The 56,323-nt window shown below is 71.7% G+C and carries 49 protein-coding genes and 3 pseudogenes; 28 read left to right on the top strand and 24 right to left on the bottom strand.

Features of this window, described 5'->3' with window-relative positions:
- The first annotated feature begins 398 nt into the window (after nucleotides 1–398).
- Nucleotides 399–1,586: pseudogene (locus tag ACFW01_RS13370) on the top strand (IS3 family transposase).
- A gap of 143 nt (nucleotides 1,587–1,729) precedes the next feature.
- Here the strand turns inward: ACFW01_RS13370 and ACFW01_RS13365 are convergent.
- Nucleotides 1,730–2,353, bottom strand: coding sequence for a hypothetical protein (locus ACFW01_RS13365; protein ID WP_384503576.1), 624 nt, complete (start codon nucleotides 2,351–2,353; stop codon nucleotides 1,730–1,732).
- 263 nt (nucleotides 2,354–2,616) lie between these two features.
- On the opposite strand from ACFW01_RS13365, the pseudogene ACFW01_RS13360 reads away from it, so the two are divergent.
- The 4 genes and pseudogenes from ACFW01_RS13360 to ACFW01_RS13345 all read left to right on the top strand — a co-directional run bounded on the left by ACFW01_RS13360 (nucleotide 2,617) and on the right by ACFW01_RS13345 (nucleotide 4,810).
- A pseudogene (locus tag ACFW01_RS13360) lies at nucleotides 2,617–3,452 on the top strand (IS5 family transposase).
- Nucleotides 3,453–3,474: 22 nt separating this feature from the next.
- Nucleotides 3,475–3,687, top strand: coding sequence for a hypothetical protein (locus ACFW01_RS13355; protein ID WP_234959139.1), 213 nt, complete (start codon nucleotides 3,475–3,477; stop codon nucleotides 3,685–3,687).
- A gap of 292 nt (nucleotides 3,688–3,979) precedes the next feature.
- Entirely contained in the window at nucleotides 3,980–4,240 is a 261-nt protein-coding gene (locus ACFW01_RS13350) for a hypothetical protein (RefSeq protein ID WP_384503574.1), read from the top strand.
- 21 nt (nucleotides 4,241–4,261) lie between these two features.
- Complete coding sequence (locus ACFW01_RS13345; protein ID WP_384503572.1) at nucleotides 4,262–4,810, top strand: hypothetical protein; 549 nt, start codon at nucleotides 4,262–4,264, stop codon at nucleotides 4,808–4,810.
- A gap of 251 nt (nucleotides 4,811–5,061) precedes the next feature.
- Here the strand turns inward: ACFW01_RS13345 and ACFW01_RS13340 are convergent.
- Both ACFW01_RS13340 and ACFW01_RS13335 read right to left on the bottom strand, forming a co-directional pair.
- Nucleotides 5,062–5,394: pseudogene (locus tag ACFW01_RS13340) on the bottom strand (transposase); the annotation flags it as partial.
- A gap of 599 nt (nucleotides 5,395–5,993) precedes the next feature.
- Nucleotides 5,994–7,061: a DUF3500 domain-containing protein gene (locus tag ACFW01_RS13335; RefSeq protein ID WP_234959140.1), complete on the bottom strand. Its 1,068-nt coding sequence runs from the start codon at nucleotides 7,059–7,061 to the stop codon at nucleotides 5,994–5,996.
- Between the two features lie 257 nt (nucleotides 7,062–7,318).
- Between ACFW01_RS13335 and ACFW01_RS13330 the strand changes: the two genes are divergently transcribed.
- The 4 genes from ACFW01_RS13330 (at nucleotide 7,319) to abc-f (ending at nucleotide 11,882) form a co-directional block, all read left to right on the top strand.
- Nucleotides 7,319–7,816, top strand: a complete 498-nt coding sequence (locus tag ACFW01_RS13330) for an LGFP repeat-containing protein (RefSeq protein WP_234959141.1) — start codon at nucleotides 7,319–7,321, stop codon at nucleotides 7,814–7,816.
- 863 nt (nucleotides 7,817–8,679) lie between these two features.
- Nucleotides 8,680–9,153, top strand: coding sequence for a lamin tail domain-containing protein (locus ACFW01_RS13325; protein ID WP_234959142.1), 474 nt, complete (start codon nucleotides 8,680–8,682; stop codon nucleotides 9,151–9,153).
- Nucleotides 9,154–9,361: 208 nt separating this feature from the next.
- A complete protein-coding gene (locus ACFW01_RS13320; RefSeq protein ID WP_234959143.1) occupies nucleotides 9,362–10,075 on the top strand; it encodes a S1 family peptidase in 714 nt (237 codons plus the stop codon).
- 151 nt (nucleotides 10,076–10,226) lie between these two features.
- On the top strand, nucleotides 10,227–11,882 hold the full coding sequence (gene abc-f, locus ACFW01_RS13315) for a ribosomal protection-like ABC-F family protein (protein WP_234959144.1): 1,656 nt from the start codon (nucleotides 10,227–10,229) through the stop codon (nucleotides 11,880–11,882).
- Here the strand turns inward: abc-f and ACFW01_RS13310 are convergent.
- From ACFW01_RS13310 to ACFW01_RS13290, 5 genes are all read right to left on the bottom strand, one after another.
- Complete coding sequence (locus ACFW01_RS13310; RefSeq protein WP_234959145.1) at nucleotides 11,875–12,354, bottom strand: thioesterase family protein; 480 nt, start codon at nucleotides 12,352–12,354, stop codon at nucleotides 11,875–11,877. The two genes, abc-f and ACFW01_RS13310, sit on opposite strands and share 8 nt — an antisense overlap.
- Nucleotides 12,351–13,325 (bottom strand): 3-hydroxyacyl-CoA dehydrogenase NAD-binding domain-containing protein, encoded by a 975-nt coding sequence (locus ACFW01_RS13305; protein WP_234959146.1) that lies wholly within the window; start codon nucleotides 13,323–13,325, stop codon nucleotides 12,351–12,353. The genes ACFW01_RS13310 and ACFW01_RS13305 overlap by 4 nt, the downstream gene beginning before the upstream one ends.
- A 28-nt stretch (nucleotides 13,326–13,353) precedes the next feature.
- Nucleotides 13,354–14,247 (bottom strand): 3-keto-5-aminohexanoate cleavage protein, encoded by an 894-nt coding sequence (locus tag ACFW01_RS13300; RefSeq protein ID WP_234959147.1) that lies wholly within the window; start codon nucleotides 14,245–14,247, stop codon nucleotides 13,354–13,356.
- A 53-nt stretch (nucleotides 14,248–14,300) separates the two neighbouring features.
- Entirely contained in the window at nucleotides 14,301–15,158 is an 858-nt protein-coding gene (locus ACFW01_RS13295; protein WP_234959148.1) for a TetR/AcrR family transcriptional regulator, read from the bottom strand.
- Nucleotides 15,159–15,254: 96 nt separating this feature from the next.
- Nucleotides 15,255–16,826, bottom strand: a complete 1,572-nt coding sequence (locus tag ACFW01_RS13290; protein WP_384503567.1) for an alpha/beta hydrolase family esterase — start codon at nucleotides 16,824–16,826, stop codon at nucleotides 15,255–15,257.
- A gap of 206 nt (nucleotides 16,827–17,032) precedes the next feature.
- Between ACFW01_RS13290 and ACFW01_RS13285 the strand changes: the two genes are divergently transcribed.
- Together ACFW01_RS13285 and ACFW01_RS13280 are read left to right on the top strand one after the other, a co-directional pair.
- Nucleotides 17,033–18,388: a DUF1800 family protein gene (locus ACFW01_RS13285; protein WP_384503565.1), complete on the top strand. Its 1,356-nt coding sequence runs from the start codon at nucleotides 17,033–17,035 to the stop codon at nucleotides 18,386–18,388.
- Nucleotides 18,389–18,439: 51 nt separating this feature from the next.
- Nucleotides 18,440–19,693, top strand: a complete 1,254-nt coding sequence (locus tag ACFW01_RS13280; protein ID WP_384503563.1) for a DUF1501 domain-containing protein — start codon at nucleotides 18,440–18,442, stop codon at nucleotides 19,691–19,693.
- Between the two features lie 15 nt (nucleotides 19,694–19,708).
- On the opposite strand, the gene ACFW01_RS13275 is transcribed toward ACFW01_RS13280, so the two are convergent.
- The gene (locus ACFW01_RS13275) at nucleotides 19,709–21,094 is read right to left on the bottom strand and encodes a sensor histidine kinase (protein ID WP_384503561.1); all 1,386 of its coding nucleotides are present in this window, start codon (nucleotides 21,092–21,094) and stop codon (nucleotides 19,709–19,711) included.
- Nucleotides 21,095–21,097: 3 nt separating this feature from the next.
- Entirely contained in the window at nucleotides 21,098–21,799 is a 702-nt protein-coding gene (locus ACFW01_RS13270) for a response regulator transcription factor (protein WP_234959153.1), read from the bottom strand.
- Nucleotides 21,800–21,991: 192 nt separating this feature from the next.
- Here ACFW01_RS13270 and ACFW01_RS13265 point away from each other — a divergent pair, with 192 nt between their 5' ends.
- Genes ACFW01_RS13265 through ACFW01_RS13250 form a run of 4 tightly spaced genes read left to right on the top strand, consistent with a single transcriptional unit; the run spans nucleotide 21,992 to nucleotide 27,387 of the window.
- A complete protein-coding gene (locus ACFW01_RS13265; RefSeq protein ID WP_384503559.1) occupies nucleotides 21,992–23,296 on the top strand; it encodes an ABC transporter substrate-binding protein in 1,305 nt (434 codons plus the stop codon).
- Nucleotides 23,297–23,306: 10 nt separating this feature from the next.
- On the top strand, nucleotides 23,307–24,194 hold the full coding sequence (locus ACFW01_RS13260; protein WP_234959155.1) for a carbohydrate ABC transporter permease: 888 nt from the start codon (nucleotides 23,307–23,309) through the stop codon (nucleotides 24,192–24,194).
- Nucleotides 24,191–25,009 (top strand): carbohydrate ABC transporter permease, encoded by an 819-nt coding sequence (locus ACFW01_RS13255; protein WP_384503557.1) that lies wholly within the window; start codon nucleotides 24,191–24,193, stop codon nucleotides 25,007–25,009. Before ACFW01_RS13260 ends, ACFW01_RS13255 begins: the two co-directional genes overlap by 4 nt.
- On the top strand, nucleotides 25,006–27,387 hold the full coding sequence (locus ACFW01_RS13250; RefSeq protein WP_384503555.1) for a beta-glucosidase: 2,382 nt from the start codon (nucleotides 25,006–25,008) through the stop codon (nucleotides 27,385–27,387). The genes ACFW01_RS13255 and ACFW01_RS13250 overlap by 4 nt, the downstream gene beginning before the upstream one ends.
- 10 nt (nucleotides 27,388–27,397) lie before the next feature.
- On the opposite strand, the gene ACFW01_RS13245 is transcribed toward ACFW01_RS13250, so the two are convergent.
- Nucleotides 27,398–29,014 (bottom strand): PucR family transcriptional regulator, encoded by a 1,617-nt coding sequence (locus ACFW01_RS13245; protein ID WP_384503553.1) that lies wholly within the window; start codon nucleotides 29,012–29,014, stop codon nucleotides 27,398–27,400.
- 223 nt (nucleotides 29,015–29,237) lie between these two features.
- Between ACFW01_RS13245 and ACFW01_RS13240 the strand changes: the two genes are divergently transcribed.
- The 4 genes from ACFW01_RS13240 to ACFW01_RS13225 all read left to right on the top strand — a co-directional run bounded on the left by ACFW01_RS13240 (nucleotide 29,238) and on the right by ACFW01_RS13225 (nucleotide 37,457).
- Nucleotides 29,238–30,506, top strand: a complete 1,269-nt coding sequence (locus ACFW01_RS13240; RefSeq protein WP_234959159.1) for an aminotransferase class III-fold pyridoxal phosphate-dependent enzyme — start codon at nucleotides 29,238–29,240, stop codon at nucleotides 30,504–30,506.
- Nucleotides 30,507–30,739: 233 nt separating this feature from the next.
- Nucleotides 30,740–32,179, top strand: a complete 1,440-nt coding sequence (locus ACFW01_RS13235) for an NAD-dependent succinate-semialdehyde dehydrogenase (RefSeq protein ID WP_384503551.1) — start codon at nucleotides 30,740–30,742, stop codon at nucleotides 32,177–32,179.
- 69 nt (nucleotides 32,180–32,248) lie between these two features.
- Nucleotides 32,249–33,694, top strand: a complete 1,446-nt coding sequence (gene argG, locus ACFW01_RS13230) for an argininosuccinate synthase (RefSeq protein WP_384503549.1) — start codon at nucleotides 32,249–32,251, stop codon at nucleotides 33,692–33,694.
- 373 nt (nucleotides 33,695–34,067) lie between these two features.
- Nucleotides 34,068–37,457 carry a CARDB domain-containing protein gene (locus ACFW01_RS13225; RefSeq protein ID WP_384503547.1) on the top strand — a complete coding sequence of 1,130 codons (3,390 nt, stop codon included), beginning with the start codon at nucleotides 34,068–34,070 and terminating at the stop codon, nucleotides 37,455–37,457.
- A 65-nt stretch (nucleotides 37,458–37,522) separates the two neighbouring features.
- Here the strand turns inward: ACFW01_RS13225 and ACFW01_RS13220 are convergent, their stop codons facing one another.
- Both ACFW01_RS13220 and ACFW01_RS13215 read right to left on the bottom strand, forming a co-directional pair.
- On the bottom strand, nucleotides 37,523–39,784 hold the full coding sequence (locus tag ACFW01_RS13220; RefSeq protein WP_384503545.1) for a hypothetical protein: 2,262 nt from the start codon (nucleotides 39,782–39,784) through the stop codon (nucleotides 37,523–37,525).
- A 146-nt stretch (nucleotides 39,785–39,930) separates the two neighbouring features.
- Nucleotides 39,931–41,376, bottom strand: coding sequence for a glyceraldehyde-3-phosphate dehydrogenase (locus ACFW01_RS13215; protein WP_234959164.1), 1,446 nt, complete (start codon nucleotides 41,374–41,376; stop codon nucleotides 39,931–39,933).
- A gap of 141 nt (nucleotides 41,377–41,517) precedes the next feature.
- Between ACFW01_RS13215 and ACFW01_RS13210 the strand changes: the two genes are divergently transcribed.
- The 3 genes from ACFW01_RS13210 (at nucleotide 41,518) to ACFW01_RS13200 (ending at nucleotide 42,945) form a co-directional block, all read left to right on the top strand.
- Entirely contained in the window at nucleotides 41,518–41,988 is a 471-nt protein-coding gene (locus tag ACFW01_RS13210) for an SRPBCC family protein (RefSeq protein WP_234959165.1), read from the top strand.
- A gap of 116 nt (nucleotides 41,989–42,104) precedes the next feature.
- Nucleotides 42,105–42,515, top strand: a complete 411-nt coding sequence (locus ACFW01_RS13205) for an SseB family protein (protein ID WP_161332287.1) — start codon at nucleotides 42,105–42,107, stop codon at nucleotides 42,513–42,515.
- A 46-nt stretch (nucleotides 42,516–42,561) separates the two neighbouring features.
- Complete coding sequence (locus ACFW01_RS13200; protein ID WP_234959166.1) at nucleotides 42,562–42,945, top strand: hypothetical protein; 384 nt, start codon at nucleotides 42,562–42,564, stop codon at nucleotides 42,943–42,945.
- On the opposite strand, the gene ACFW01_RS13195 is transcribed toward ACFW01_RS13200, so the two are convergent.
- Nucleotides 42,946–43,353, bottom strand: a complete 408-nt coding sequence (locus ACFW01_RS13195) for a MarR family transcriptional regulator (RefSeq protein WP_234959167.1) — start codon at nucleotides 43,351–43,353, stop codon at nucleotides 42,946–42,948.
- A gap of 178 nt (nucleotides 43,354–43,531) precedes the next feature.
- Here ACFW01_RS13195 and ACFW01_RS13190 point away from each other — a divergent pair, with 178 nt between their 5' ends.
- From ACFW01_RS13190 to ACFW01_RS13175, 4 genes are read left to right on the top strand one after another with little or no spacing between them, the layout of a single operon-like run.
- Nucleotides 43,532–43,819 carry a helix-turn-helix domain-containing protein gene (locus tag ACFW01_RS13190; protein ID WP_234959168.1) on the top strand — a complete coding sequence of 96 codons (288 nt, stop codon included), beginning with the start codon at nucleotides 43,532–43,534 and terminating at the stop codon, nucleotides 43,817–43,819.
- Between the two features lie 47 nt (nucleotides 43,820–43,866).
- Complete coding sequence (crcB, locus tag ACFW01_RS13185) at nucleotides 43,867–44,286, top strand: fluoride efflux transporter CrcB (protein WP_234959169.1); 420 nt, start codon at nucleotides 43,867–43,869, stop codon at nucleotides 44,284–44,286.
- Nucleotides 44,283–44,651, top strand: a complete 369-nt coding sequence (gene crcB / locus ACFW01_RS13180) for a fluoride efflux transporter CrcB (RefSeq protein WP_234959170.1) — start codon at nucleotides 44,283–44,285, stop codon at nucleotides 44,649–44,651. Before crcB (ACFW01_RS13185) ends, crcB (ACFW01_RS13180) begins: the two co-directional genes overlap by 4 nt.
- Before the next feature lie 44 nt (nucleotides 44,652–44,695).
- Nucleotides 44,696–45,532 (top strand): undecaprenyl-diphosphate phosphatase, encoded by an 837-nt coding sequence (locus ACFW01_RS13175; RefSeq protein ID WP_234959171.1) that lies wholly within the window; start codon nucleotides 44,696–44,698, stop codon nucleotides 45,530–45,532.
- 12 nt (nucleotides 45,533–45,544) lie between these two features.
- On the opposite strand, the gene ACFW01_RS13170 is transcribed toward ACFW01_RS13175, so the two are convergent.
- From ACFW01_RS13170 to ACFW01_RS13155, 4 genes are all read right to left on the bottom strand, one after another.
- Complete coding sequence (locus tag ACFW01_RS13170; protein ID WP_384503540.1) at nucleotides 45,545–46,603, bottom strand: fatty acid desaturase family protein; 1,059 nt, start codon at nucleotides 46,601–46,603, stop codon at nucleotides 45,545–45,547.
- Between the two features lie 107 nt (nucleotides 46,604–46,710).
- Entirely contained in the window at nucleotides 46,711–47,892 is a 1,182-nt protein-coding gene (locus ACFW01_RS13165) for a D-alanyl-D-alanine carboxypeptidase family protein (RefSeq protein ID WP_384503538.1), read from the bottom strand.
- Between the two features lie 160 nt (nucleotides 47,893–48,052).
- Nucleotides 48,053–49,192 carry a transcription termination factor Rho gene (rho, locus tag ACFW01_RS13160; protein ID WP_234959173.1) on the bottom strand — a complete coding sequence of 380 codons (1,140 nt, stop codon included), beginning with the start codon at nucleotides 49,190–49,192 and terminating at the stop codon, nucleotides 48,053–48,055.
- 385 nt (nucleotides 49,193–49,577) lie between these two features.
- Nucleotides 49,578–49,988, bottom strand: coding sequence for a nuclear transport factor 2 family protein (locus ACFW01_RS13155; protein WP_234959174.1), 411 nt, complete (start codon nucleotides 49,986–49,988; stop codon nucleotides 49,578–49,580).
- A gap of 71 nt (nucleotides 49,989–50,059) precedes the next feature.
- Here ACFW01_RS13155 and ACFW01_RS13150 point away from each other — a divergent pair, with 71 nt between their 5' ends.
- Together ACFW01_RS13150 and ACFW01_RS13145 are read left to right on the top strand one after the other, a co-directional pair.
- The gene (locus ACFW01_RS13150; RefSeq protein WP_384503535.1) at nucleotides 50,060–50,668 is read left to right on the top strand and encodes a PadR family transcriptional regulator; all 609 of its coding nucleotides are present in this window, start codon (nucleotides 50,060–50,062) and stop codon (nucleotides 50,666–50,668) included.
- 232 nt (nucleotides 50,669–50,900) lie between these two features.
- Nucleotides 50,901–51,626 carry a class I SAM-dependent methyltransferase gene (locus ACFW01_RS13145; protein WP_234959176.1) on the top strand — a complete coding sequence of 242 codons (726 nt, stop codon included), beginning with the start codon at nucleotides 50,901–50,903 and terminating at the stop codon, nucleotides 51,624–51,626.
- Between the two features lie 10 nt (nucleotides 51,627–51,636).
- Here ACFW01_RS13145 and ACFW01_RS13140 read toward each other — a convergent pair whose 3' ends face one another.
- The 6 genes from ACFW01_RS13140 to ACFW01_RS13115 all read right to left on the bottom strand — a co-directional run bounded on the left by ACFW01_RS13140 (nucleotide 51,637) and on the right by ACFW01_RS13115 (nucleotide 56,310).
- Nucleotides 51,637–52,380: a GntR family transcriptional regulator gene (locus tag ACFW01_RS13140; RefSeq protein WP_234959177.1), complete on the bottom strand. Its 744-nt coding sequence runs from the start codon at nucleotides 52,378–52,380 to the stop codon at nucleotides 51,637–51,639.
- 195 nt (nucleotides 52,381–52,575) lie between these two features.
- Nucleotides 52,576–53,544, bottom strand: a complete 969-nt coding sequence (locus ACFW01_RS13135; protein ID WP_234959335.1) for an acetylxylan esterase — start codon at nucleotides 53,542–53,544, stop codon at nucleotides 52,576–52,578.
- Between the two features lie 96 nt (nucleotides 53,545–53,640).
- Complete coding sequence (locus ACFW01_RS13130; protein WP_234959178.1) at nucleotides 53,641–54,225, bottom strand: hypothetical protein; 585 nt, start codon at nucleotides 54,223–54,225, stop codon at nucleotides 53,641–53,643.
- Nucleotides 54,226–54,388: 163 nt separating this feature from the next.
- Nucleotides 54,389–55,165, bottom strand: coding sequence for a ferredoxin reductase (locus tag ACFW01_RS13125; RefSeq protein WP_384503531.1), 777 nt, complete (start codon nucleotides 55,163–55,165; stop codon nucleotides 54,389–54,391).
- Complete coding sequence (locus tag ACFW01_RS13120) at nucleotides 55,158–55,763, bottom strand: sulfite oxidase-like oxidoreductase (protein WP_384503529.1); 606 nt, start codon at nucleotides 55,761–55,763, stop codon at nucleotides 55,158–55,160. The genes ACFW01_RS13125 and ACFW01_RS13120 overlap by 8 nt, the downstream gene beginning before the upstream one ends.
- A gap of 64 nt (nucleotides 55,764–55,827) precedes the next feature.
- The gene (locus ACFW01_RS13115; protein WP_234959336.1) at nucleotides 55,828–56,310 is read right to left on the bottom strand and encodes a MarR family winged helix-turn-helix transcriptional regulator; all 483 of its coding nucleotides are present in this window, start codon (nucleotides 56,308–56,310) and stop codon (nucleotides 55,828–55,830) included.
- Nucleotides 56,311–56,323: the final 13 nt, after the last annotated feature.

Genomic DNA, 56,323 nt, shown 5'->3' with positions numbered 1-56,323 from the left:
GGGGTGTGACGGGGACGTTTGCGTGTCGCCACACCGTAGGAAGGTGCAGGTCAGAGGCGTATGTGGTGGGACACCATACTTCGGAGGCGAGCTATGCGCGCAGTCCCCATGTGTCCTCACCAAGGGGCGCTTCGGCCGCCTGGAAGGGGGCGAATCAAGCGGCGTCTGTGACGCGTAGATTGACATGATTTGACGATGGCGTGCTGACTCCCGTGCTGGTTTGGTGCTGACTGAAAGCGCACGTCATCACCCGTCTTCACCCCTCCCGTGCTGACTTCGTGCTGACTACGCTGCGTTGCAGTCGGGTCATCTGGGACCGATAGGACAGCCGCTGTCGCCTGGCCCAACATGGAGCTGGAGCCTGAGAATTTGAGGATCGGACCCTGCGAACGGTGCGCATGGTCGCGGAGATTCGTCCCAACTATTCAGCCGAATGGGCCGCGATGAAGGCTGTCGCAGCCAAGCTGGGCATTGGTGCTGCTGAGGCGGTGCGGACCTGGGTCCGCAAGGCCGAAGTCGACGGTGGCCAGCGGCCTGGCGTCACGTCCGAGGAGGCCGCGGAGATCAAGCGGTCGAAGGCCGAGAACGCCGAGCTGCGCCGAACCAACGAGCTCTTGAAGGCGGCGTCGGCTTTCTTCGCGGCCGAGCTCGACCGGCCGTCGAAACGCTCGTGACGTTCATCGACGCACACCGCCAGGTGTTCGGAGTCGAGCCGATCTGCCGTGTCCTGACCAGCCACGGATTGAAGATCGCAACGAGCACCTATACGCGGCGAAGAACCGCGCCCCCAGCGCCCGGTCGGTCCGTGACGCCGAGCTGAAGACACAGATCAGCCGCGTTCACGTGGCCTTCAGCGTCTACGGGGTGCGGAAGGTCTGGCGGCAGCTGCACCGCGAAGGCATACCTGCGGCCCGCTGCACCGTCGCCCGATTGATGCGGGACCTCGGCCTGGAGGGCGCCCGGCGCGGGAAGAAGATCCGCACCACGATCCGGGACGACGGCCAGGAGCGGGCCGGTGACCTGCTGCAACGCGACTTCACCGCGTCCTGTCCGAACGAGCGGTGGGTGGCCGACTTCACCTACGTTGCGACCTGGTCCGGGATCGTCTACGTCGCATCCGTCGTGGACGTGTTCTCCCGGGCGATCGTGGGCTGGTCCGCCGCCACGAGCAAGCGGGCCAAGCTCGTCCTCGACGCCCTCGACATGGCGCTGTGCGCCGGGACCGTGCCGGAACTCCCGCTGGGCCCGGGCTGGTTCATCATTCGGATGCGGGCAGTCAGTACACGTCTTTCGCGTTCACCGCCCACTTCCTCGACGCCGGCATCGACACCTCGATCGGCACCGTCGGCGATGCCCTGGACAACGCGCTCATGGAATCCCAGATCGGCCTCTACAAGACCGAATTGATCAAGCCGCGCAAGCCCTGGCACAGCCTTGCCGACGTCGAACTCGCCACTGCTGAATGGGTCGACTGGTTCAACAACCAGCGTCTCCACACAGCGATCGGAGACATCCCGCCCCACGAGCACGAGACCAACCACTACGTTCAACACCAGCCCCAACCGGCGGCTGGAGTCAACGCATAGAGCCTCCACCGATCCCGGAGCGGTTCAGCACTCACAAGCCAACATCATGCCTGTGCCGAAGCACGGCAGTTGTCACCAGTGAGGCACGCTGATTGTCACAGATCCTCGTTCAGGACCACCGTGAACGACCAGGAGACGGCCTCTCAGTACCCCCAGCCGGCGTAGACGGTGACGTTCTCGCCGTTGTCCCTGGCTCCGACGCATACGTCACGCCAGTCGAGCAGCCAACCGCTGGGGCGGCAGCTCTCCTGTTGGAGGCCCAGTTCGCGGATGATTTCCGGGCGGGACAGGCCGTCCTCACTGGTGACTATCGCGACGCGCCAGCAGCCGCCGGAACCGCAGCTGGTGCCTTCGCTGACCATGCTGATGCCTTCCGGCAAGGAAGGGAGGGCCTTGGACGCCGGGGCGTCCGAGCCTTCGCTGATCATCAGCGCGTACAGGAGGCCGACCACGAGGGTGAGGGCGAACTGCATGCCCAGGAAGCCGATCGCTCCGTTGCGACGGGAGGTCCATTGCGGGGGAGGAGAGTTCTCGTGCCGTCCTTCCAGTCCCGCACCGCATGCTATGAGCAGGGGCGCGAGAGCCGTGAATATGAGATGGGCGTCGGGTCTCGGGGCGTCGATCCAGCCTTGCTGAACACTGATCAGCAGACCGGCTCCGGCGAGAAGCGTGCCGCCGATCGCGAAGCCGACGGGGCGGGTGCGGGCGATCGTCATCCAGACGACGGCGGGCGCGACGGCGAAGAGTATCCCCAGGACGATCAGCATGTACGGGGGGACGTGCGACCCGAGCGCCCGGTTCCACACGGCCGGGGCCCACCTCAGGCCCGCAGGCCGGTCGTTCATGCCGTGAGGGCGAAGTCGGCCTAGCCGAAGTCGCCTGTGCGCGCCTACGGCCTTGCCGGTCACAACAAGCCTGCCTATACAACAGCTATCGCGCCTCGGCTCAGTGCCGCACCGCACTCACGCCACATGAGATGACCTCTAAGAGGTCCTAACAGAAGTCGTTGATCATGTGACTTTCGGCTTGGGTGGTCGTTGGACTGTTCGTGGGGAATCGACAGTCGCGGCCCTGGATCGTGTCGGACGAACTGTGGTCGCTCATCGAGCCGTTGCTGCCCGAGCCAGGACCGAAGCTGGTGGAGGGCAGGCCGCGCGTCCCGGACCGGCAGGCACTGTGCGGAATCCTATTCGTGCTGCACACCGGCATCCAGTGGGAGTACCTGCCCCAGGAGCTGGGCTTCGGATCCGGCATGACGTGCTGGCGGCGCCTGGCCGCCTGGAACGAAGCCGGCGTGTGGGACGAACTGTACCTGGTGCTGCTGCAGAAGCTGCGGGCCGCGAAGAAGCTCGACTGGTCCCGGGCGGTGATCGACTCCTCCCACGTGCGGGCCGCTCGGCGCGGCCCAAAAGCGGACCCAGCCCGGTCGACCGCGCACGACCGGGCAGCAAGCACCACGTCCTCACCGACGGCCAGGGCATCCCGCTCGCGGTGTCGCTGACCGGCGGAAACCGCAACGACGTCACCCAGCTGCTGCCGCTGCTGGACAAGGCCCCGGCCGTGGCCGGCGTCGTGGGCCGGCCCAGACACCGGCCAGACGCACTCCTCGCCGACCGCGGCTACGACCACGACAAGTACCGCCGCCTGCTGCGACAGCGCGGGATGAGACCGGTCATCGCCGAACGCGGCATCGAACATGGCTCCGGCCTGGGCGTCTTCCGCTACGTCATCGCGCGCACCATCGCCTGGCTGCACGGCTTCCGCCGCCTGCGAATCCGCTGGGAGAGACGCGACGACATCCACGAAGCATTCCTCGGACTCGCCACCTGCCTCATCACCCACCGCCACATCCAACGCCTTTGTTAGGACCTCTAAGCAGCGTTTCCGGATGGTCAACGTGGGAGACGCGCCTGCTTTGGCCGTGACTGTGGTGGACCAGCCGCGAATGGCGAACGGTCTGGAGCGGCCGTTCGACCTTGAGCCGCAGTCGGCCCACCCTTTCGGCATGATCGGCTACGCAGGGGCGCCCATCCCGAATGCACTTCGGGTCACCTGGGATGGACAGCCCGATCCCGTCAGTCTGCTCGTGCCGCCCGGATGAGCTGAGCCTGTCTCCTGGAAGTGCCGTGCGCGGGGTGCTGCATCTCGTGGGGCGGCCACGAGGGCCGTTGTCAGAGGCGATTGGCAAGATTGCGGCCATGAATGACACTCCTGTCACTCCGCCACGGCCGATTGATGTTGTGGCGGTCTTTCCCCAATTGGCCTCGCTGGCCCGCACGGCGACTCGCCTGCACCCCCGCCCTGGGGCGCCGACATGGCACGACAGCTCAATCGGCGGGCCGCTGCTGTGGCCCGCTGAGGAACCGTGGCCGCACTGCGAGGAACCGCATGTGGTGGACGGCATCAACCCAGCCCTGTCCCCGGCGGATCTGCGGCTGGAACGACGGATCTTCGCCGCCTCGCACGGCCGGGACATGACTGCGGAGGAACGGGAGACTCTTGAGCGGATCCGGCCCCCTCGGACGTATCCGGTGAGGCTGGCGGTCCAGTCGTACGACGGCCCCATAGCGATGCTGCCCGTGGCGCAGCTGTACGTACGGGATGTGCCTGATCTGCGCCCGCCGGAGGGTAAGGACCTGCTGCAGGTTCTGTGATGCCCCTTCGATCATCCGATCATGCCCAGGACCCTGCTCTTCTGGCGTTCGGCAGCCGCCGTCACCGACATCCTCGACCCGCCCCCCGAGCCGCCCGCAGTGCAGTTCGACGGCTATCTACCGGAACCGTGCGTGCTCGAACCGGAGCAGATCACCGAGTACCCCGACCATATGGAGCTGAGCGGAGGACTGCGGAAGCAGCTCAAGCAGTGGAGTGTGCCGCAGGCAGCAGAGGAAGACATGGACCCGGACACGTACTACGACTGTGTGCTGTCCAACGCACCCGGCTGGAAGGTCGGCGGCTGGCCCGCTTGGGACGCAAACGATCCCAGCCCGCAGCCCTGCTCCGCATGCGGCACCCGCATGGAGGTCCTGATGACCGTCGCCACGTTCGAGGAAGGTGACGACGCCGGGAACAGCTGGAATCCGCACCCTCACCCAGGTGCTGGACCTTACCCCGGCCACCGCGGCTACAACGCGACCGGGGTCCAGATAGGCAGCGGCTACCGGCAGCACCTGTTCGTCTGCCCGGCGAATCCCGAGCATCCGCACATCGAGTTGATGACGTAGCCCGTCCGCAGTGTGCAGCCGGGGCGTCACGGTGCGGGCATGCCGTGACGCCGGGGGTCCGCGAGGCTCCGAGGCCGGGCACCCGACGGATCCGATGACCTGCAGGAACGTGACCTCCAGCACGTGGAGTTACTTCAACGGGGTCGGTAGAGCACAAACGTAGGCACATCCCGACGGTGCCCGGCTGACCCCTGCCTGCGTTTCGTCACTCAGTGAGGCCCATTTCGTCGGTACCTCGCTCATGCCCTCGTTCAGAGCCGCGTCCACATGAAATTCGCAACGAGCTTCAGTGCGGCCCGGTAGGCGATGGCGAGCTTGTCGGTTCGCATGGCCCGACCACGCCACTGCTTGAGCCGGTTGATGCACCGTTCAACGGCATTGCGTTGTTCGTATGCCTCAGCGTCGAATCCGGGCGGGCGGCCACCGCCGCGACCTCGCCGCACTCGGTGACCGATCTGTTCGGCGGGCTGCGGGATCACGGCGCGGACGCCTCGCCGCCGGAGATGTCCACGGATCGCGCGAGAGGACTACGCGCGGTCCGCCAGGACGGCGTCCGGCCGGGTCCGCGGTCTTCCCGGCCCGCTTCCCATAGCGGCCGCGGCGGTCGACGGCGAGCCGACCACGCGGCGTGGGTGGACCAGGTCTTGGTCATCGTGCGGGCCGGGGGGGGAGCCAGCGGTTTCCGCGCTGGCCTGGGGTGGGCGTGCTGCGGACCCTCGGCGCATGTCGTGAAGGATGCGAGGCGGCGCGAGAGGCGGTGTGAGACATGTAGCGGACCAGCGGCACGGCCTGGCAGTACTTCAAATCTTGCCACTGTTCCGCCAGTCCTCTGGCCCGTCAGGGACGTGGTGTGTTGAGAAATACACCTTGCCTGCTTTGGTGACAGGCATGGCGTTGTCCCAGTCGGGCGGTTGGCTTGTGCCCGTCGCCGGCCGCACCGTCGCCGAGCACGACATCAAAGCCATCATCCGCGACGAGTTCGTCGCGACCGCACTCGGAGGTCGACCGCAGGGAGTCTCAAGACCCCCTCAGCCTTCCCGGACGTCGCGGCCGGCCCGCCCGAGCGCACTGGCGTCTCCGGGCCGGCGTCCCGGGAAACTGGATCCTCGCGCGCGACACGGCCGGTCATGGGCGTGGCGACCGGTGCCGTGAGGCGGCCGCACGCGAGGTTGGGGGCGCCGCGTCAGTGGTCGGTCTCCAGGTGCAGTTTGAGCAGGTCCACGCCGTAGTCGCCGCCGTTGGGCGTGCGGATGATGGTGTGGATGTGCTGCTGAGTGGGAGTGCCGCCCATACCGCCACCACCGCCCGGCCCTCCGCTGGGCATACCGCTGGGTCGGCCGCTCGGCATGCCACCGGGCTGCCCGCTGGGGGCGCCGCCACCTCCGCCCATCTGGGCGTTCTCGCCGTAGGCAAGCGGGGGCTGGGCGTCGTACTCGATGAGTACGACCGGGCTGTGCACCCGGTAGTAGAAGGCGGAGGAGTCCTTGGTCGCGCCGATCCAGTAGAAGTACGTGTCGTCGAGGTGCTCCTCCACCTCCTTCAACTTCACCGCGGCGTGGCCGTCGTCCACGTAGCCGACGTAGACGCCGACCAGTTCGAGCAGTTTCTCGCGCTGAGCGGTGGTGAACTCCTTGGCGGCGAGACCCTGGTAGACGAGCTTCAGGTTGTCCTGGCCTGCCCCGGCCACCATGTCGGTGCCGCCCTTCTCGTCGGCGGAGATGACCTTCTTGCGCTGCGCCGCGGTAAGGGACCGCAGCAGCGCCAGACCGGCCTTGGTCTCCGGCTTGAAAAGGGTGATCTTCTCGCCGTTGTATGTGGCCGAGGTCGGCTCCGAGCCCATGAAGGTCGGGGACATGACGACCTGGTCGCCGAGGACGAAGTAGTTGATGGCGACGTGGTGGCCCTCGTACTGGAAGCCCCAGGGCTTGGTCGTGGACGGAGTCCCCATGAAGGTGAAGTAGTAGTGCCCCTCGGTCAGGGTCTCCTTGCCACCGCCGTTGTAGTCGCCCAGGAAGGCGTTGAGCTTCATGATGTTGCGGGTCTGGGTCAGTCCCTCGGCCGACAGGGCCTTGCCGAGCAGCGCGTACCCGAGGTTGCGCTGCTTCTCGGTGAGGTCGCCCATGCGGGCGCCCTCGCGCTCGTAGCCGTCGACATTGCTCCAGGCCAGCCACTCGTCGTCGTCCACGTCGAAGACGCAGGCCCGGCGCACCTTGGTGCTGAGTCCGTCCAGGAAGGCCTGTGCGGCCTTCACCAACAGATGCCAGCCATACCTCTGTTGTCAGCGGCAGCCCGCGGGGAGGCCTGCGGCGCGCGTCTCGGCGCCGGTCGGCGTCCTTCTTGTCCATGAGGGCCATGTGCCGGGCCACGGCGGAGCTGGACGGCTGGACTCTGGCTGGTTCACGCCTCTTGTGAGGACGGTTGCCTGTGGCGACGGTAGACCCGTTGTGATCCGCAGGGGCGCGCGGTCTGGTGCCCACTGCAAGTCGTTCGGGGAAGGAAGGTGGACGCGTGACCCATCTCGGTGCGGTTGTCTGGCGAGGAGTACAAGGTCGGGGCGCCACGGTGCTGGGCCTGCTGGCCCTGCTTGCGAGCGTGCTCGTGGTGTCGGCCGCCTCGCCCGCGCCGGCCACGCCGTACTGCGCCAACAGGCCGGAGGTCGGAGGGGCCATCGAACAGCGGTACGTCGACATGGGCGGCCCGACTGGGTCCCTCGGCTGTCCCGTCACGGGTGAACTGGTCAACCCCGACGGGTTCGGCCGCCGCCAGCAGTTCGACCACGGGACCGTGTACTGGTCTGCGAACAGTGGCGCGTGGCCGGTCTGGGGATACATCGGCGACTACTGGTGCGCGAACGGCTGCGAACGGGGTTTCGCGCGCTACCCCACGTCCTACGAGTACAGGGTCGGCGCTGAGATCCGGCAGAACTTCCAGTGCACGGTGATTCACTTCCAGGACCTCGGGGGCGGAGCGACACGCACCTGGTCGGATGGCAACACCTGCGCCTGACCATCGACCCTTGCCTTGCCGGACGGCAGCTCCGGCAAGGCAAGGGTCCCGACGGTAGCTCGCCGTGAGACCGGCGGCCTTGCCGCCGGGACCAGCGCCTGGCGCCTAGTGCTGTGACCGCACAGACACCTCTTCCCTGCCGGCTGGGGCTGTTGGTGACCCTGAGGCAACCATGTTCGGAGGCCGTTGAGGGCAGCGGAGTGCGCTGCGATGAAAGGCGGCCGGCACCGAGTCAGCACACCGAAAACCCCGGGACGCGGCGACGGTGCGCTTGAGGTTGTTCGGGGCGGGTGGAGCGGCTGCGGGCGACGACATCGGCACCACTTCCCGGCGATCAACGGGGACGTCTGCGTGTCGCCACACCGTAGGAATGCGCAGGTCAGGCGCACATGTGGCGGGGCAACGTAGTTCGTGGGTCGGCTATGCGTGCGGCCACCATGCCGGCTCGTGGCAAGGCGGTTCAGGGGCACGGGCACGGGCACGGCGCACGCCTGGGCGCGGTGCGCCTTCTTCACACCCCGGGCTCGGGAGAGCGGCCTGCGCTGTTACTCACTTTCGGGTGAACGCTCTTGGGGTGGCGGGGTGGCGTGCCGTGGCGGTCTCGGTCCTCGGCCCAACGGACACAAGGGGACACGTGCTTCAGCGGCGTCAACACGGTGCATTCAGCACATAAATGCTCAATACAGGCGAGGGTCACCAGGATGTCGGCGGTTGGTAACACCGTTCACGTCGTCTCCACGAACCGGTCGACCGACCCGCAATCTGTGAGGGCACGGCCGACCGGCCGCGCACCGCACCACGCACCACCACCCCGGGACCTGGATCCCGGGGCCGGCGGTGCCCGCACAAAGCAGGGGGAACCTGTGTCGAAGTCCATCACCGCCCGCCGCCTGACCGCCGGCGCCCTCGCCGTCGGGGCCCTGACCGCCGTACTCGCGGTGCCGGCGTCAGCCGCCGACCACCAGCGTCAGCGGCCTCGCGTCGAGATCACGGGCGTCCAGTACGACGCCCCGGGCCGTGACAACCGCTCCAACCGTTCCCTGAACAAGGAATGGGTGGAGATCACCAACAACACCCGCCGCGCGGTCAACCTGAACGGCTGGACCCTCAGGGGCAAGGACGGTGCCCGCTACACCTTCCGCCACTACCGCCTCGACGGCCGCGCCACCGTCCGCGTCCACACCGGCGAGGGCCGCGACACCCGCACCGACGTGTTCCAGGACCGGCGCAACCACGTGTGGGGCAACCGCTCCGACACCGCCACGCTCCGCAACGACCACGGCCGCTTCATCGATGACAAGTCCTGGGGCCACCACCGCCACGGTGGCCGCCGCTGACACCCGAACCCACCGCTGACCGGCACTGCCGGTAAGGAGCCCGCCACCCTGAACGGGGTGGCGGGCTTCCGCTCGTTCCACTGGCGCGCCACCCACAGACGCTCGGGCCGTCGGCCGCACCTCGGGGACCGACCGGTTGGCGGCTTTGGGTCTGACCGCCGGGCTCCGCGAGCCTCACAATGGCCAGTACATGACATTGGAGGCCGCTGTGGCTCGCACGCGTTCCGACCGCCCCTCGCCCGTCACCGTTCCCGCTGCCCTTCTGCTGGCCCTGCTGCTCGGCTGGACCGCCGTCCTCGGCCCGGTGGCGGACGCCGCGCCGCGGGAGAGGCCGGCCGCCGTCGCGGTGCGCGGCGGCGACGTCCTCTACAGCGCGGGTGCCCGCTGCACCGTTGGGTTCAACGCCCGCTCCGGATCCGCGGAGTACGCGCTGCTGTCGGGCCGGTGCGCGCAGACGGGCGGCACCTCCTGGTACGCCGACGCCGCCCTCACCGTCCCCGTCGGGGTCACCGCGGGGGTCAGCTTTCCCGGAAACGACTACGCGACCGTCCGGTACACCAGTACGACGGTCGCCCGTCCGGGCGAGGTCTCCCTGGGCGCCGGGGCGGGCACCCGCGACATCACCGCCGCGGCCCACCCCGTCGTCGGCCAGTCGGTCTGCCATGTCGGACGCACTGCCGGACACCGTTGCGGGATCGTCCAGGCGGTCAACGTCACGGTCAACTACGGCGGCGGGAGCGTGAGCGGTCTCTTCCGGTCCAACGTCTGCGCCGAACCCGGGGACGTGGGCGGCCCGGCCTTCTCGGGCACCACCGCGCTGGGTGTCATCGTCGGCAGCAGCGGCAACTGCAGCTCGGGAGGGGTCACCTACTACCAGCCGGTGGTCGAGGTGCTGTCGGCGTACGGACTGAGCATCTACTGACCGGCGATCACGGACTCCGAAATCCCCTTGCGGCGAGACGACCCGTCTCGTATGGTGGGGCATGGCTTTCCTCTTCTTCGTCTGAGTCCGGGCACGGCCCCTGTCGCCGTTTCTGCTGCCCGTAGACCCCTCGAATCACAGGGAAAGACCCATGCGCGACCGCGCTCCCACCGTGCTGCCAGCCACCGTCCCCGCCGTGGCGCAGCTGTCCGTCAAGTCCGTCACCAAGTCCTATGGCACCCGGACCGTCCTCGACCAGGTCTCCTTCACCGTCCGGCCGGGTGAGAAGGCCGCCGTCGTCGGTGAGAACGGCTCCGGCAAGTCCACCTTGCTCCGGCTGCTCGCCACCGCCGAGACGCCCGACGCCGGGGAGGTCACCGTCCGGTTCCCCGGCGGGACGGGCCATCTCGCCCAGACCCTCGACCTCGACGCCGACCGCACCGTGCAGGACGCCGTCGACCTCGCTCTGACCGAACTGCGCGACATGGAGCGAAGGCTCCGTACCGCGGAGGAGCACCTCGCCGACGCGTCCAACGAGCAGCTGGCCGCGTACGGCGAACTGCTGACCGCTTACGAGGAACGCGGCGGATACGAGGCGGACGCCCGTGTGGACGTCGCCATGCACGGGCTCGGGCTGGCGGGGATCACCCGGGAGCGCCCGCTCGGCTCACTGTCCGGCGGCGAGCAGTCGCGCCTCGCCCTCGCCTGCGTCCTGGCCGCAGCCCCCGAACTGCTGCTCCTGGACGAACCGACGAACCACCTCGACGCGACGGCCGTGCGCTGGCTGGAGGAACACCTGCGCGCACACCGCGGCACCGTCGTCGCGGTCACCCACGACCGCGGCTTCCTGGAGCGCATCGCCACCACGATCCTCGAGGTCGACCGGGACGAGCGCACCGTGCGCCGGTACGGTGACGGCTGGGACGGGTATCGCGCCGCGAAAGCCGCCGCCCGGCGCGGAGCGGAGCAGCGGTACGCGGACTGGGTCGAGGAGGTGACCCGCGCGCAGGAGTTGCTGGAGGCCGCCGGCAGGCGGCTGGCCATCACCGGCCGCGACCCGAAGCAGGGCTTCGGCAAGCACCGCCGCTCCAGCGAGGCCAAGCTCGGCGGACAGGTGCGCTCGGTGCGGGAGCGCTTGGACCGGCTGCGGCGCAACCCGGTGGCGAAGCCGCCCGTACCGCTCCGGTTCACCACGGCGCTGCCGTCGGCGCTCGGCGGACCGGTCCGGGGCGCCCTCGCCGAGCTAGACAACGTACGGGTCGGGGAACGGCTGCGCCTGGACGGGCTCCTGACGATCGAGCCCGGCGGACGCCTCCTCGTCACGGGCGAGAACGGCGCGGGCAAGACGACGCTGCTCCGCGTCCTGGCGGGCGACCTGCGGCAGGACGCCGGTACGGCGCGCCGGCCCGCCCGCATCGGCTACCTCGCCCAGGAACTGCCCACGCGGGCCACGCGGCTGCCGCTGCTCGCCGCGTTCGCCGCCGGGCGGCCCGGACTGCCGGAGGAGTACGCGGAACAGCTCCTGTCCCTGGGGCTGTTCCGCGAACAGGACCTGCTCGTGCCCGTCGCCGCCCTGTCCGTGGGGCAGCAGCGGCGCCTGCAGATCGCGAACCTGGTGACCCGGCCCGCGGACCTTCTCGTCCTCGACGAGCCGACCAACCACATCGCACTCGACCTGGCCGAGGACCTGCAAGCGGCGCTCGCGGCGTACCCGGGGGCAGTGGTCGCGGTCTCGCACGACCGCGGCTTCCGGGCGCGCTTCGGAGCCGAGCAACTGGAACTGCGCGCCGGCCGCACGGTCAGGTAACGGCACGGATCGAGCGGCCCGCCCAGGACGGTGCCGGTTCGGCCAGCTCCGAGAAGCGGTGCCGGATCGCGTCCGGGAACTCGGCGGCCCGGCCCGCCCGCTGGTCGACATGGACCGCGAGCAGTTCGGTCGTCGCCACCGGGGCCGCGTCGGGCACCGGCTCCGACCCCGGTTCGGAGACGACGTACATCTCGTGCACGAAGCGCGCCTTGCGTTCCGCCGCTCCCAGCACGCGGGTGCGGACGGCCAGGTGGGTGGCCTCGGGCACCTCCTGGAGATAGCGGACGTGGGACTCGACCGTGTAGAGGGAACAGCCGGTGGACTCGCGGTAGCCGGAGTCCAGGCCCGTCTCGATCATCAGCGCGTCCGTGGCGTGACCGAAGACGAGGACGTAGAACGCCTCGCTCATGTGACCGTTGTAGTCGACCCACTCCGGGCGGACCGTGCTGTGGAACAACGGGAGCTTCGTCATCGGGGGTTCTCCTCGCGGTCCAGGCGGCCGGTGGCGCGCAGCACTTCGACGACACCCCGGTCGCGTTCGGCCACCAGGTCCGCGATGGAGCGGCCGTCCGCCGCCTCGTCACAGCCCGACACCACGGCGTCGTACAACTCCTTGTCCAGCTCCGGCGCTTCGAGGCGCGTCCACGGCGACTTCAGGGACGGGCCGAAGTGGTCCAGCATGTGCGCCATGCCGCCCTCGCCGCCCGCGAGCGCGAACGTCAGCATCGGTCCCATCACGGCCCAGCGCAGCCCGGGGCCCTCGGTGATCGACAGGTCGATGTCCCGGACCGTCGCCTCTCCGCTCGCGACCATGTGCAGGGCCTCGCGCCACAGGGCCTCCTGGAGGCGGTTCGCGATGAAGCCCGGTATCTCGTTGTCCATCGTGATGACGGACTTCCCCGCGACCTCGTAGAAGCGGGAGGCCCAGGCGACCGCCGCGGCGTCGGTGTGCTCGCCGCCGACGACCTCGACCAGCGGGATGAGGTAGGGCGGGTTGAAGGGGTGCCCGACGACCAGGCGCGACGGGTCCGCGGCCGTCGTCTGCATGTCGGTCATCGGATAGCCCGAGGTGGACGAGGCGATGACGACGGCGGGCGGTGTCGCCGCGTCCAGGCGGGCCAGCAGGTCGCGCTTGAGGTCGAGCTTCTCGGGCGCGCTCTCCTGGACGAACTCGGCCTCGGCCACGGCCTGTTCGAGGGTGTCGGTCACGGTGAGGCGGTCCGTCGACGCGCCCTCGGCGAGGCCGAGCGAGGTGAGCGTGGGCCACGCCGCGTCGACCAGGCGGCGCAGCTTCCGTCCGGCGTCGGGCGCCGGGTCCCAGGCGGTCACGTCGTAGCCGCGGGCCAGGAAGTGGGCGACCCAGCCGCCGCCGATGACTCCGGCGCCGACGCAGGCGACCCGGCGGACGTGCTCCGGCGCGGTGAACTCCGGTGATGAGGTCATGAGAGGAATCCTTCGTCGTGGCGGCGGGCTACTTGCGCGGCTTGAGGCCGAGAGCGGCGCGGGCCTCGTCCGGTGTCGCGACGCGTGCGCCGATCGACTCGGTGATGGTCACGGCACGCTCGACGAGCTGGGCGTTGGTCGCCTTGTTGCCCTTGCCGAGGTACAGGTTGTCCTCCAGACCCACGCGGACGTGGCCGCCGAGCAGGATGGACTGCGCGACCCACGGCATCTGCATCCGGCCGAGCGCGAAGCTCGCCCATCGCGCGCCGTCCGGCAGCATGTTGACCATCGACTGGAGCACGCCGGGGTCCGCGGGCGCGCCCCACGGGATGCCCATGCACAGCTGGAACACGGTCGGGTCGTCGAGCAGCCCCTCCGCGAGCAACTGCTTGGCGAACCAGAGCTGTCCGGTGTCGAAGATCTCCAGTTCGGGCCGCACGCCCAGCTCCTGGATGCGTCGCGCGCCCGCACGCAGCATGTCGGGCGTCGAGACGTAGAGGTTCGATCCGTCGCCGAAGTTGAGTGAGCCGCAGTCCAGCGTGCAGATGTCGGGAAGCAGGTCCTCGACGTGCGGCAGGCGCTCCAGACCGCTGACGAGATCGGTGCCGGGGAGGTGGGTGAGCGGGTCGTCCGGGTCGATGACCAGGTCGCCGCCCATGCCGGCGGTGAGGTTCACGACGACGTCGGTGCCGGTCTCCCTGACGCGTTCGACGACCTCCCGGTACAGCTTCGGGTCGCGGGACGGGTCGCCGGTCTCCGGATCGCGTACGTGGATGTGGACGACGGCCGCTCCGGCGGCGGCCGCCTCCACCGCGTTCCGGGCTATCTGCTCCGGGGTGACGGGGACGTGGGGGCTCTTGCGGACGGTGTCGCCGGCGCCGGTGAGCGCGCAGGTGATGATGACGTTCTCGGTCATGGGCATGCGGGGGCCTCCCGAATTCGGGCTTCCGTTTCTGGCTTCCGTGGCTGCGGGAACTAGTCGGCCAGGATCGTGTGCGTGACGTGTGTGGTCAGTGCCGCGTGCATCGCGTCCGCGGCGCTGTCGGACGACGGTCCGCTCACCGAGAGGACGTGCGTGGCCAGGCCGTCGATCAGCGCGGTCAGCGTCAGTGCCGCGGCCTGCGGATCGACGTCGGCGCGGAACACGCCCTGTCCGACACCCCGGCGTACGACATCGGCGACGGTCTCCCGCCACTGCCGGTAGTACTCGGAGTGCAGTCGGCCCACTCCCGTGGAGCGCGCGGCCTCGGCCCACAGGTCGAGCCACACCGCCCACTGGCGGCGCTGCTGCGCGGTGCGCGGCGTCTGCAGCGCGATGAGCTGGCGCAGCTCCGCCGCCGCGTCGTCCGCCTCGGCGAGACGGGCGGCACGGCGCGCGGTGTCCTCGTCCATGCACCAGCGCACGGCCGCTTCCAGGAGTTCGGCGCGGCCCGGGAAGTGGTAGTGGATCGCGGCGCTGCTGGTGGCGCAGGCGCGGGCGATGTCCGCGACCCGCACCGCGTGGAATCCGTGCTCGGCGATCAGCCGGACCGTCTCGCGGACGATCTGCAGCGGCCGCCCGCCCTGCACGTCGGCGACCGGCGCGCTGTCCTTCGCGAGGGGCCGGGTGCCGAGCAGCCGGCCCGCGTCGACCCGGCCCTCGTCGGCGATCCGTGCCAGCTCCGCGGCCGTGAAGCGGCGGGTGCCGCTCAGTGAACGCGAGAGCTTGGACGGATCCATGACGACCCGGCGTGCGAACTCGCGCTGGCTGACGCCCGCGTCCGCGATGACCTCACGGACGCGGGCGGCGGTGTCGGCGGCGGGCGCGCCTTCGATGACGTCGTCGGTTTCCACGGGCCACGACCCTAGGGGTGTGTTGTGGAAAACGCAACAACAGAAACGGCTGGCAGGGCTCTGACGTGGCTGTTGAGGTTCTGATTGATGGGTCAGTCAGTGGAAGGTGACGGTGAGCTGCGCCGCCGAACCGGGCGCGACGAAGACGTACCCGGTGGAGCCGGGGGCCTGCGTGAACCGGAGCCTCAGCTGGGTGGTGCCGGTCAGGTCGAGAGCTCTCAGGCCGGGGCCGGAGAACTCCGTGGAGGACGCCGTGCCCGAGGTGAACCGCGGGACGGTCGCGACTCCCGTCGCGGTCGGGGCCGCCGACCAGTCCGCGGGCTCGATGGCGCACGCGCCGAAGCAGCCGGTCCGGGCGTCCACCGCGAGGGAGTTGCCGACCGGGTTGCCCCACGGATCGCCGCTGCCGCCCTGGTGCTCGACGGACAGCCTGGCACTGTCGACGACCGCGTCGTCGGGGAGCGGGGAGGTGTCGAAGGAGAGCACCGCCCGGTTGTGCCTGCCGTCCGCACCCCGGCCCAGGCCCAGCCCGTAGAGGGACTCCAGCGTGCCGACCGCCGGACCGGTGCCGTCGGCGCCCGCCTTGACGTAACCGTCGCGGCTGTCGTCGTTCGCCAGGGTCACCGTCCGCGTACCGGGGTCCGGGTCGGGATCGGTTCCCGCGTCGAGACCCCAGAACCGCGCGATGTGGTGCGCGGCGCAGATGCCGACGTCGAGGACGTAGGCGGCGGCCCGCCCGCACCGGCCGCTTCCGCTGCCCGGGTCGACGGGCTGGCCGTGGCCCATGCCGGTGATCTCGAACGACTCGACGACCGGGCGGCCCGTGGCATCCTCGTAGACCAGGTGGGGGTAGCCGCCGACGGTGTCCGAGGTCTCCGGGGTGGTGTCGGTGCCGTGGACGTCGGTCCACTGCTCCACCAGTTCGCGCCGGTTCACGGGTGCCACCGTGGTGTCGGTGGTGCCGTGCCAGACGGACAGGGTCGGCCACGGGCCGGCGTGGGACGAGGCAGCGCGCACCAGATCGCCCCACTGCGCGGGCGTCCGGTCCGAGCCGGGGTTCATGCAGCCGAAGGCCTGGACCAGGCTTGTGGCGCACCGCGACGGGATCCCGGCGACGACCGCGCCGCCGTCGAACCGGTCGGGGTACGCGGCCATCATCGCGGACGTCATGGCCCCGCCGGCCGAGAGCCCGGTCACGAACGAACGGTCCGCCGCCACGCCGTTGTCGGCGCGCATCCGGTCCATCATCTGGACGATGGAGAGAGCCTCTCCGGAGCCGCGCGACGTGTCGCCGTTCTCGAACCAGTTGAAGCACGCGTTGGCGTTGTTCGAGCCGCGCTGCTGGGGGAGCAGCAGCGCGAACCGCAGACGGTCGGCCAGCTCCGTCCAGCCCGTCTCGTCGTCGTAGGCGGCCGCGTTCTGCGTGCATCCGTGCATCGCGACGACGAGTGGACGGCCTGCCGGGAGGCCGTCCGGGACGTACCGGAACATCTGCAGGTTGCCGGGGTTGGAACCGAACCCGGTCACCTCCTGGAGGCCGGCCGCGCGGGCGGTTCCCGAGGGTACGGACAGGAACGCCGCCGCGGCGATCAGCACGGTCAGCAGGGCCGCCCAGGCACGGACGCCGCCGCGCGCCGCCGGCCCGGCTGGGGGATGGGTGTGGGGCATGGCAACACTCCTACGGCACGTGGGGGTCTGTGACGTGGGTCTCCACTGCTGGGTGGACAGTAGGACCGGGCTCCCGCCGCGACGACCGGTGCGGACCACATACGGCGTGTTCGCTCCCTGTGCCGAGTGCACATGGCTGCGGACTCCCACCGATTTCCCACCCGCATCGCACGCGACGGTGACGGGCCGTGTGCACAGTGAGGGCCATGGCGACACTGGACGAGCGGGCGCGGGTACTCCGGCTGCTGCAGCGCACCGGCTTCGGGAGCGCCGGGCAGGGCGGCCCGGCGGAAGACGGCGCCGGCGAGGGGTGGGACCAGGCGCTGGACCGGGTCCTCGACACCGCCGACGATCCCGACGCCCCGGCACCGCCCGATCTCGGCCCGCTGCCGGAACGCGGCAAGTCCGAAGCCAGGGCGGCCGACGGCGAGACGGCCGACGGCAGGACGACCGACTCCGCGCGGCAGACCTACCGGCGGGCCGTGCGCGAGCAGCGCGAGCAGCTGACCATCTGGTGGCTCGACCGGATGGTCGCCACCGAACGGCCGTGGATCGAGAAGCGGACGCTCCTGTGGCACGACCACTGGGCGACGTCGATCCAGAAGGTCAAGTCCGGCCGGGCGATGCTCGCGCAGAACCAGACGCTGCGAAAGCTCGGCGCGGGGGAGTTCCGGACCCTGGCGCGGGCCATGGTCCAGGACCCGGCCCTGATGCTCTGGCTCGACGCCTCCGGCAACACCGCCGAAGCACCCAACGAGAACCTCGCCCGCGAGCTGATGGAACTCTTCGTGCTCGGCGTGGGCCACTACGAGGAGGACGACGTACGACAGGCCGCGGCCGCGCTCACCGGCTGGAGCGTCGACCGCCGGGGCGAAGGCGAGTGGAGCGCGCGCTTCCGCCCTCAACGGCACGCCGACGGCGCGCAGACCGTGCTCGGCAGGCGGACCGACTTCACCGCGACGTCGCTCGTGGACCATCTCGTCGGGCAGCCCGAGTGCCCGCGCCACGTGGCCTCCCGGCTGTGGGCACGTCTGGTGTCGGCCGAGAACGGCCCCTCGGACAGCAGTCTCGACCGGATCGCCGGCACCGGGGACCTGACCGCCATGGTGCGGGCGATCCTCGCCGACCCGGCGTTCGCCGATCCCGCGAACGTCCTCGTCAAGCAGCCCGTCGAATACGTCGTGGGCACGCTGCGCGCGCTCGGCGTCCGGCCGGCGCGACTGGAGGAGAAGGCCCGCGGGCAACTCCTGCGGACGCTGGGCGGACTCGGTCAGGTGCCCTTCGCGCCGCCCAGCGTGGGTGGTTGGCCGCACGGCACCGCCTGGCTCACCACGGCGGCGGCCCGCGTACGCATCGGCTTCGCACAGCAGGCCGTACGCCAGGGCGACTTGGGCGCGGTGCGGCGGGCGCCCGCGGAGGAACGCCTCGCGACACTGGCCCGGCTGCTCGGTGTGCACCGCTGGAGCGAACGCACCGCCGCCGTTCTCGCCGAGGCCGCGGACGAGCCGGAACGGGTCACGGCGATCGCCCTGACGGCGCCCGAGTACCTCGTACAGCCGTGACCCGGCCGTCGCCCGCACGCACCGACCCGCAGCCCGTGAAGGAGTATCCCGGTGGACACCTGGACCCGACGCAAGTTCCTGACCGCGAGCGGGGTGACCGCGGGAGCGGCGCTGGCCGCGGGCGCCACGGCGTACACCGTCGACCGGTTGCTGGACTCCGGCAAGAGCGGGCGCCGGGCCGATGACGCCAAGGTCCTGGTGCTCGTGACCCTGTACGGCGGCAACGACGGCCTGAACACCGTCGTCCCGGCCTGGGACAGGGCGTACCACGACCTGCGTCCCGATCTCGCCTACGGCGAGGACGAAGTGCTGCCGCTGGGTGAGGAGCTGGGACTGAATCCCGGTATGAAGGGCTTCAAGGGGCTGTGGGACGACGACCAACTGGCCGTCGTCCGGGGCGTGTCGTACCCCCGCCCCGACCACAGCCACTTCCGCTCGATGTCGATCTGGCAGACCGCCTCGCCCTCCGGCCCGCTGCCGACCGGCTGGCTCGGTCGCTGGCTGGACACGGCCGAGGACCGCGACCCGTTGCGAGCCGTGTCCATCGGCGCCACGCTCCCGCCACTGCTGGCCGGGGAGAGGACGGCGGGCGCCGCGGTACAGCTGGGAGGAGCCCGGCTCGCCGCGCCCTGGCAGCGGGTGTGCAAGGAGCTGGCGGGGGCGCAGGACGGTGTGCATCCGCTCCAGGCCCGTGCGGCGGCTTCCCTGGGGGATCTGAACACGGTGGTGAGCCGATTCGGAGGCGAGCCGCGCGAGGACGGGACCGGTGCTCCGCAGGACCCCGACGAGCCGCGCGACGACACGGACGGTGCGGACGACGGCGGCGGCTCGGCCGGAGCACAGGGGCAGCTCGCGGCCCAGCTGTCCGTGGTGGCCGAGGCGATCCGCGCGGGCGCGCCGACCCGGGCGTACAGCGTGAGCCTCGGGGGCTTCGACACCCACGCGGGCGAGAAGGAGACCCAGACGCGTCTGCTCGGGCAACTGGACACCGCCGTCACCGGCTTCCTGCGGCAGGTGCGCGGCGAGAACGTGGTGGTCGCCGTGTACTCGGAGTTCGGGCGCCGCGCCCGCGCCAACGCGAACCAGGGCACGGACCACGGCACTTCGGGCCCGGTGCTGATCCTCGGTGAACCGGTCCGCGGCGGCTTCTACGGCGATCAGCCGAGCCTCACCAGGCTCCGGGACGACGACCTGGCCACGACCACGGACTTCCGGGACGTCTACGCGACGCTGCTGGCACGCGTGCTCGCGGCCGACCCGGGGCAGATCCTGGACGGACACGACCGGACACTGGCGTTCCTGTAGCGACGCCCGTCGCCGTCACGCCGACGCGGCGGCGGGCAGCCGCACGGTCACCCCGGTCCCGCTCCCGGCCGTGCTGACGACATCCACCCGCCCTCCGTGGGCGTCCACGACCGCCGCCACGATGGCGAGACCGAGACCGCTGCCGTGGCCGCCGCGGGCCCGGTCCGCACGGTAGAAGCGGTCGAACACCTTGGGCAGCGCCTCGGCCGGGACACCCGGACCGTCGTCCACGACGGCGAGCCGCGTCGAGCCGTCCGCCGCCGCCCACACGGTCACCCGGGCGTGGGTGCCCTCGGGTGTGTGGGCACGGACGTTGCCGAGCAGGTTGTCCACGACGCGGCGCAGTTGCTCTCCGTCCCCCTCGACCACCGCCGGCCGCTCGGCCTCCAGCGCGACGGGGTACCGGGGAGCCGCCGCGCGCGCCCCGGCTACCGCCGCCCGGGCGACCTTCGTCAGATCGACGGGGAGCCGTTCGGGCGCCCGCACCGTGTCGAGGCGGGCGAGCAGGAGCAGGTCGTCCACGAGGCGGCGCATCCGCAGCGCCTCGTCCGTGACGCCGTTCATGGCCCGGCCGAGGTCCGCCGGGTCGCCGAGCGCCCCCTGCGCGTGCAGGTCGGCGTAGCCGAGGATCGCCGTCACCGGTGTGCGCAGCTCGTGCGAGGCGTCGGCGACGAACTGGCGCAACCGCTCCTGGGTCGTCTCCTGCCCGTCCAGCATGGTGTTGAGCGCGAATCCGAGCCGGCCCACCTCGCTGTCCATGTCCGCCGGCGCGACGCGGAGCCCGTCCTGCCCGGCCGCGATGGCGTCGGCGTCCCGCGCCATCGACTCCAGGGGCCGCAGCCCGCGCCGCAGCAGCCAGAGACCCGACGCGGCGAGCAGCACGAGCGCACCGGCGGTCGCGGCGCCTTCCACCAGCAGGAGCCGGTGCAGGGTTCCGTCGACCGAGGACAGCGGTGCGGCGGTCACCAGGGTGCCGCGCCGGTCGGGCAGCGAACGGGTCAGGAGCCGGTAGCCGGGCCCGTCGCCGTCTTCGGCGGGCACCGTGACCGGGGCACCGGCCGCGTCCCCGGGCGTCCGGGGCACCTGCGGGGGCGCGGCCCCGGGATCGCGCAGCCCCGGTGCCAGCGGGGTCACGTCACCGTTCGGCCGCCGGATCTCGATGAAGTACTCGGAGACGCCGAGCATCCGCGCATCCGCCGCGAGCCCCTGCGCGGGAGGTCTTCCGTTGCGTATCTGCTTGACCACCTGGGCCTGCACCCCGCGCAACGACGTGTCCGCACGGTCGAGGAGATGGTCGCGCAAGGACACGTACACGACCGCGTCCAGCGCGACGAGGACCACCGCGGCCAGCGCGAGGACCGCGAGCAGCAGCCGCCCCCGCAGGGACCGGACCACGGCCACCGGTCACGCCTCCGGCGCGCGCAGCACGTAGCCGATGCCGCGGCGGGTGTGGATCAGCGGCATGCCGTGCGAGTCGATCTTCCTGCGCAGATACGAGATGTACGACTTCAGGACGGCGGTGTCACCGGCGCCGTGGTCCCAGACGTGGTCCAGGAGCTGCTCGTGGGTGAGGACCCGGCCCGCGTTGGCGAGCAGGTGGTGCAGCAGCCGGTACTCGGTCGGGGACAGCTCCACCAGGTGCCCGGACCGGCGCACCTCGTAGGCCGCCGTGTCCAGCTCCAGGTCGGCGCACCGCAGTACGGTGCGGTCCGTCGTGCCGTCCGGACCCGCTGTGCGGCGCAGCACCGCGCGCACCCGGGCGGCGACCTCGGCGAGCCGGAACGGCTTGGTGATGTAGTCGTCCGCTCCCAGGTCGAGACCGCCGACGACGTCCTCCCCGCTCTCACGCGCCGTCAGGAACACCACCGGTACCCGCGCACCGCCGGCCGTCAGCCGCCGCACCACCTCGAAGCCGTCGAGATCCGGCAGCATCACGTCGAGCAGCACCAGATCGGGCCTGCGTTCGCGCACCTTGGCGAGTGCTTCCCGGCCGCCGGCCGCCTCGGCCACGTCGTAGCCGAGGAAACGGAGCGAGGTCGCGAGCACGTCGACGATCGCCGGTTCGTCGTCCACCACCAGCAGATGCCTGCCGTCACCTTCCCGCATCCGCCCATCCTGCCAGCCCCCGCTGTGTTCCGGCACGCCCGGGACACGGGCGGGACCTTCGAAACTGTCGGAGGCGATCGATAACGAATTGAGTCCGCGTCCGCACGGCCATTGACCAAGATTCCCGTCTGACTTTACTGTCCGACACCATGAGCTTTCGGTGACGGAGCCGAAACTTTCGAAAGGCAGACGATGAAGAAACGTGCGCGCTTGCCCGGACTCGTCGCCACCGCCGCGACGCTCGCTCTGGCACTGAGCCTGTCGGCCTGCGGCGACGGGAACGGCGGGGCGTCGTCCGACGACGGCAAGATCCATGTTCTGGTCTACGGGGACGCGAGCAACAAGGTCGAGCAGCAGATCGTCGACACCTTCAACAAGACGTCCGACGTCAAGGCAGTGCTCGACACCATCCCCGGTGCCGACTACCAGAAGAAGCTCCAGACGATCATCAGCACGCCGCAGGCCCCGGACGTGTTCTTCAACTGGGGCGGCGGCAGCATCAAGCCGTTCGTCGAGGCCGACCTGCTGCTGCCGCTCGACGGCTTCATCGAGAAGGACCCGGACCTCAGGAAGAAGTTCCTGCCGTCCGTCTTCGACAGCGCCGTCGTCGACGGCAAGCCCTACGGCATCCCGATGCGCGGCACCCAGCCGGTCCTGCTCTTCCACAACAAGAAGGTCCTCGACGACGCGGGCGTCGCGCCGCCCAAGACCTGGGACGAGCTGCTCGACGCGGTGGAGAAGCTCAAGGACGAGGGGGTCACGCCGATCGCGCTCGGCGGCGGCGACGTCTGGCCGACCCAGATGTGGTTCCAGTACCTCTACGACCGCACCGCAGGACCGGAGTTGTTCGCGAAGGCCGTCGGGGGTGACAAGAGCGCCTGGGCGAGCGCGGACAGCCGGAAGGCCCTGGGCATGATCGAGGAGCTGGTCGACACCGGCGCCTTCGGCAAGAACTACGACTCGGTCAAGTACACCAACGGCGGCTCGGTCCAGCTCGTGGCATCGGGCAAGGCCGGCTTCGAGCTGATGGGTTCCTGGTACTACTCCCAGCAGCTCACGGACCACGAGGAGTTCGCCCGCAAGGACCTCGGATACAGCGCCTTCCCGGCCGTCGAGGGCGGCAAGGGCGACCCGGCCGCCGTCGCGGGCAACACCAACAACTACTACTCGGTGATGAAGAAGACCAAGCACCCCGAGGCCGTCGCCGAGTTCCTGAAGCTCATGTACTCCGACGAGTTCGTGAAGGCGCAACTGGACATCGGCAACCTGCCGACCACGACCAACACCGACAAGTTCATCGACGGCTCGGGCACCCCCGAGTACTCGCGCTTCCAGTACGACCTCGTCGCCGACGCCCCGTCGTTCCAGCTCTCCTGGGACCAGGCGTACCCGCAGAAGGCGAGCTCCGACATGCACAAGGCCATCCAGCAGTTCTTCAACGGACAGCTCGACACGGACGGCTTCATCAAGGCCATGCAGGCCCTCCCGACCGACTGACGAACGGCCCATGACCACACAGACCACGAGCGCCCGGCCCGGCTTCGTCTGGGCGCTGCCCGCCGCAGTGTTCTTCGCCCTCTTCGCGATCGTGCCGCTGATCATGGTGGCGGTGCTGTCCTTCATGAGCTGGGACGGCATCAGCCCGCCCGAGTTCGTCGGCACTGACAACTGGTCGCGCCTGGCCGACGACCCGGTCATGCTCGACAGCATCTGGCTGACCCTGCTGCTGACCGCGCTCGGCGTGGCCCTCCAGACCCCGCTGAGCATCCTGCTCGGGGTCTGGGCCGCCGGACAGCAGCGCAACCGCGCCGTCCTGTCGGTCATCTACTTCATCCCGCTGCTGCTGTCCGCCACGGCCGTGTCCGTGCTGTGGCGGGCGCTGCTCGACCCGAACTTCGGCATCCCGGCCGACGCCACCTGGCTGTTCGGCGACGGCAACCTGTTCGGCGAACAGGCCACCGCCATCGGGGTCCTCGCCTTCGTCAGCACATGGCAGTTCACCCCGTTCCACACGCTGATCTACCAGGGCGCCGCCCGCGCGATCCCGCAGGTGCTGTACCAGGCGGCGGAGGTCGACGGGGCGGGCCGCTACCGGCAGTTCTTCCACATCACCCTGCCGCAGCTGCGCACCGCCATGATCACCTCGATGATCCTGATGATCGTCGGCGGCCTGACCACGTTCGAGACGGTCCTCATCCTGACCCAGGGCGGCCCCGGCACCGACACCACCATCAGCGCCTACTACATGTACGACAAGGCGTTCAAGAGCTTCGACTACGGCACCGGCTCCGCGATCGCCCTGGCCCTGGTCGTCGCGGCCACGGTCGTCTCGCTGATCGTCGTCCGGGTCTCCGGCTACGACAAGATGCGCAGTTCCATGGAGGGTGTGTCATGAGGCGCCGACCGAACTACCTGGCCGGCGCCGGCTCGCTCGTCTGGCTTCTCCTGGTCGGCCTGCCGCTGTACGTGCTGCTCGCCGCGACCCTGCGCACCCGGCAGGACTACGCCGAGAACGGCCCGGTGTCGATACCGGACAGCTTCACCCTGGACAACTACACCGGCGCCTTCGACTCCGGCTTCGGCCGGTACTTCCTCAACACCCTCGTCGTCACGGCCTGCGTGGTCGGCCTCGTCCTGCTGCTGGTCCCGCCCCTCGCCTACGCCATCGTGCGCAGCCGCGGCCGGGCCACCTCGGCGGTCTTCCGGCTCTTCCTGCTCGGCCTCGCCATCCCCGCCCAGGCGGTGATCGTGCCGATGTTCTACCTGATCAGCGAGGCCGGGCTGTACGACAACCTGCTCGGCGTCATCCTGCCCACGACCGCGTTCTGCCTCCCGATGTCGGCGCTGATCCTCAGCGGCGCCATGCGGGACATCTCCCCGGAGCTGTTCGAGGCCATGACCATGGACGGCGCCACCCCGCGGCGCATGTTCTTCCAGCTCGTGGTGCCGCTGTCGCGCGGCGGACTCTCCACGATCGTCGTGTTCTCCGCCCTCCAGGCGTGGAACGGCTTCCTGTTCCCGCTCGTCCTGACCCAGTCCGATGCCACCAAGGTCGTCACCCTGGGTCTCTACAACTTCCAGACCGAACACGGCATCGACATCCCCGGCCTGCTGGGAGCCGTGGTGCTGTCCATGGTGCCCGTCCTGCTCGTCTACCTGTTCGCCCGTCGCGCCCTGGTCCAGGGCCTGATGGGCGTCGGAGGAAAGTGACCCACAACGTGGCGGTTGAGACCCACCCCGAAATCCCCCTCTGGAACGACCCCGCCCTCTCCGTCACCACCAGGGTGTCCGCGCTCATCGAGGCGATGACCCCCGAGGAGAAGATCGCCCAGCTGTACGGCGTCTGGGTCGGCGCGTCCGACGAGGGCGGAGACGTAGCCCCCCATCAGCACGACATGGAGGAGGCGGTCGACCTCGACGCGCTCCTGCCCACCGGCCTCGGCCAGTTGACCCGGCCCTTCGGCACCGCTCCCGTCGACCCGGCGCTCGGCGCGCTCTCGCTGCTGCGCACCCAGGCCCGCATCGCCTCGGCGAACCGCTTCGGCATCCCCGCCGTCGCGCACGAGGAGTGCCTGGCCGGCTTCGCCGCCTGGGGCGCGACCGCCTACCCCGTCCCGCTGTCCTGGGGCGCGACCTTCGACCCGGACCTGGTGCACCGCATGGCGTCCGCCATCGGCCGCGACATGCGGTCCGTCGGCGTCCACCAGGGCCTCGCACCCGTCCTGGACGTGGTGCGCGACGCCCGCTGGGGCCGGGTCGAGGAGACCATCGGCGAGGACCCGTACCTCGTCGGCACCATCGGCTCCGCCTATGTGCGCGGCCTGGAGGACGCCGGCGTCGTCGCCACCCTCAAACACTTCGCCGGCTACTCGGCCTCCCGCGCCGGACGCAACCTCGCGCCCTCCCCGATGGGCCCGCGCGAGCGCGCCGACGTCCTGCTGCCGCCCTTCGAGATGGCGATCCGCGAGGGCGGCGCCCGGTCAGTGATGCACGCCTACACCGACACCGACGGCGTCCCCGCGGCCGCCGACGAGGACCTGCTCACCGGGCTGCTGCGCGACACCTGGGGCTTCGACGGCACCGTCGTCGCCGACTACTTCGGCATCGCCTTCCTCAAGACCCTGCACGGCATCGCCGCCGACTGGGCGGAGGCCGCGGGTGCCGCGCTGCGGGCGGGCGTCGACGTCGAACTGCCCACCGTCAAGACGTTCGGCGCGCCCCTGGTGGAGGCGGTCGCCGCCGGCCGGGTCCCCGAGAAGGTGATCGACCGCGCCCTGCGCCGGGTGCTCACCCAGAAGGCGCTGCTCGGGCTCCTCGACCCGGACTGGAACCCGCTGCCCGCCGCGCTGGACGGCGCGGACCTGGACGACCCGGAGGCCCTGCGCGGCCGGATCGACCTGGACGGGCCCCGCAATCGCGAACTGGCCCGCACCGTCGCCGAGGAAGCGGTCGTGCTGCTGAGCAACGACGGCACGCTGCCCCTCGCCCGGCCGCGCCGCATCGCCCTGGTCGGCCCCAACGCCGACGAGCCCACCGCCGTACTCGGCTGCTACTCCTTCCCCCAGCACATCGGCGTCCACCACCCCGCCACCCCCGTCGGCATCGACCTGCCCACCCTGCGCGCCACGCTGGCCGCGGAGTTCCCCGACACCGAGTTCACGCTCGCCCACGGCACGGGCGTCGACGACGGCGACGTCTCCGGCATCCCCGAGGCCGTCCGCGCGGCCGGGGAGGCGGACGTCGTCGTCGTGGTCCTGGGCGACCGCGCCGGACTCTTCGGACGCGGCACCAGCGGTGAGGGCTGCGACGTCGAGTCGCTCGCCCTGCCCGGCGCCCAGCAACAGCTCCTCGACGCGCTGCTCGACACCGGCAGGCCGGTCGTCACGGTGCTGCTCGCGGGCCGGCCCTACGCGCTGGGCCGGGCCGTGACGGAGGCCGCCGCGATCGTGCAGTCCTTCTTCCCCGGCGAGGAGGGCACCGCCGCTCTCGCGGGCGTGCTCAGCGGGCGTACCGGTCCCTCCGGCCGGCTGCCGGTCAGCGTGCCCCGCGGAGCCGGTGCGCAGCCGACCACCTATCTGGGGGCGCGGCTCGCCCACGCGAGCGAGGTGTCCAGCATCGACCCCACGCCCGCCTTCGGCTTCGGGCACGGCCTCACGTACACCACGTTCGCCTGGAGCGACCTCGCGGTGAACGTCGACCAGGCGCCCACCGACGGCGAGTTCTCGCTGGCATTGACCGTCCGCAACACCGGCGAACGCCACGGCACCGAGGTCGTCCAGCTCTACCTGCACGACCCGGTGGCCTCCGTCGTCCAGCCGGTGCAGCGCCTCGTCGGCTACACCCGGGTGCCGCTGGCGCCGGGCGAGGCCCGCAGGGTACGCGTCGTCGTCCCGGCCGACCTCGCCTCCTTCACGGGGCGCGACGGCCACCGGGTCGTCGAACCCGGTGCGCTGGAGCTGCGGTTCGCCGCGTCCAGCACCGCGCCGCCCCTGACGGCGACGGTCACCCTCACCGGTCCGCGACGGCGGGTCGACCACACGCGGCGGCTGCACGCGGTCTTCGGGCAGGAACCGGCGGCGGGCGGCTGAGGCGCCCGGGTCAGCCACCCCGCAGCACATCGAGCGCCTGGAGCGCGACATGGAGTTCGGTGCGCTGCTCGCCGGACTCCAGGTCGCGCCCGAGCAACCGCTCGATCGTCCGCAGCCGTTGGTAGACGGTCTCCCGGGACAGCCCCGCCGACCGGGCGGCGACGGTCTTGTTGCCCGCGGCGTCCAGATAGCCGCGCAGGGTCGTCACGAGGTCGGTGCCGTGCCGGGCGTCGTGATCGAGCAGCCGGCCCAACTGCCGTTCCGCGTACTCCTGGACGCGGGTGTCGTCGCGCAGCGCGAACAGCAACCGGCCCAGGCCGACGTCCGCCCGTTCGTGGAAGGAGCGGTCCGGCGGCGGGGGCCGGCCCGGCTCGGTGGCCTCGGCCACCCGGGCCGCCTCGCCGAAGGAACGCGCGACGCCGTCGAGATCCGGGGCGGGGGAGCCGACGCTCACGACAGCGTCCGGAGCCGCGTCCAGCACACCCCGGCTCAGCCGCTCGACGGCCTCCCGCCAGGGCGGCGACGGGCGCAGCGCCAGCATGACGCCCAGGCGGGTGGGGGAGAGCAGACCGACGAGCGCCCGCGCCCCCGACATGCCCAGCTCCTCGGACAGCCGGGCCTCGGCCGTCGCGGCCTCCGCCTCTCCCGGGAGGTCCGCGAGTACGGCGACGAAGCGGGCGTCCGCCGCCGGCAGCCCGAGGGCCGCGACCCGGGCGCGCGCGTCCGCCGGGGAGCGGTGGCGCCGCTCGGCCAGGTCCCGCAGGGCGGTGCGGTGGGCGGTGCGCTCCCAGGGCGTGGAGTGGGTGAGACGGGCGATGGTGAGGGCCATCGCGGTGCGCTCCAGCACGGTGACGTCCTCGGGGCCGAAGGCCCGGTCCCCGCCCGGCAGCATGGCGACCCGCCCCCAGCCCTCGCCCTGGTACTCCACGGGGGCCACGAGCCACCCCTCGGGACCGGCCAGGCCCGTGCGGTCGGTCGCCGGTGTGGTCCGCGAACGCCGCTCCCATCCGGTGAGTGCGGCCTGCGCCGTACTGCCCGAGGGCTCGCAGACCAGGGCCCGGTGGACCAGGTTCTCCAGCACGACCGTGCGTCCGCTCATCTCCGCCGCCGCGCGCACCACGTCCTCCGGACCGGCGCCGCGCAGGGTGAGCGCGGTGAACGCCTCGTGGACCCGCTGCGTCCTGCGCATCGCCTCCGCCTGGCCGCCGAGGATCAGCGCGTGGACGACCTGCGTGACCTCCAGGAAGTTGACGTCCCGCGCGAGCGTGACGAGCGGCAGCCCGCGCGCCCGGCACGCCTGGACCAGGGCGTCGGGCGGCCGGTGGTACCGGCGTACCAGCTCGATGACCAGGGCGGCGGCACCGACGTCGGCGAGTTCGTCGACGTAGCGGCGTACCCCCGCCGGGTCCTCGGGCAGGGGCATACCCGTGGTGAGGACCAGTTCGCCGCCCTTGAGGAACGACGCCGGGTCCGTCAGCTCGGTGACGTGGACCCACCGGACCGGGCGGTCCACGCGGTCGGCGCCGGTGACCACCCGCGGCTCGCCCCCGGCCAGCACCGGCAGGGCCAGCACGTCCGCCACGGTGGGCGGACGGCCCTCCGGGCCCGGGTGCCGGTTCTCGCTCACAGTGCCTCCCTGTGCCCCTGGTCACTCTGACAAGCCTCCTTGACCTGCGCAAGAGCGCCCGGAGGGTCGCGCGGGCGCGGTCCGACGGCGCGCTCGGCGCCGGACGGTTGACACATCGTCCGGATACCGGGCCCGCGCCGGACAGATCACGCGTTGGCGGGCCCGCCCCGGCGGGAAGGCTCGGGGCACCGCAGCAGTCCGACGATCACGCCGGGAGACGAGCATGACCGCACTGTCGCCGCACCTTCGCCAGGCCACGCCCGTGGTGGCCGTCCGGGGCGAGGGCGTCCACATCCATGGCGAGGACGGCCGCCGCTATCTGGACTTCACCGCCGGCATCGGCGTCACCAGCACCGGACACTGCCACCCCAGGGTGGTGGCCGCGGCCCAGGAGCAGGTGGGCACCCTGGTCCACGGCCAGTACACGACCGTCATGCACCAGCCGCTGCGGCGCCTCGTCGACAAGCTCGGCGAGGTCCTGCCGACCGGTCTGGACAGCCTGTTCTTCACCAACTCCGGCAGCGAGGCGGTGGAGGCGGCGCTGCGCCTGGCCCGCCAGGCCACCGGCCGCCCCAACGTGCTGGTCTGCCACGGCGGCTTCCACGGCCGCACCGTCGCCGCCGCGTCCATGACCACCTCGGGCACCCGCTTCCGGTCCGGCTTCTCGCCGCTGATGAGCGGCGTGGTCGTCACCCCCTTCCCGACCGCCTTCCGCTACGGCTGGGACGAGGAGACCGCCACCCGCTTCGCCCTCCAGGAGCTGGACTACACCCTCCAGACGATCACCTCGCCCGCCGACACCGCCGCCGTCATCGTCGAGCCGGTCCTGGGCGAGGGCGGCTACGTCCCCGCGACCCGCGCCTTCATGGAGGGCCTGCGCGAGCGCGCCGACCGCCACGGCTTCCTGCTGATCCTGGACGAGGTGCAGACCGGCGTGGGCCGCACCGGCCGCTTCTGGGGCCACGAGCACTTCGGCGTCACCCCCGACATCCTGATCACGGCCAAGGGCCTGGCCAGCGGCTTCCCCCTGTCCGCGATCGCGGCCCCCGAGGAACTGATGGCCAGGGCCTGGGCGGGCTCGCAGGGCGGCACGTACGGCGCCAACGCGGTGGCCTGCGCGGCGGCCTGCGCCACCCTCGACGTCGTGCGCGACGAGAAGCTGGTGGAGAACACGGAGGCCATGGGCGCGCGCCTGCGCCGCGGACTGGAGGAGGTGGCGGCGCGGACGCCCGCCATCGGGGACGTCCGGGGCATGGGACTGATGCTGGCCAGTGAGTTCGTCACCGAGAGCGGGGACCCGGACCCCGGGACGGCCGCCCGGGTCCAGCGGGCCGCGGTCGACGAGGGCCTGCTGTTGCTGCTCTGCGGAGCCTGGAACCAGGTGGTCCGGATGATCCCCGCGCTGGTGATCGACGAGACGGCGGTCGACGAGGGCCTGCGGGCCTGGTCCGCCGCCGTCGAGGCCGGCACGTCGGGGGCGGCGGACCGGTGACCGGACATCCGTCGTCGTCGTGAGGCGGGCGGGCGCTCCGGTGCCCGTGCGTGCCGGGTCCGGCCGTGGGCGCCGGCACGTTGGGCGCGGCGGACCGGGTTCGCCTGCCGAGGCCGGGGCATCGGGGGCGGCCGACCGGTGACCCGACGCCGCCGCCCCCGCGAGGCGGGCGGGCGGGCCGAGTACACGCAGACCGAGCCCGGCCTCCGGGCCGGGCGACCAGGAGGGACCCCATGACCGACACACCGACCCAGCTGTTCATCGGCGGCGCGTGGACGGACGCGGCGGACGGCGCAGTCCTGCCCGTGGACGACCCCGCGACCGGCGAGACCGTCCGCCACGTCGCCGACGCCGGACCCAAGGACGCCCGGCTCGCCGAGGACGCCGCCGTCCAGGCGCAGGAGGCGTGGGCCCGCACGGCACCGCGCGCACGCAGCGAGATCCTGCGCCGCGCCCACGAGATCGTCCTGGAGCGCACGGACGAACTCGCCCGGCTGATGACCTCCGAGATGGGCAAGCCGCTGGCCGAGGCCCGCGGCGAGGTCGCCTACGCCGCCGAGTTCTTCCGCTGGTTCTCCGAGGAGGCCGTCCGGATCGACGGCGGCCACGGCCTCCTCCCCGACGGGCGCAACCGCATGCTGCTCTCCCGGCGCCCGGTCGGGCCCTGTCTGCTGATCACCCCGTGGAACTTCCCGCTCGCCATGGGCGCCCGCAAGATCGCCCCGGCGATCGCGGCCGGCTGCACCATGGTGCACAAGCCGGCCCCGCAGACCCCGCTCTCCAGCCTGGCCCTGGCCGCCATCCTCAAGGAGGCCGGACTGCCGGACGGCGTGCTGAACGTCGTCCCCACCTCCAGGGCGGGAGAGGTCTGCGAACCGCTGCTGCGCGGCGGCCGGATCCGCAAGCTGTCCTTCACCGGCTCGACCGCCGTCGGACGGCTGCTGCTCGCGCAGTGCGCGGACACGGTCGTCAGGACCTCGATGGAGCTGGGCGGCAACGCCCCGTTCATCGTGTTCGACGACGCGGACCTGGACGCCGCCGTGGACGGCGCGATGATCGCCAAGATGCGCAACATGGGCGAGGCGTGCACCGCCGCCAACCGCTTCTTCGTGCACCGCCCGGTGACCGAGGAGTTCTCGCGGCGGCTGGCCCGGCGGATGGAGGCGCTCGTCGTGGGCCCCGGCACCCGGGACGGCGTCGACGTGGGCCCCCTCATCGACGCCGCCGGACGCGCCAAGGTCGAGGAACTGGTCGCCGACGCGGTGGAGCGCGGCGCCCGGGTGCTGGTCGGCGGCCGGACACCCGAGGGACCCGGCTGCTTCTACCCGCCCACCGTGCTCACCGACGTCTCTCCGGACAGCGCGCTCATGGAGACGGAGATCTTCGGCCCCGTCGCGGCGATCCTCACCTTCGACGACGAGGACGAGGTCGTCCGCCGCGCCAACGACACCCCCTGGGGCCTCGTCGGCTACCTCTACACCGAGGGCTTGGACCGGGGCCTGCGGGTCAGCGAACGCCTGGAGACCGGCATGGTCGGCCTCAACACCGGCCTGGTGTCCAACCCGGCCGCGCCCTTCGGCGGCGTCAAGCAGTCGGGCCTCGGCCGGGAGGGCGGCAGGGTCGGGATCGACGAGTTCCTGGAGTACCAGTACGTGGCGCTGCCGACCCGGTGAGGAGGAGGGGCCGCGCCCTTGTGACGAGACGGCTTTGCATGGTCATGCGTCATCATGCATACTCTTCCTATGTCCAAGGTCCTCACCTCTCTTCCCACCGGCGAGCGCGTCGGTATCGCCTTCTCGGGCGGCCTCGACACCTCGGTCGCGGTCGCGTGGATGCGTGACAAGGGCGCCGTGCCCTGCACGTACACCGCCGACATCGGCCAGTACGACGAGCCCGACATCGCCTCGGTGCCCGACCGTGCGAAGACCTACGGCGCGGAGATCGCGCGCCTGGTCGACTGCCGCGCGGCGCTGGTGGAGGAGGGCCTGGCCGCGCTCACCTGCGGGGCGTTCCACATCCGCTCCGGCGGGCGCGCCTACTTCAACACCACGCCGCTCGGCCGCGCCGTCACCGGCACCCTCCTGGTGCGGGCGATGCTCGAGGACGACGTCCAGATCTGGGGCGACGGCTCCACGTTCAAGGGCAACGACATCGAGCGGTTCTACCGGTACGGCCTGCTCGCCAATCCGCAGCTGCGGATCTACAAGCCGTGGCTGGACGCGGACTTCGTGACCGAGCTGGGCGGCCGCAAGGAGATGTCGGAGTGGCTCGTCGCCCACGACCTCCCCTACCGGGACTCCGCCGAGAAGGCGTACTCCACCGACGCCAACATCTGGGGCGCCACCCACGAGGCCAAGACGCTGGAGCACCTCGACACCGGCGTGGAGACCGTGGAGCCCATCATGGGCGTGCGGTTCTGGGACCCGTCCGTCGAGATCGCGGCCGAGGACGTGACGATCGGCTTCGACCAGGGCCGCCCGGTCACGGTCAACGGCAAGGAGTTCGCCTCCCCGGTCGACCTGGTGATGGAGGCCAACACCATCGGCGGCCGGCACGGCATGGGCATGTCCGACCAGATCGAGAACCGGATCATCGAGGCCAAGAGCCGCGGCATCTACGAGGCCCCCGGCATGGCCCTGCTGCACGCCGCGTACGAGCGTCTGGTCAACGCCATCCACAACGAGGACACCCTCGCCCAGTACCACGCCGAGGGGCGGCGCCTGGGCCGGCTGATGTACGAGGGCCGCTGGCTGGACCCGCAGTCGCTGATGATCCGGGAGTCGCTGCAGCGCTGGGTCGGCTCGGCGGTCACCGGCGAGGTCACGCTGCGGCTGCGGCGCGGTGAGGACTACTCGCTCCTCGACACCACGGGCCCGGCGTTCAGCTACCACCCCGACAAGCTGTCGATGGAGCGCACCGAGGACTCCGCGTTCGGCCCGGTCGACCGGATCGGCCAGCTCACCATGCGCAACCTCGACATCGCCGACTCGCGCGCCAAGCTGGAGCAGTACGCGGGGCTCGGTCTGATCGGTACGGCCACCCCCACCATCGGCGCCGCCCAGGCCGCCGCGACCGGGCTCATCGGCGCCATGCCGGAAGGCGGCGCCGAGGCCATCGCCTCGCGCGGCCAGGTCTCCGCCGAGGACGAACTGCTCGACCGCGCCGCCATGGAGTCCGGCACGGACTGATCCGTCCCCTCCGGGGGACCCTCGCACCGGCAAGGGCCGGCTCGACGCCTACGGGTGTCGGGCCGGCCCTTCTGTTGCTCGGCTCCGTGCGCGACTTGCGTGACTTACGAGCTTCGAACCACGCTCTCGCACCCGTCAGTTCATCCATGCGCATGTCAGGGCGTGCGCAAGGTCCACGCAAGCGACGCAAGTCAATTACGTACCAACTCCCGCCTCAACCGCGACCGTTGACAAACCGGTGACACGCTAGAAACCTGATGACGCACTTTCCGCAAAGAATCGACTGTCCTGCTCAATTGGCGCGCAGGATCGGTGCTCTCCCTCCCTGCCGGACTGTCGCGCTCCCCGCCTCCCCACGGAACAGAGGACCCCCATGAGATGGAGATCTCTCGGCCGACGGTCGCTCCCCGGCGCCGCCGTAGCCGGGCTGATGACGGTCGGGCTGCTGCCGCTGCCCCTGGCCGCCACCGCGCAGGCCGCCCCGGCGAAGGCCGCCGCCGACGTCAACCTGGCCCTCGGCCGCCCGGCCAAGGCGGGCGGCTCGCACGGCGCCTACCCCGCGGGGAACGCCACCGACGGCACCCAGGCGACCTACTGGGAGGGCCCGGCCGGTTCCTTCCCCCAGTGGCTCCAGGTCGACCTCGGCACCGCCCGCGACGTGGACCGGGTGGTCCTCAAACTGCCCGCCGGCTGGGAGAGCCGCAGCCAGAGCCTCTCCGTTCGGGGCAGCACCGACGGCTCCGCCTTCCGCACCCTCGCCGCCGCGGACGCGCGGGCGTTCAGCCCGGATCGCGCCAACACCGTCGCCGTCGACCTCGGTGCCTCCGCCGACGCCCGCTACATCCGCGTCGACATCACCGGCAACACCGGCTGGAACGCCGCGCAACTGTCCGAACTGGAGGTCTACGGCGACGAGACCGACCCGGGCCCGCCGCCCACCGGCACCAACCTCGCCCGCAACAAGCCGGTCGAGGCCACCTCGTCGACGCAGTCCTACGTCGCCGCCAACGCCACCGACGACTCCACCTCGACGTACTGGGAAGCCGCGGGACACCCGGCCGACCTCACCGTCAAGCTCGGCGCCGACGCGGACGTGAGCGGCGTGGTGGTCAAGCTCAACCCCGACCCGGTGTGGGCCGCGCGGACCCAGAGCATCCAGGTCTTCGGCCGTGCCCAGGGCGCAAGCGGGTTCACCTCGCTGCGCGACCGCGCCGACTACGCCTTCAGCCCCGGCCAGGCCAACACCGTGAGCATCCCGGTCAGCGGCCGGATGGCCGACGTGCGGCTCAGGTTCTTCTCCAACACCGGGGCGCCCGGTGGCCAGGTCGCCGAGTTCCAGGTCGTCGGCACCGCCGCGCCCGCGCCCGACCTCACGGTCACCGGCCTCGACTGGTCACCCGCCGCGCCCTCCGAGCGCGACGAGGTCACCGTGAACGCCACGGTCCGCAACGCCGGCACCGCGCGCTCGGCCGCGACGACCACCGAGGTCACCGTGGAGGGCACCGCCGCCGGCAGCGCCTCCGTCCCCGCGCTCGACCCCGGCCAGTCCGCCGAGGTCGCCGTCTCCACCGGCACCCACGCGGCGGGCAGCTACGCGGTCGCCGCGGTCGCCGACCCCCGCGACACCGTCGCCGAACTCGACGACACCAACAACAGCCGCACCGCCACCGACCGGCTGGTCGTCGGCCAGGCACCCGGACCCGACCTCGAGGTGCGGTCCATCACCACGAACCCGGCCAACCCGGCCGTGGGCGCCGACGTCTCCTTCACCGTCGCCGTGCACAACCGCGGCACCAGCGCCGCCGCGGCCGGTTCGGTGACCCGGATCCAGGCCGGCTCCACCACCCTCAACGGCACCACCGGTCAAGTGGCCGCCGGAGCCACGGTGAACGTGCCCGTCAGCGGCACCTGGAAGGCGACCGGCGGCGGCGTCACGCTCACCGCGTCCGCCGACGCCACGAACGTCGTCGCCGAGACCAACGAGAACAACAACGTGCTCGCCAAGTCGCTCGTCGTCGGACGCGGCGCCGCCGTGCCGTACACCGAGTACGAGGCGGAGGACGGCCGCTACGACGGCACGCTGCTCACCTCCGACGCCAAGCGGACCTTCGGGCACACCAACTTCGGCACCGAGTCCTCGGGCCGCGAGTCCGTCCGGCTCGACTCCACCGGCGACCACGTCGAGTTCACCTCCACCACGCCCACCAACTCCATCGTGGTGCGCAACTCCATCCCCGACGCGCCGGGCGGCGGGGGAGCGGACGCCACCATCAGCCTCTACGCCGACGGCCGGTTCGTGCAGAAGCTGAACCTGTCCTCCAAGCACAGCTGGCTGTACGGCACCACCGACGACCCCGAAGGACTCACCAACCGGCCCGGCGGCGACGCGCGGCGCCTGTTCGACGAGTCCCACGCCCTGCTGAACCAGACCTTCCCGCAGGGCACCGAGTTCCGCCTCCAGCGCGACGCGGGCGACACCGCCGCCTTCTACGTCATCGACCTGATCGACCTGGAGCAGGTCGCGCCCCCGGCGGCCAAGCCGGCGAACTGCACCTCCATCACCCAGTACGGAGCCGTCCCCGGCGACGGGCTCGACGACACCGACGCCATCCAGCGCGCCGTCACCGCCGACCAGAACGGCCAGATCGAGTGTGTCTGGATCCCGGCCGGACAGTGGCGCCAGGAGCAGAAGATCCTCACCGACGACCCGCAGAACCGCGGCCAGTTCAACCAGGTCGGCATCCGCGACGTCACCATCCGCGGCGCCGGCATGTGGCACTCCCAGCTCTACACGCTGACCCCGCCGCACGAGGCGGGCGGCATCAACCACCCGCACGAGGGCAACTTCGGCTTCGACATCGACGACAACACCAAGATCTCGGACATCGCCATCTTCGGCTCGGGCACCATCCGCGGCGGCGACGGCAACCACGAGGGCGGCGTCGGACTCAACGGCCGCTTCGGCAAGGACACCAAGATCACCAACGTGTGGATCGAGCACGCCAACGTCGGCGTCTGGGCCGGCCGCGACTACGCGAACATCCCCGAGCTGTGGGGCCCCGGCGACGGCCTGGAGTTCACCGGGGTACGCATCCGCAACACCTACGCCGACGGCATCAACTTCGCCAACGGCACCCGCAACTCCACCGTCTACAACTCGTCCTTCCGCAACACCGGCGACGACTCGCTCGCCGTGTGGGCCAGCAAGTACGTGAAGGACACCTCCGTGGACGTCGGCCACGACAACCACTTCCGCAACAACACCATCCAGCTGCCCTGGCGGGCCAACGGCATCGCGGTGTACGGCGGTTACGGCAACACCATCGAGAACAACGTCATCTCCGACACCATGAACTACCCCGGCATCATGCTCGCCACCGACCACGACCCGCTGCCCTTCTCCGGCCAGACCCTCATCGCGGGCAACGCCCTGCACCGCACGGGCGGCGCGTTCTGGAACGAGGACCAGGAGTTCGGCGCCATCACCCTGTTCGCCCAGGGCCAGGACATCCCGGGGGTCACCATCCGGGACACCGAGATCCTCGACTCGACCTACGACGGCATCCAGTTCAAGACGGGAGGCGGTGCGATGCCGGACGTGAAGATCACCAACGTCCGCATCGACAAGTCCAACAACGGTTCCGGCATCCTCGCGATGGGCGGCGCCCGCGGCAGCGCGACCCTCACCGACGTCACGATCACCAACTCGGCGGAGGAGGACGTCACGATCGAGCCGGGCTCCCAGTTCAAGATCAACAGGTAGGCCCCCGGCCCGACGGCACCCGCCCGGCGACGCGGAGCACCACCGCGTCGCCGGGCTCCGTGCCGTCACTGACCCGGCGCGCCGTCCCGCACCGGCGGGACCCGCGCGCGCAGCCGGTCCGGCGACCGTTCGACGGGGTCTCGGGCGTCGTCCTCCAGCCGTTCGGCGTTCAGCTCCTCGACCGCGCCCAGCGCGTCGCCGATCGTCGCGTAGTCCACGGCGATGAAGTTGACGGGTCTGCCGCGCTGCCGCTGGCAGGTGTGCGCCCGCTCCAGCACCCGCTCCCGGGAGTTGACGGTCCCGGCGTCCAGCCGCAGCCCGCCGCCGGCCGTGACGAAGTGGTTGAGCAGGAAGAGCCGCTTGTCCGAGCCGCCCCGGTTCGGCACGCAGGACATCTCGTCCGGGCGGCGGAAGGCGAAGGGCGTCTCCATGCCGTACCGGTAGAGGTTCCGGTACCAGGGCGCGGGGCCGTCCGCCTGCTCCGCGAACACGACCAGTCGCCGGCCGCTGTCGATCATGTCCTTGAGCTTCGGCCAGGGGCGGTCCGGGTCCGGGTCCGGCCGGTACAGCAGGTCGGCGAGCCCGGCCTGGAGGAAGGCGTCCTGGGTCGTCACCGGATCCAGGCCGTCCTGCAGGATCAGGGTGACCACCTCGGTGGGGTTGTCCCGCAGCCAGTCACCGATCTGGTCCAGCGTGGGCACCAGTTCCAGCGCCCCGGCGCCGCACACCGAGTGACACAGCCACAGACCCGGGTGCGGAGGGTTCACCCGCTCCAGGATCCCGGTCAGCCGCCGGCGCAGGTCGGGGGAGAAGTCCGAGGTGCTCAGCCGGTCCGCGACCTCCTCGGGCCGTTCCCACTGGTGCGTGTCGAGGAGCAGGACGCGCACCCCGGCGCCCAGCTGGCCGACGATGTCCGGGTCCTGCAGCGGGCCGATGAAGCGGTCCGCCGTCGTGGCCATCGCGTTGTGCGAGGCGAGCTGGGCGATCTCGTCGTAGCGGGCGTCGCACAGCTCGGCGCTGCCCTGGCAGATGCGCGGCGAGGAGCCGGTGATCGCCACCGGCGCCACCATCGTCCCGACGAGCGCGCAGGCGGTCACGGCGAAGGTCAGGGTCGGACCGTGCCGCGGATCGGTGAGGACCGGCACGCTGGGCCGGGTCTCCCAGACCCAGCCCACCAGGATCAGCAGGGCGCCGGCGGCCAGCAGGATCACGGCGACGACGACGGCGGTGGTCAGGAGCCGGTCGAGCGCGGTGGCCTGGACGTCGGCGAGCAGACCCGAGGCCGCCGGGGGCCACGAGGGCGGCCGGCCGAACAGCGCGTCGCGCAGGGTGAGCCGCAGTCCCAGCACCGTCAGCGCCAGCAGCGCCGCGGCGGCCGCGGGTGCCCAGCCCAGCGGCATCAGCCGGCGCCTGGCGGGCCCGGTCGTGGAGAGCCACAGCAGGGTGAGCGCGGCGGCGCCGAGGACGGCCGCCGCCGGTTCCACCACCTCCTGGAAGAGCCGGGTCACCGACCGGGCGCGGTCCACCGGAGCCAGTGCCTCGGCGGCGGGGTCGACGTCGACCGCGACGACCCAGGTGCCCTGCCGTGCCTCCCTCAGCAGTTCGGTGGCGGCGTCCCGGACCTGGTCCGTCAGGACGACCGGCGCGATCGCGGCCAGCGCCGAGGCGAGGTCCCCGCGGTCCAGGGCCGTCTGCACGCTGGGCCGCAGGTCCGCGCGCTCGGCGCTCGGCAGCAGGGGCATCAGCGCGTCCGTGGCCGCGACCGCCTGGCTGTGCGAGAGCGGCAGTGACGGCAGCCCCTCCAGCGGTGCCTCACCGGCCACCACCCGCGCCGCCAGTTCGGACATGCGCTGCACGAAGGCCTGGAAGTCGGGTTCCGACCGCTCCTGGAGAGCGGCGACGGCATCACCGAAGTAGGCCTGGCTGAGCCGTTCGACGTTCGCGACCACGGGCTCCAGGTCGACCGTGATCCGCAGCCGGTCGCGGTCGCCCTCCAGGTAGTGGACCACCTCGGCGATCTGACGGTCCCCCATGGTCCGCAGGGTCTCGGGCGGGATCACGACCTTGAGGTTCGAGGTGACGGTCGACTGCGGCACCGGCAGCCGGTCCAGCAGCTCGCTGGTGAACGGCGTACTGCCCGGGTCCACCAGTACCTCGTCGTAGAACCGCTGGTAGGCCCGTTCGTCCTCCAGCACCTGGCCGTAGAAGCCGGGGTCGAGCACCGTGCTGCGGATGACGGCCGCCGCGGCCAGGACGGTCAGGCTCAGCACCGCCACGCACCAGGTCAGGAACCCGACCCAGGGGGAGCGCCGAACCAGTGCGTCCATGGAGCCATTCTCGTTTCAGCCGGCCGTCGTGCCACGCGGGGCGTCCGGGCGGGAACGCCATCACACGCATGCCCGGGCCGAGGCCGGCTGATACCCGAGGGGATGGCGGGAACCGTGTCCCGCCGCCCCCTCGCGCGTACTCCGGATCAGACCGCCGGGGCCGGGTACGTCGGGTACTCCACCCCGGAGACGTGCTGCACGACGCGGACGACCTGGCAGGAGTAGCCGAACTCGTTGTCGTACCAGAGGTAGAGGATCGCGTTGTCGCCCTCGACCTTGAGCGCTCCGGCGTCGACGATCGAGGCGTGGCGCGAGCCGATGAAGTCGCTGGAGACCGCGTCGGGCGCGCTGATGAAGTCGATCTGGCGCTTGAGCGGCGAGGTCAGCGACACCTCGCGGAGGTGGTCGAGCACCTCCTCGCGGGTGGTCTCGCGGGCGAGCTGGAGGTTCAGGATCGCGATGGACACGTCCGGCACGGGCACGCGGACCGAGCTTCCGGTGATCCGCGCCTTGAGGTCCGGGAGCGCCTTGGCGACCGCGGAGGCGGCACCCGTCTCCGTGATGACCATGTTCAGCGGCGCGCTGCGGCCGCGGCGGTCCGACTTGTGGTAGTTGTCCAGCAGGTTCTGGTCGTTGGTGAACGAGTGGACGGTCTCCACGTGGCCGCGCTGCACGCCGTACTCGTCGGCCATCGCCTTCAGCGGCGGCACGATCGCGTTGGTGGTGCAGGACGCGCAGGACAGGATCCGCTCGTCCGGCTTGATGGTGTCGTGGTTGACGCCGTGCACGATGTTGGGGACGTCGCCCTTGCCCGGGGCGGTCAGGACGACCTTGTCGACGCCGGGACGCAGGTGCTTGGACAGGCCCTCGCGGTCACGCCACTTGCCCGTGTTGTCGATGAGGATGGCGTTCTTGATGCCGTACGCCGTGTAGTCGACCTGCGAGGGGTCGTCGGCGTGGATCACCTTGATCGCGTTGCCGTTGGCGAGGATCGTGCTGCTCTCCTCGTCGACGGTGATGGTGCCCTGGAACTGCCCGTGCACGGAGTCGCGGCGCAGCAGCGAGGCCCGCTTCACGAGGTCCTGATCGCCGCCCCCGCGGACGACGATGGCGCGCAGCCGCAGGCCGTTGCCCGAGCCGGCCTTCTCGATCAGCAGGCGGGCGACGAGCCGGCCGATGCGGCCGAAGCCGTACAGGACGACGTCGCGCGGCTCGCGGCGGTCGATCTTGTTGGCGCCGGTGGCCCCGGCGACGGCGTCGGCGGTGAACTCCTCGACGGTGAGTCCGCGGTCGTCGCCCTTGTAGGTGGCGGCGAGCATGCCGATGTCGATCTGCGAGGGACCGAGGTCGAGCGTGGTGAGTGCCCGGAGGAAGGGCATCGTCTCGGTGACCGACAGTTCCGCGCCGGCGATCTGGCGGGCGAAGCGGTGGGTCTTGAGGATGCTGACCACCGACTTGTTCACCAGGGAACGGCTGTGCAGCAGGATCGTGACGTCCTGCTCCCGGTGCAGCTTCCCGATCATCGGGATCATCGATTCCGCGATCTCTTCGCGGTTCTTCCAGTTGGTGAACGAGTCGTCGTTGACAGTCACGTCTCTATCTTTCGAGCTAGGCGGCGCTCATATGCTAACCCGACCACTCCGTTGATCGATCAAGTGGGCCCCCGTGCGATCAGATGAGTGCGCGTTCCGGGGTGCTTGCCCGGGGGACGGGCGGGCGGAAGGGTGGTGCCCATGCACTCGACCCGCGTCTCCCGTCACGTGAACGCCCCGCGCTCCGCCGTGTACCGCGCGCTGCTCGACCCGGCGGCCGTCGCCGCCTGGCGGGTCCCGGACGGCATGACCGCCCGGGTGCACGCGTTCGAGGCCCGCGCGGGCGGTGCCTTCCGCGTGTCGCTCACCTACGAGACGCCCGCGGGTACGGGCAAGTCCGCCGCGCACACCGACACCTACCACGGGCACTTCGCCCGCCTCGTCCCCGACGAGCAGGTAGTGGAGGTGCTGGAGTTCGAGTCCGCCGACCCCGCGTTCCAGGGCCGGATGACCATGACCACGACGCTCACCGAAGCGGGGGGCGGCACGGAGGTGGTCGTCGCCCACGACGGTCTGCCCGACGCGGTGCCGGCCGCCGACAACGAGACGGGCACGCGGATGGCGCTGGCGAAACTGGCCGCACTGGTGGAGGCGGCCGAGCGGAAGGACTGAGTCCGGCACCCGCGGCGCACATGATTGCGCCGCAGATGATCGGGTACGCGAGTCTGGACCGCGTCCGTGCCCCTCGTCCGCGCGGGCCGTAGACCGCCGCTATCAGGGAATCTGCCATGGAGACACCCGCGAACGACCACCCCGTCACGCCCGCCCAGCGTGCCCTGGACACGCTGGCCGAGAACCCCGGGAACCCCGAGGACACCGCGGCGCTCGACACGCTCGCGAGCAGCGACGTCCTCGTTCCCGTGCCCGACGACACGAACGACCAGGAGGCCGCCGACCCCGGCATGCTGGCGCTGCCGGTGCTGGAACAGCAGGGCGGCCGTCAGGTGGTGCCCGTGTTCACCTCGGAGCTGGAGATGGCCGACCTGCTGCCGTACGTCTCCCGCTACCGCATGGTGCCGCTGGGCGCCCTCGCCGCGCAGTGGCCCGCCGACGACCTGTCGCTGTCCATCGACGCCGGTTCCGAGCACCGGCTCACCCTGACGTCGGACGGCGTACGCAGCCTGCTGGCCCGCCCCTGAGCCGGCGACTTGACCTCAACTTCACTTGAGGTACGAGACTCGGCGCATGGAGATCACGAACAGCGACACCCTTCTCTTCCGCAACACCATGCGCATCGCGGATGGCCGCCTCGACGACTTCCGGCGCGCCATCGCGCGAGCGGTGGCGTTCGCCGAGGAGCACGGACCCCAGCTCATGGTGGAGGTCTTCGTCGACGAGGAGCGGATGCTGGCGCACAGCTTCCAGCTCTACCGCGACTCCGACGCCGTCCGCACCCACTGGCGGTTGTCGGACCCGTACATCCGCGAGGTGATGGAGCACTGCACGGTGCAGCACTTCGAGGTGTTCGGCGAGCCGGACGACGACATCCTGGCGGCCCTCAGGACGCCCGGCGGCGCGTCCTTCCCCTTCGTCGTCCTGCCCCGCCTCGCCGGTTTCACCCGCCTCTAGTCAGGGGCGCGGCTCCTCGTCGTCGCCGAGCATGCGGGAGAGTACGTCCCGCTGCAGTGGCAGTACCTCGCCGTGCAGTTCGCGGCCCCGTTGGGTCAGGGTGACGTACACACCGCGCCGGTCCTCCGCGCACATCGTGCGCTCGACCAGCCCGTCCTTCTCCAGCCGGGCGATGAGCCGGGACAGCGCGCTCTGGCTCAGGTGCACCCGCCCGACCAGGTTCTGCACCCGGCACTGGGCGCCCTCCTCCGGACCCTCGGTCACGAGGAGGTCGAGCACCTCGAAGTCGCTCGCCCCCAGTCCGTGCGGATGCAGCGCGCGGTCGATCTCGCACATGGTGCGCGCGTGTACGGCGAGGATGTCCCGCCACCGTTCCTCGAGCCGCAGACCGGCCGTCCTGACTGCCATACCTGCACGGTAGCACCGGAAAGCCCGTTCGTTGAGTGTGCAACTAGTGCGCGTGCAAGGAACAAGCCGGGCTCCTGCGGGTCGGGTACCGGACAAGGAATGGGACTCCCGGACAGCGGGACCCCGGCTGCGGGACAGTGGACGGACGGGGACGGGCGGCCCCCGGAGGGAGGGCGAGATGCCGAGGACCCCCGCGCACGGAACGCGTCTCGACATCCTGGAATGGCTCAAGGACCCGGTCGCGCACTTCCCGCCGCAGCGCCGTGTGGACGCGGCCGCGCACGGCGTCCCGTCCGGCCCGGTCGCCGCGAGGCTCGGTGTGCCCCGCCGGGTGGCCGAGACCCATCTGGCCCTGCTCACCCGCCTCGGTCTGCTGCGCACCCGCAGGATTCGCGGGCGGACGTACTACCGGCGAGACGAGGTGCGCATCGCTGAAGTGGCCCGGATGTTCGAGAAGGGCTGGTAGAAGGGCTACCCTGGCCCCGCCGTCGAGCGAGCGGGAGGCGTACGACCATGACGCAGGGGTGGCGTGTCCAGGCACCCGTCGTCGCGGTCGTGGCCCTCGGCGGCGGTACCGGCGCCGCGGCCCGCTACGCCGCCGCCCTGTGGTGGCCGGCGCGGAGCGGCGGTTTCCCCTGGACGACCTTCTGGGTCAACGTGGCCGGCTGCGCCGCCATGGGCGTGCTCATGGTGGCCGTGACCGAGGTGTGGGACGTCCACCGCCTGGTCCGGCCCTTCCTCGGCACCGGCGTGCTCGGCGGATTCACCACCTTCTCCACCTACGCGGCGGACATCCGCGCGCTGCTCGCGGACGGCCACCCGGGCACCGGTCTGGCCTACCTCGCCGCCACCCCGCTCGCGGCACTCACCGCGGTGTGGCTCGCCTCGTGGGCGGCCCGCCGGACACTGAAGCGGAGGCGGATCCCCGGATGAACTGGCTGCTGGTCGTCGTGGGCGGCATGGTCGGAGCGCCCCTGCGCTACCTCACCGACCGCGCGGTGCAGTCCCGGCACGGTTCCGCCTTCCCCTGGGGCACCCTCACCGTGAACGTCCTCGGCTCCCTGGTCCTGGGCCTGGTCACCGGTGCCACGCTGGCCGGAGCCGTGGGATCCGACCTGCGTCTCCTGCTCGGGACCGGCCTGTGCGGCGCCCTCACGACGTACTCGACCTTCTCCTGGGAGACGCTCCGCCTCACCGAGACGGGCTCCCGCCTCCCGGCGGCGGTGAACGTGGCGGCGAGCGTGGCGGCCGGCCTCGCGGCGGTGTTCGCGGGGGTGACACTCGCCGACGCGCTCTGAGCGTGACGGGAGTGCTCGCCCGCGTGTAGTAGGAAGTGGGTCTCATGAGCGCCATCAGCATCGGTCAGGCCATCGTCCTCGGAGCCGTCGAGGGGGTGACCGAGTTCCTGCCCGTCTCCTCCACCGGCCACCTCAAGATCGCCGAGGGGCTGATGGGCATCCCCGTGGACGACCACTCCGTCATCGGCTTCTCGGCGGTCATCCAGGTCGGCGCGATCGCCGCCGTGCTCGTCTACTTCCACAAGGACATCGCCCGGATCCTCTCCGCGTGGGTGCGCGGGCTGCGGGACCGGGAGGAGCGGTACCACCACGACTACAAGTTCGCCTGGTGGGTCATCTGCGCGACGGTCCCGATCGTCCTGGTGGGCCTGGCCGCCAAGCCGCTGATCAAGGGCCCGCTCGCCTCCCTGTGGGTGGTGGCCGGCTCACTGATCGTCGGCAGCGGGGTCATGTGGGTGGCGGACCGCACCGGCCGGCACAAGCGGGGCGAGGACGACACCTCGTTCAAGGACGCCATGCTGGTCGGCGGCTCGCAGATCCTCGCGCTCCTGTTCCCCGGCTTCTCCCGATCCGGCGCCACCATGTCCACCGCCCTGATGCTCGACCTCGACCGGGTCGCCGCCACCCGGCTCTCCTTCTTCCTCGGCATCCCGGCCCTGACCGGCGCCGGTCTGTACGAACTGAAGGACGCCCTGGGCGCGGGAGCGGGTGCCGCGCCCCTGCTGGTCGGCACCCTCGTCTCCTTCGTGGTCGCCTACGCCTCCATCGCCTGGCTGCTGCAGTTCGTCGCCAAGCACTCCTTCAACGCCTTCGTCGTCTACCGGATCGCGGTCGGCGTCCTGCTGTTCGGGCTGCTGGGCGCGGGCGTGCTGCAGAGCTGACCGCCGCCGGATTCAGCGGGCGGCGCGCAGCGGTTCCCCGACGCTCCGCATGTGCCGCAGGGCTTCGCGGTGCGAGGCGAGCAGCCCCGTCTGGTGGTAGGGGACGCCCAGTTCGGCGCAGTACGCCTCGGTGACGGCCTGTGCCCTGGCCAGCGCGGGGGTCGGCATGCTGGGGAAGAGGTGGTGCTCGATCTGGTAGTTGAGGCCGCCCATGAAGGCGTCGACGAACACACCGCCGCGTACGTTGCGGGAGGTGAGGACCTGGCGGCGCAGGAAGTCCAGCCGCGTGCCCTCCTCGATCATCGGCATGCCCTTGTGGTTGGGTGCGAAGACCGAGCCGAGGTAGATCCCGAACAGGCCCTGGTGCACGGCGATGAAGGCGAGCGCCTTGCCGGGGGACAGCAGTGTGAAAAGCCCGCCGAAGTACAGGACGAAGTGCGCGACGAGCAGCGACCCCTCCAGCACCGGCCGCTTCATGGACGGGCTGCGCAGCGCCTTGAAGCTGTTGAAACTCAGGTTGAGACCTTCCAGCGTCAGCAGCGGGAAGAACAGGGCCGCCTGGTGCTTCCCGACGAAGCGCGGCAGCCCCTTCGCCCTGCTCGCCTGACCCCGGGACCACACGAGGATGTCGGGGGAGACGTCAGGGTCCTTCTCCTCGTGGTTGGGATTGGCGTGGTGGCGGGTGTGCTTGTTCATCCACCAGCCGTAGCTCATGCCCAGCAGCAGGTTGGCCACCAGCAGTCCGCCGGCCTCGCTGGGGCGCCGGCGGGTGAAGACCTGCCGGTGGGCGAGGTCGTGGGCGGCCAGTCCGAGCTGGCCGAAGACGACGGCCAGCGCCGCCGCGACCACCAGCTGGCTCCAACTGTCCCCCAGGGTGACCAAGGCGGCGACACCGCCCGCGAGCGCGAGGGCGACGGCACCGAAGCGCACCGTGTAGTACAGCGGGCGGCGCCGGAGCAGATCCGCGTCGGCCATGCGGCGTGCGAGTTCGGAGAAGTCGCTGCCCTTCTCGCGTCGCTGTTGCTCTCCCCGCGCGGGGGAGTTCTCGATGAGCATCGTTGGATTGGCCATGCGGTTCAGTATGTGAACGCGCTGCCGGCCGCAGAATGGCGTCCGCCCCCGAAACAGGGGTGTGGCCAGCACCACCCCCGTCCCGGGGGTCCTCCTCCCGCTCCCCGTCAACTCCCGTCGTCGCGCACGAGCTTGAGCCGCAGCGCCAGCGCCATGACGCCCGCGCCCAGCCCGGCGACGCCGAGGATGGCGCCGGTCTCCGGCCAGCCCGGCTCGTGCTCGGCGGCCCGCGTCGACGCGGCCGCCACGGGCGCCGCCGCCTCGGCGCCCGGCTGGGGCCGGTCGTCCGGGGGCGACAGCGAGCCCACCGGCTCGACCAGACCGGACGCCTCGAAGCCCCAGTCGAGCAGCGAACGGGCCTCCTCGTACACGGCGTGGCCGCCGCCCTCCTGCGGGTTCATCACGCTGACCACCAGGGTGCGCCCGTCGCGGTGGGCCGCCGCGATCAGCGTGTTGCCGGCGTTGCTGGTGTAGCCGTTCTTGACGCCGATGAGCCCCGGGTACGGCTCCACGCCGTCCGCCCCGGTGAGCAGGCGGTTGGTGTTCATGATTCCGTACGCCTCACCGTCCCGGCCCGGGAAGAGCGCGTCGACCTTGCCGCAGTACCGTGCGAAGTCCGGGTTGTGCAGCCCCGCCCGTCCGAAGACCGCCAGGTCGTAAGCCGACGACACCTGGCCCGGCGCGTCGTAGCCGTCGGGTGAGCGCACCTGGGTGTCGAGGGCGCCGAGGGCACGGGCCTCGGCCTGCATCCGTGCGGCCGTGGCGCTCCAGCCGCCGGTGAGCGAGGCGAGGACGTGCACGGCGTCGTTGCCGGAGTTGAGGAAGACCCCGTTCCACAGGTCGGAGACGCGGTATGTGTGGCCCTCGACGACACCGACCAGGCTGCTGCCCGGACCGATGCCGGACAGCTCGTCCGCGCTCACCTCGTGGCGGACGCCGCCCGGCAGGACCGGCAGTACGGTGAGGGCGAACAGCGTCTTGAGGGTGCTGGCCGGAGGCAGCGGGCGGTGCGCGTCGTGGGCGGCCAGCACGTCGCCGCTCTCGGCGTCGGCGACCACCCAGGACAGCGCGGAGACATAGGGGACCTCGGGGGCCTCGGGGCCGGGCCGGACCTGCGTGCCGGAGCCGTACAGCGCCGCGGGCCGGGCCATCGGGCCGGGTGCGCCCGGTGGCCCGGGGTCCGGCTGTCCCGTACGGGCGGCAGCGGCGGCGGGCATGAGCGTCAGCAGGCCTGCCACGCAGAGCACGCAAGTGGATCGAGCCGCCCGGGATGAGAATCCGATAGTCATACCGCAAACGTAGGAACGGACGCCTGAACCGCCGCGCTGTCCGGGGCGAGTCGGGAGCGCATACACCCGTTTGCCGTAGGGCCGGATGACCCGGCGGGACCGGGCGTCCGGGCGGGACCGGGTGTCGCGGGGGGGGCGGGTGTCGCGGGGCCGGGCGGGGTCAGCCGGCCGGCAGGGTCGGCTGGACCTGCCGTAGGAACGCGGCGTTGTCCGGGGTCTGGCGCATCCGCTCCAGCAGCGTCTCCAGGCCGGACTGCCCGTCCCGGGCCGCCAGCGCCCGCCGCAGCCCGCGCGCGGCGGCGGCCTCGGGGGCGGACAGCAGGAGTTCCTCGCGCCGGGTGCCCGAACCGGCCATGTCCACGGCCGGGAACACCCGGCGGGCGGCGAGTTCCCGGCTCAGCCGCAGCTCCATGTTGCCGGTGCTCTTCAGCTCCTCGAAGTAGAAGTCGTCGGCCCGCGAGCCGGTCTCCACGAGGGCGGTGGCGAGGATGGTGAGGGAGCCGCCCTCCTCGGCCTTGCGGGCCGCGCCGAAGAACCGCTTGGGGCCGAGCAGCGCCGCGGCGTCGACGCCACCGCTGAGCGTACGGCCGCCCGAGGAGGAGGCGTTGTTGTGCGCCCTGCACAGCCGCGTGAGGGAGTCGAGCAGGATGACGACGTCCTCACCGGCCTCGACGAGCCGCTTGGCGCGCTCGACGACGAGTTCGGCGAGCGCGATGTGCTGCTTGGCGCTCTGGTCGAAGGTCGAGGCGTACACCTCGCCCCGCACCGACCGGCGCATGTCGGTGACCTCCTCGGGCCGTTCGTCGAGCAGCACCACCATCAGCCGGGTCTCGGGGTGGTTGCCGGTCACCGCGGCGGCGAGCTGCTGGAGCAGGACGGTCTTGCCGGTCTTGGGCGGGGCCACGATCAGGCCGCGCTGGCCCTTGCCGACCGGTGCGAGCAGATCGGTGACGCGCCCGGTCAGTCCGGCCGCGCGGTGTTCGAGCCGCAGCCGCTCGTGTGGGTGCAGCGGGGTCAGCTCGTGGAAGTGCCGCCGGCCGTCCCGGCCCTGAGGCGTACGGCCGTTGACGCGGACGACGTCGGTCAGGGTCCGCCGGTCGCCGCGCACGCCCTCGATCAGGTCGCCCTTGCGCAGGCCGTGCCGGCGGATCAGGGCGGGGGAGAGGGCGGGATCGTCCGGCTCGGGCTGGAGGCTCGCGCCCCGCAGGCGGCCCTTCCCGCCCGTCTCGATGTCGAGGACGCCGCTCGCGACCTCGGCCGGGGACTGCTGTACAGGGGGGTGTTCGAGTGTGGTGGTCATGTGGTCGGTCCTTTCGAGGACACCCGGGCATGGGACATGCGGAAGGAGGGGGAAAGCCGTGCGAGGGGTCGGACGACACGCCTCCGGACGGCGGGAACAGCACCACGGTGACTGCGGGTACTTAAGACCCTGCTCACGAGGTTGTGCTGAGAAGCGGACGCGCCGGTCGCATCGCGACGGGCGGGTCGGCGAACCGAAGGAAACTGGCACCGGCGCCCCAGCGGGGCGTACACAAGTGCTGACCGCACCGTACCACGGGACGTGGTGGGAGGGGCACGGGAATGGGACGAAGCAGCGTCGCATTCCCGTCGACCTCGTCAACGCCGCCGGTGCGGTCCCTGTTCCGGCTTCCGTGACTCCGTGTTCCGCATGTGCCGGGCCGGACTCAGCCGGCCGTACCCGCCTGCGCCGCCTGTGCCTCCTGCGCGATCCGCTCGAACTGCGCGGCCATGGCCGCCTGGAGCGCCTGGGCGCCCGACAGCGGCCGCACCATCACCGTCAGCTCGTCGATCCGGCCCGACTCGTCCAGGTGCAGGAAGTCGCAGCCGCCGATCTCCCGGTCGCCCACCCGTGCCGAGAAGACCAGTGCGTGGTCGCGGCCGCCCTCCTCGCCGATGACGCGCTCATAGCGGAAGTCCTCGAAGACGCGCTCGACCGCGCGCAGGATCGCCGCGGTGATCGCCTTGCCCCGGTAGGGCTTGAACACGACGGGGCTGGTGAAGACCACGTCCTCGGCCAGCAGTGCTTCGACGGCGTCGATGTCGTGTGCCTCGACCGCCGCGCGGAATGCCTGCATCGCAGCCACCTCTTAGTAAAATAATTGAATAGGTGCGGAGTAGATTAGTCCGTGCTTGCTAGCGTGTCGACATGTCTCTCAAGTACGCCGTCCTGGCCGCTCTCCTGGAGGGAGAGGCCTCGGGCTACGAACTGTCCAAGGTGTTCGACGTGTCGCTCGCCAACTTCTGGCCCGCCACGCCGCAGCAGCTCTACCGGGAGCTGGAGCGCCTGGCGGGCGACGGGCTGATCGAGGCACGGACGGTGCAGCAGGAACGCAGGCCCACCAAAAGGCTGTTCTCGCTCACCGAGGCCGGACGGGAGCGGCTGGGCGCCTTCGCCGTCGAGCCGACCCGGCGCCCCACCGCCGTCCGCGACGAGTTCCTGATCAAGATGCAGGCGATGGACGGCGCCGACCCCGACGCCGTCCGCGCGCTGGTCGAGGAGCGCAGGGCCTGGGCCCTGGGCAAGCTCGCCCGCTACGAGCGCGTACGCGAGCGCCTCCTGGACGGGCGCACCGAGGAGCGGCACCTCCGCGAGGCCGACCGCGTCGGCCCCTACCTCACGCTGCTCGCCGGAATCGCCTTCGAACGGGACAACGCCCGCTGGTGCGAGCGCGTCCTCACCGTGCTCGAGGAACGGCGTGCCCCGGCCGGGCCCGCCGGGCAGCCCTCGGGCCTGTCTGACCTAGGGCCTGTCTGACCATTCCCTCCCCCAGCCTCCGGCCGGGAGGTGCCCCCAGCCTCGCGACGCATGCACGCTCCCCCACTGCCTTGAGGGCGTGGGAGGTGCCCCCACTCGCCGCACCGGGCGCAGAGCCAAGTACATCCAGTACGAGGCTCCACGCCCGGCACGGCGAGAGCACGCACCTGACGCCGCGAGGCCGCCCTCCGGGCGACGACGGGAATGGTCAGACAGGCCCTAGGCTGAGCCGATGTTCAGCCCCGAAGGCCCCACCCTGCGCGAACTCGCCGTCCAGGCGCTGTCGTCGGTCGAGCGCGGCTACGACCTGCTCGCCCCGAAGTTCGACCACACCCCCTACCGGACGCCGGACCGGGTGCTCGACGCCGTGGCCTCGGCGCTGGCGCCGATGGGACCGTTCGGCTCCGGGCTCGACCTGTGCTGCGGCACCGGCGCGGGCGTGGACGTGCTGGCCCGGGTGTGCCGGGAGCGGGTGACGGGGGTCGACTTCAGCGCGGGCATGCTGGAGGTCGCGCGCGGCCGCCCGGTGCCCCCCGGGCCAGAGGTCTCCTGGGTGCGTGCGGACGCCCGCGCGCTGCCGTTCGGCGCCGAGTTCGACCTCGTGGTGAGCTTCGGCGCGTTCGGGCACTTCCTGCCCCGGGAGCTGCCGGGCCTGTTCGGCCAGGTGCGGTCCGTGCTCCGGCCGGGCGGCCGCTTCGCCTTCCCCGTGGTCGCGCCGCCCCGCCCCGGCTCTCCGGGGTACTGGACGCTGCTCGGCTTCGACGCCGCGATGCGGGTGCGCAACGCGCTGTGGCGGCCGCCGTTCGTCATGTACTACCGGACGTTCCGTCTCGGGGACGTCGGCCGGGAACTCGCGCGCGCGGGCTTCCGGGCGGAACTGCACGCCCTGCCCGAGTTCGGCCGGCGGCCCGACGGCAGCCCGCGCGTCCGGCTGGTCACGGCCCGGCGGACGGGGTAGCGGGCGGGGTTCACCCCGCGGCCGGCAGCGTGAACTCGTAGACCAGGGCGTCCTGTCGGGCGTCCACCAGAAGCTCCGTGATCTCCAGCGGCCGGTCGTGCTGGTCGTGCACCCGGCGCACGACCCGGACCGAGGCCGCGCCCGTGAGCGGGGTGATGGTGTCCCGGTGATGCAGGGTCAGGCCCGCCCTGCGCATCCAGTCGTAGGCCCGCCGCAGCTGGGCCGAGGCGACGCCGTCGGCGCGGTCGCGGTAGCGGGCCAGCTCCTCGACCTCGGCGAGCGCGACGGCCGAGAACGACGTCACGGCCGTCCGCCGCCCGCTTCCGTCGGCGGTCGCCGACGCGTAGCGGTGTACCAGCGTCGGACGGCCCGGCACCAGCCCCAGCGCCACCGCGTGCTCGGGCGGCGGCGCCTCCCAGGCGACGGTGGCGCGGTCGCCCGTACGGGGCTCGGCCGGACGGGCGCCCACCGGGAACGCGAGCGGCGCCGGGCTCCCGGCCGGCGGTCCGGGGAGGGCGGCGTGACTGCCCCGGCGGTCGGTGGTCAGCAGGCCGTCCCGGCGCAACACCTCCAGGGCCTGCCGGACGGTCTCCCGGCTCACACCGAAGTGCTCCGCCAGCCGGCGCTCGCCGGGCAGCCGTTCGCCCGGCGGGACGGAGCCGTCGTGCAGTTCGCCGAGCAGTCGTGCCGCCACCCGCCAGTACAGCGGCCGGTCGTCGGCGAGAGGGTCGTCGTGCGGGGTGGTGCGGTCCATGCCGCGCCTCCTGAGGGTGACGTACGGTAGCCGTGCGGGCTCGGTGCGCCACCAGAAGTACCATTGGTCTAAACCAGCAGGGAAGGCCGGTCCGCCGGTTCGGCCGAAACACCACCCGCGCCTCCGGCGGCGTACGGCCTCCACCGTGACCGCCGTGTCCGAAACCGCGCCGTCTCCCCCCGGGGCCGCGGCGGCTCAGGCGTACGAGCGCAGCCAGCGCACCTTGGCGGCCTGCTGGAACGGTCCGCCGCCCTCGTGGTCGTTGAAGTCGTACACCTCGATCGCCTTGTCTTCGTGCGCCCAGGCGTTGAAGGCCGCGAAGACGGTCGACGGGGGGCAGGTCTGGTCCTCCAGCGCCGCCGAGAACAGCACCGGCGCCCGGCCCCGCGCCGCGAAGTGCACGCCGTCGAAGTAGGAGAGCGTGCGCAGCACGTCCTCGGTCCGGCCGCGGTGCGTCTTCAGGTACAGGCCGACCTCGCGGTAGGGATGCCGGTCGGTGATCGTGGTCGCGCGCGGGAAGTCGCACAGGAACGGCACGTCCGGGGCGACCGCCACCAGGTCCGGCACCAGACCGCCCACGGCGAGCGATATCCCGCCGCCCTGGCTCCCGCCGAGCGCGACCGTGCGTGCCGGGTCGGTCAGCGGGTGGGAACGGGCCGCCTCGACGGCGCGCACGGCGTCGGTGAAGACCCGGCGGTAGTAGTAGTTCTCGGGGGCGTCGAGGCCGCGGGTCAGGAAGCCCGGGTACGCGGGCGCGCCGCCCACCGGGTCCGCGGTCCCGCCACCGCCGCCCCAGCCGCTGCCCTGGCCCCGGGTGTCCATCACGAAGTGGGCCCGGCCCGTGGACGCCCACAGCAGGTGCTCGTGCGGCAGCCCGCGCCCGCCGCCGTACCCGACGAACTCCACGACCAGCGGCAGCGGTTCCTCCGCCGCGGCCGGCAGTGTCAGCCAGCCCTTCACCGGATGACCGCCGAACCCGGCGAACGTCGCGTCGTACACCCGCACCGTGGACAGGCCCGTGTCGACCGGCTCGAAGCGCGCGTCCACGTCGTGCTCGCGGGCTTCCTGGAGCGTCTTGGCCCAGAACGCGTCGAAGTCCTCCGGCTCGCCCGACGCGCTCCGGTACGCCCGCAGTTCGTCGAGCGGAAGATCGAACAGGGCCATCGGGAACCGCCTTTGCGGGAGCACGTGCCGGACCGTACGGATGATCACACCGTACGTGAGGGGCCGGGAGGCGGACCAGATCGCGGCGGGAGGCGGTCAGGCGCCGCGGTGCGTCCACTGGGGTTCGGTGCGGGCCCAGTCGCGGTCCCACTCGTTCATCCGGCGCCTGAGGGCCACCCCGCGCACCGCGCGGTGCAGCAGGAGCACCGTGAGGCCGGTGCCGATGGCGGTGAAGGAACCCACGGTGGCGCTGTGCTGCCAGATCTGGGCGCCGTCCGACGGCGGCGGCACGCTCCGCCCCCGCGAGTCCAGCCACACGTCGACCCGGTCACCGCGCCGGGCGTCGGCCGGAACCCGCGCCGTGGTGCTCCGCTCCGTGCCGTCCGGCGTGCTCCAGCGGACGGTCGTGCGGTAGGAGTGCTGCCCGTCGAGCTGGGCGGACGGCAGGGTGCCGCCGGTGTCGCCGGCCACCTCGGCGCTCACGCGCTGCCGTTCCGCCCGCTGCTCCGCGACGATCGCCTTCGCCTGGCCGTAACCCCACCAGGCGGTGGCGGCCCCGAGCAGGGGGGCGCCCACGAAGAGCAGCAGGGCGACGACCAGCAGGGTCCAGGACTCGACGACGTCCGACCGGCGGCGCAGCGGATTGTGCCGCCAGCGCCAGCCGCGCACCCGGGTTCGCATGTCGACCTCCCCGCGATCACCGCGACCGGAAGGCGGACGGACGGCCGTGACGGGCGGGGAACCCCCGCGCCTTGGGGTCGCGCCAGTGTGCGAGTGCCCGTACTGGACGAGTACCCAGTCCGGCGGGCCTCGCCCCACCCTCGCGGCGAAGTTCCGCCGCGGGTCAGCCGAAGCGCTCGATGCGGATGCGCTCCACCGGCTGGCCCCCGGCCACCAGCAGCCGTGACGCGTGCTCGGCGAACGCGTTCGACCCGCACACATAGGCCTCCCAGCCCCCGGCGGGCGGCTCGGACAGCAGCGGGGCCAGGTGCGCGGCGGTCAGCCGGCCCACGGGCGTCCCGGCCGGGGCGCTCCGGGTGAAGACGGGGGTGGTCTCCGGGCCGAACTCGTCCGCGTAGATCAACTCCTCGGGGCCGCGCGCGGACACCAGCATCCGCAGCGGCACCGTCAGCCCCCGCGCCCGGTGGTGCCGGACCATGGACATCAGCGGGACGACGCCGGAGCCCGCGCCCAGCAGCAGCGCGGGACGGTCGCCCGGCCAGGCGAAGAAGCCGCTCAGCGGGCCGCGCACCTCGATGCGGTCGCCGGGCCGCGCCACCGTGTGGAACCAGCCCGACACCTCCCCGTCCGACACGTGGTCGAGGGTCAGCTCGATGTGCCCGGAGCCGTCCGGCGCGGAGGCCAGCGAGTAGTGCCGCTGGGCCACGTACCCGTCCTCGGCGGTGAGCCGGACCATCAGGTGCTGGCCCGGCAGATGGCCCGCCCAGCCGGGCACGGCGAACCGGAACGTGGACGCGCGGGGCGTCTCGCGGCGGATCTCCGTGAGCGTGGCCGGCTGCCAGGTGGCGGCCACCAGGCCGTTCACCTCGATGCGTCCGGGCACGGCGAACCGCGTGGGGGGCGGGTGGGCCCCCGCCGTGCGTGTGGCCGTCTCAGTCACCGGAGTACCGCTGCTCCTCCCAGGGATTGCCGCGCGCGTGGTAGCCGTTCTGCTCCCAGAAGCCCGGCCGGTCGTGGTCGAGCAGCTCCAGGCCCGCGAGCCACTTCACGCTCTTCCAGAAGTACAGGTGCGGCACCACCAGCCGCACCGGGCCGCCGTGCTCGGGGGCGAGCGGACGCCCCTCGTACTCCCAGGCGACCCAGGCCCGGCCGCCGGTCAGGTCCGCCAGCGGCAGGTTCGCGGTGTAGCCGGTGTGCGCGTACGCCACGGCGTGCGTGGCGGACGGCAGCGGACGGACCGCCTCCAGGAAGGCGTCCAGGGACACGCCCCCGAACCGCACGCCGAACTTCGACCAGCCGGTCACGCAGTGGATGTCGCCCTCGTACGCCGAGGCGGGCAGCCGGCGCGCCCCGGCCAGGTCCCAGGTGCGCTCCTCGGCCACGAGACCGCCCACCCGGAAGGTCCAGTCGGCGGGGGCGAGGTCGGGCGTGACCTCGGCGGACAGCACGGGCCAGTCGTCGCCCGCGTCGTACTGGCCGGGCGGCAGCCCCGGCCGGTCGACGCGCGGGCGCCCGGCGAAGCCTCGGGTGGTGTTCATGCGGTGGGGCCTTTCGGGCCGCAGCGAGGGGTGCGCGCGGCCTGCGTGATCAGTGCGTACGCCGTCAACGGTACGTGGTGGCCGGCGTTCCCCGGTCCGGGTCCTCGCCCCGCGGACCGCCCCGCCACGCGTTGTACCGCTCCAGATACGCGGCGAAGCGGACCAGGTCCTCGTCGGGCCAGTCGGCGAGCCGCTCCCGGAAGGCCGCCCGGCGGCTCTCGGTGACCTGCGCCAGGATGCGCCGTCCGGCCGGCGTCAGGTGCAGGACCTGCACGCGCTGGTCCTCGGGGTCCGGACGCCGCTCGATCAGCCCGGCCCGCTCCAGCGCGGACACCTGGCGGCTGACCGTGGACTTGTCGAGGGCGTAGTGGGCCGCCAGGTCGGTCGCCCGGCAGCCGTCCCGCTCCTCCAGATGGCCGAGGAGTGTGTACGACACCAGCGACAGCTCGGGATGCATGCGCCCCGCCGAGGCGCGGGCGCGGCGGGCGAAGGCCGTCATCTCGCGCTGGACGGTCTCCACGGCCGCGTCCGCCGCGGTACCGGGCATCTCGGCAGCCGTC

It is taken from the genome of Streptomyces sp. NPDC058985 (assembly GCF_042740985.1).
Lineage (GTDB): Bacteria > Actinomycetota > Actinomycetes > Streptomycetales > Streptomycetaceae > Streptomyces.
This window is presented reverse-complemented; position numbering and strand designations above follow the sequence as displayed.

Bases quoted from the DNA above. Each gene is read 5' to 3' on its own strand.
- ACFW01_RS13365 (WP_384503576.1), bottom strand. From the start codon at position 2,353: ATGCTGATCGTCCTGGGGATACTCTTCGCCGTCGCGCCCGCCGTCGTC.
- ACFW01_RS13355 (WP_234959139.1), top strand. From the start codon at position 3,475: ATGGTCAACGTGGGAGACGCGCCTGCTTTGGCCGTGACTGTGGTGGAC.
- ACFW01_RS13345 (WP_384503572.1), top strand. From the start codon at position 4,262: ATGCCCAGGACCCTGCTCTTCTGGCGTTCGGCAGCCGCCGTCACCGAC.
- abc-f (WP_234959144.1), top strand. From the start codon at position 10,227: ATGCGCGACCGCGCTCCCACCGTGCTGCCAGCCACCGTCCCCGCCGTG.
- ACFW01_RS13310 (WP_234959145.1), bottom strand. From the start codon at position 12,354: ATGACGAAGCTCCCGTTGTTCCACAGCACGGTCCGCCCGGAGTGGGTC.
- ACFW01_RS13305 (WP_234959146.1), bottom strand. From the start codon at position 13,325: ATGACCTCATCACCGGAGTTCACCGCGCCGGAGCACGTCCGCCGGGTC.
- ACFW01_RS13300 (WP_234959147.1), bottom strand. From the start codon at position 14,247: ATGCCCATGACCGAGAACGTCATCATCACCTGCGCGCTCACCGGCGCC.
- ACFW01_RS13290 (WP_384503567.1), bottom strand. From the start codon at position 16,826: ATGCCCCACACCCATCCCCCAGCCGGGCCGGCGGCGCGCGGCGGCGTC.
- ACFW01_RS13285 (WP_384503565.1), top strand. From the start codon at position 17,033: ATGGCGACACTGGACGAGCGGGCGCGGGTACTCCGGCTGCTGCAGCGC.
- ACFW01_RS13270 (WP_234959153.1), bottom strand. From the start codon at position 21,799: ATGCGGGAAGGTGACGGCAGGCATCTGCTGGTGGTGGACGACGAACCG.
- ACFW01_RS13265 (WP_384503559.1), top strand. From the start codon at position 21,992: ATGAAGAAACGTGCGCGCTTGCCCGGACTCGTCGCCACCGCCGCGACG.
- ACFW01_RS13260 (WP_234959155.1), top strand. From the start codon at position 23,307: ATGACCACACAGACCACGAGCGCCCGGCCCGGCTTCGTCTGGGCGCTG.
- ACFW01_RS13255 (WP_384503557.1), top strand. From the start codon at position 24,191: ATGAGGCGCCGACCGAACTACCTGGCCGGCGCCGGCTCGCTCGTCTGG.
- ACFW01_RS13240 (WP_234959159.1), top strand. From the start codon at position 29,238: ATGACCGCACTGTCGCCGCACCTTCGCCAGGCCACGCCCGTGGTGGCC.
- ACFW01_RS13235 (WP_384503551.1), top strand. From the start codon at position 30,740: ATGACCGACACACCGACCCAGCTGTTCATCGGCGGCGCGTGGACGGAC.
- argG (WP_384503549.1), top strand. From the start codon at position 32,249: ATGTCCAAGGTCCTCACCTCTCTTCCCACCGGCGAGCGCGTCGGTATC.
- ACFW01_RS13225 (WP_384503547.1), top strand. From the start codon at position 34,068: ATGAGATGGAGATCTCTCGGCCGACGGTCGCTCCCCGGCGCCGCCGTA.
- ACFW01_RS13220 (WP_384503545.1), bottom strand. From the start codon at position 39,784: ATGGACGCACTGGTTCGGCGCTCCCCCTGGGTCGGGTTCCTGACCTGG.
- ACFW01_RS13210 (WP_234959165.1), top strand. From the start codon at position 41,518: ATGCACTCGACCCGCGTCTCCCGTCACGTGAACGCCCCGCGCTCCGCC.
- ACFW01_RS13205 (WP_161332287.1), top strand. From the start codon at position 42,105: ATGGAGACACCCGCGAACGACCACCCCGTCACGCCCGCCCAGCGTGCC.
- ACFW01_RS13200 (WP_234959166.1), top strand. From the start codon at position 42,562: ATGGAGATCACGAACAGCGACACCCTTCTCTTCCGCAACACCATGCGC.
- ACFW01_RS13195 (WP_234959167.1), bottom strand. From the start codon at position 43,353: ATGGCAGTCAGGACGGCCGGTCTGCGGCTCGAGGAACGGTGGCGGGAC.
- ACFW01_RS13190 (WP_234959168.1), top strand. From the start codon at position 43,532: ATGCCGAGGACCCCCGCGCACGGAACGCGTCTCGACATCCTGGAATGG.
- crcB (WP_234959169.1), top strand. From the start codon at position 43,867: ATGACGCAGGGGTGGCGTGTCCAGGCACCCGTCGTCGCGGTCGTGGCC.
- crcB (WP_234959170.1), top strand. From the start codon at position 44,283: ATGAACTGGCTGCTGGTCGTCGTGGGCGGCATGGTCGGAGCGCCCCTG.
- ACFW01_RS13175 (WP_234959171.1), top strand. From the start codon at position 44,696: ATGAGCGCCATCAGCATCGGTCAGGCCATCGTCCTCGGAGCCGTCGAG.
- ACFW01_RS13170 (WP_384503540.1), bottom strand. From the start codon at position 46,603: ATGGCCAATCCAACGATGCTCATCGAGAACTCCCCCGCGCGGGGAGAG.
- ACFW01_RS13165 (WP_384503538.1), bottom strand. From the start codon at position 47,892: ATGACTATCGGATTCTCATCCCGGGCGGCTCGATCCACTTGCGTGCTC.
- rho (WP_234959173.1), bottom strand. From the start codon at position 49,192: ATGACCACCACACTCGAACACCCCCCTGTACAGCAGTCCCCGGCCGAG.
- ACFW01_RS13155 (WP_234959174.1), bottom strand. From the start codon at position 49,988: ATGCAGGCATTCCGCGCGGCGGTCGAGGCACACGACATCGACGCCGTC.
- ACFW01_RS13150 (WP_384503535.1), top strand. From the start codon at position 50,060: ATGTCTCTCAAGTACGCCGTCCTGGCCGCTCTCCTGGAGGGAGAGGCC.
- ACFW01_RS13145 (WP_234959176.1), top strand. From the start codon at position 50,901: ATGTTCAGCCCCGAAGGCCCCACCCTGCGCGAACTCGCCGTCCAGGCG.
- ACFW01_RS13140 (WP_234959177.1), bottom strand. From the start codon at position 52,380: ATGGACCGCACCACCCCGCACGACGACCCTCTCGCCGACGACCGGCCG.
- ACFW01_RS13135 (WP_234959335.1), bottom strand. From the start codon at position 53,544: ATGGCCCTGTTCGATCTTCCGCTCGACGAACTGCGGGCGTACCGGAGC.
- ACFW01_RS13130 (WP_234959178.1), bottom strand. From the start codon at position 54,225: ATGCGAACCCGGGTGCGCGGCTGGCGCTGGCGGCACAATCCGCTGCGC.
- ACFW01_RS13120 (WP_384503529.1), bottom strand. From the start codon at position 55,763: ATGAACACCACCCGAGGCTTCGCCGGGCGCCCGCGCGTCGACCGGCCG.
- ACFW01_RS13115 (WP_234959336.1), bottom strand. From the start codon at position 56,310: ATGCCCGGTACCGCGGCGGACGCGGCCGTGGAGACCGTCCAGCGCGAG.